General features: G+C 63.4%; 56 protein-coding genes, 1 tRNA gene and 1 riboswitch (2 of these 58 running past the window's edge). Of the genes, 31 read left to right on the top strand and 26 right to left on the bottom strand.

Features of this window, described 5'->3' with window-relative positions:
• From AC1DSF_RS06620 to AC1DSF_RS06590, 7 genes are all read left to right on the top strand, one after another.
• Window positions 1–1,266, top strand: partial view of an acetolactate synthase 3 catalytic subunit gene (locus AC1DSF_RS06620; RefSeq protein ID WP_478126435.1) — the 3' portion only. It extends 519 nt beyond the left edge of the window; only the last 1,266 of its 1,785 coding nucleotides appear in the window; its start codon lies beyond the left edge, outside the window; the stop codon is at window positions 1,264–1,266.
• Window positions 1,267–1,396: 130 nt separating this feature from the next.
• The gene (gene ilvN / locus AC1DSF_RS06615) at window positions 1,397–1,888 is read left to right on the top strand and encodes an acetolactate synthase small subunit (protein WP_478126434.1); all 492 of its coding nucleotides are present in this window, start codon (window positions 1,397–1,399) and stop codon (window positions 1,886–1,888) included.
• Between the two features lie 43 nt (window positions 1,889–1,931).
• On the top strand, window positions 1,932–2,948 hold the full coding sequence (ilvC, locus tag AC1DSF_RS06610) for a ketol-acid reductoisomerase (RefSeq protein WP_478126433.1): 1,017 nt from the start codon (window positions 1,932–1,934) through the stop codon (window positions 2,946–2,948).
• Between the two features lie 164 nt (window positions 2,949–3,112).
• On the top strand, window positions 3,113–3,937 hold the full coding sequence (gene pssA, locus AC1DSF_RS06605; protein ID WP_478126432.1) for a CDP-diacylglycerol--serine O-phosphatidyltransferase: 825 nt from the start codon (window positions 3,113–3,115) through the stop codon (window positions 3,935–3,937).
• 178 nt (window positions 3,938–4,115) lie between these two features.
• Window positions 4,116–5,819: a 2-isopropylmalate synthase gene (gene leuA / locus AC1DSF_RS06600; protein WP_478126431.1), complete on the top strand. Its 1,704-nt coding sequence runs from the start codon at window positions 4,116–4,118 to the stop codon at window positions 5,817–5,819.
• Window positions 5,820–5,883: 64 nt separating this feature from the next.
• The gene (locus tag AC1DSF_RS06595; protein WP_478126430.1) at window positions 5,884–7,422 is read left to right on the top strand and encodes a 2-isopropylmalate synthase; all 1,539 of its coding nucleotides are present in this window, start codon (window positions 5,884–5,886) and stop codon (window positions 7,420–7,422) included.
• Between the two features lie 112 nt (window positions 7,423–7,534).
• The gene (locus tag AC1DSF_RS06590) at window positions 7,535–8,695 is read left to right on the top strand and encodes a serine hydrolase (protein ID WP_478126429.1); all 1,161 of its coding nucleotides are present in this window, start codon (window positions 7,535–7,537) and stop codon (window positions 8,693–8,695) included.
• Window positions 8,696–8,717: 22 nt separating this feature from the next.
• Here AC1DSF_RS06590 and AC1DSF_RS06585 read toward each other — a convergent pair whose 3' ends face one another.
• From AC1DSF_RS06585 to aat, 3 genes are read right to left on the bottom strand one after another with little or no spacing between them, the layout of a single operon-like run.
• Complete coding sequence (locus AC1DSF_RS06585; protein WP_478126428.1) at window positions 8,718–9,518, bottom strand: IclR family transcriptional regulator; 801 nt, start codon at window positions 9,516–9,518, stop codon at window positions 8,718–8,720.
• Between the two features lie 30 nt (window positions 9,519–9,548).
• Window positions 9,549–10,298, bottom strand: coding sequence for an arginyltransferase (locus AC1DSF_RS06580; RefSeq protein ID WP_478126427.1), 750 nt, complete (start codon window positions 10,296–10,298; stop codon window positions 9,549–9,551).
• A complete protein-coding gene (gene aat, locus AC1DSF_RS06575) occupies window positions 10,295–11,047 on the bottom strand; it encodes a leucyl/phenylalanyl-tRNA--protein transferase (RefSeq protein WP_478126426.1) in 753 nt (250 codons plus the stop codon). The genes AC1DSF_RS06580 and aat overlap by 4 nt, the downstream gene beginning before the upstream one ends.
• 113 nt (window positions 11,048–11,160) lie before the next feature.
• Here aat and AC1DSF_RS06570 point away from each other — a divergent pair, with 113 nt between their 5' ends.
• A complete protein-coding gene (locus tag AC1DSF_RS06570) occupies window positions 11,161–13,491 on the top strand; it encodes a xanthine dehydrogenase family protein molybdopterin-binding subunit (RefSeq protein WP_478126425.1) in 2,331 nt (776 codons plus the stop codon).
• A 19-nt stretch (window positions 13,492–13,510) separates the two neighbouring features.
• On the opposite strand, the gene pobA is transcribed toward AC1DSF_RS06570, so the two are convergent.
• The gene (gene pobA, locus AC1DSF_RS06565) at window positions 13,511–14,692 is read right to left on the bottom strand and encodes a 4-hydroxybenzoate 3-monooxygenase (protein ID WP_478126424.1); all 1,182 of its coding nucleotides are present in this window, start codon (window positions 14,690–14,692) and stop codon (window positions 13,511–13,513) included.
• Window positions 14,693–14,812: 120 nt separating this feature from the next.
• Here pobA and AC1DSF_RS06560 point away from each other — a divergent pair, with 120 nt between their 5' ends.
• The 9 genes from AC1DSF_RS06560 to AC1DSF_RS06520 all read left to right on the top strand — a co-directional run bounded on the left by AC1DSF_RS06560 (window position 14,813) and on the right by AC1DSF_RS06520 (window position 22,727).
• Window positions 14,813–15,583, top strand: coding sequence for an IclR family transcriptional regulator domain-containing protein (locus AC1DSF_RS06560; protein WP_478126423.1), 771 nt, complete (start codon window positions 14,813–14,815; stop codon window positions 15,581–15,583).
• A gap of 61 nt (window positions 15,584–15,644) precedes the next feature.
• The gene (locus AC1DSF_RS06555; protein ID WP_478126422.1) at window positions 15,645–16,304 is read left to right on the top strand and encodes a response regulator; all 660 of its coding nucleotides are present in this window, start codon (window positions 15,645–15,647) and stop codon (window positions 16,302–16,304) included.
• Window positions 16,305–16,311: 7 nt separating this feature from the next.
• Window positions 16,312–17,634: an ATP-binding protein gene (locus AC1DSF_RS06550; RefSeq protein WP_478126421.1), complete on the top strand. Its 1,323-nt coding sequence runs from the start codon at window positions 16,312–16,314 to the stop codon at window positions 17,632–17,634.
• A 102-nt stretch (window positions 17,635–17,736) separates the two neighbouring features.
• Window positions 17,737–19,209, top strand: coding sequence for a DegQ family serine endoprotease (locus AC1DSF_RS06545; RefSeq protein WP_478126420.1), 1,473 nt, complete (start codon window positions 17,737–17,739; stop codon window positions 19,207–19,209).
• A 141-nt stretch (window positions 19,210–19,350) separates the two neighbouring features.
• Complete coding sequence (locus AC1DSF_RS06540; protein ID WP_478126419.1) at window positions 19,351–19,701, top strand: hypothetical protein; 351 nt, start codon at window positions 19,351–19,353, stop codon at window positions 19,699–19,701.
• A 65-nt stretch (window positions 19,702–19,766) separates the two neighbouring features.
• The gene (locus tag AC1DSF_RS06535; protein WP_478126418.1) at window positions 19,767–20,147 is read left to right on the top strand and encodes an FHA domain-containing protein; all 381 of its coding nucleotides are present in this window, start codon (window positions 19,767–19,769) and stop codon (window positions 20,145–20,147) included.
• A 90-nt stretch (window positions 20,148–20,237) separates the two neighbouring features.
• Window positions 20,238–21,179, top strand: a complete 942-nt coding sequence (locus AC1DSF_RS06530) for a LysR family transcriptional regulator (RefSeq protein WP_478126417.1) — start codon at window positions 20,238–20,240, stop codon at window positions 21,177–21,179.
• Window positions 21,180–21,303: 124 nt separating this feature from the next.
• Window positions 21,304–22,305 carry a helix-hairpin-helix domain-containing protein gene (locus AC1DSF_RS06525; protein ID WP_478126416.1) on the top strand — a complete coding sequence of 334 codons (1,002 nt, stop codon included), beginning with the start codon at window positions 21,304–21,306 and terminating at the stop codon, window positions 22,303–22,305.
• 80 nt (window positions 22,306–22,385) lie between these two features.
• The gene (locus AC1DSF_RS06520) at window positions 22,386–22,727 is read left to right on the top strand and encodes a DUF1090 family protein (RefSeq protein ID WP_478126415.1); all 342 of its coding nucleotides are present in this window, start codon (window positions 22,386–22,388) and stop codon (window positions 22,725–22,727) included.
• Window positions 22,728–22,907: 180 nt separating this feature from the next.
• On the opposite strand, the gene AC1DSF_RS06515 is transcribed toward AC1DSF_RS06520, so the two are convergent.
• From AC1DSF_RS06515 to AC1DSF_RS06495, 5 genes are all read right to left on the bottom strand, one after another.
• A tRNA-Asn gene (locus AC1DSF_RS06515) sits at window positions 22,908–22,983 on the bottom strand.
• Window positions 22,984–23,048: 65 nt separating this feature from the next.
• On the bottom strand, window positions 23,049–23,978 hold the full coding sequence (locus AC1DSF_RS06510; protein WP_478126414.1) for a thiamine phosphate synthase: 930 nt from the start codon (window positions 23,976–23,978) through the stop codon (window positions 23,049–23,051).
• Between the two features lie 36 nt (window positions 23,979–24,014).
• Window positions 24,015–24,827 (bottom strand): thiazole synthase, encoded by an 813-nt coding sequence (locus AC1DSF_RS06505; RefSeq protein ID WP_478126413.1) that lies wholly within the window; start codon window positions 24,825–24,827, stop codon window positions 24,015–24,017.
• A gap of 7 nt (window positions 24,828–24,834) precedes the next feature.
• On the bottom strand, window positions 24,835–25,032 hold the full coding sequence (thiS, locus tag AC1DSF_RS06500; protein ID WP_478126412.1) for a sulfur carrier protein ThiS: 198 nt from the start codon (window positions 25,030–25,032) through the stop codon (window positions 24,835–24,837).
• A complete protein-coding gene (locus tag AC1DSF_RS06495) occupies window positions 25,029–26,156 on the bottom strand; it encodes an FAD-dependent oxidoreductase (RefSeq protein WP_478126411.1) in 1,128 nt (375 codons plus the stop codon). The genes thiS and AC1DSF_RS06495 overlap by 4 nt, the downstream gene beginning before the upstream one ends.
• 47 nt (window positions 26,157–26,203) lie before the next feature.
• On the opposite strand from AC1DSF_RS06495, the gene thiD reads away from it, so the two are divergent.
• Window positions 26,204–27,049, top strand: a complete 846-nt coding sequence (gene thiD, locus AC1DSF_RS06490; RefSeq protein ID WP_478126410.1) for a bifunctional hydroxymethylpyrimidine kinase/phosphomethylpyrimidine kinase — start codon at window positions 26,204–26,206, stop codon at window positions 27,047–27,049.
• Here the strand turns inward: thiD and AC1DSF_RS06485 are convergent.
• From AC1DSF_RS06485 to AC1DSF_RS06430, 12 genes are all read right to left on the bottom strand, one after another.
• A complete protein-coding gene (locus AC1DSF_RS06485) occupies window positions 26,994–28,331 on the bottom strand; it encodes a purine-cytosine permease family protein (protein WP_478126409.1) in 1,338 nt (445 codons plus the stop codon). The genes thiD and AC1DSF_RS06485 overlap by 56 nt on opposite strands.
• Window positions 28,332–28,405: 74 nt before the next feature.
• Window positions 28,406–28,512, bottom strand: a riboswitch (TPP riboswitch).
• On the bottom strand, window positions 28,512–29,078 hold the full coding sequence (locus AC1DSF_RS06480) for a phosphatase PAP2 family protein (RefSeq protein WP_478126408.1): 567 nt from the start codon (window positions 29,076–29,078) through the stop codon (window positions 28,512–28,514). It overlaps the preceding riboswitch by 1 nt.
• Window positions 29,079–29,100: 22 nt before the next feature.
• Window positions 29,101–30,162, bottom strand: a complete 1,062-nt coding sequence (locus AC1DSF_RS06475) for an NAD(P)/FAD-dependent oxidoreductase (RefSeq protein ID WP_478126407.1) — start codon at window positions 30,160–30,162, stop codon at window positions 29,101–29,103.
• Complete coding sequence (gene fdxA / locus AC1DSF_RS06470) at window positions 30,120–30,449, bottom strand: ferredoxin FdxA (protein ID WP_478126406.1); 330 nt, start codon at window positions 30,447–30,449, stop codon at window positions 30,120–30,122. The genes AC1DSF_RS06475 and fdxA overlap by 43 nt, the downstream gene beginning before the upstream one ends.
• Window positions 30,450–30,489: 40 nt before the next feature.
• Entirely contained in the window at window positions 30,490–31,821 is a 1,332-nt protein-coding gene (locus AC1DSF_RS06465) for a sulfate adenylyltransferase subunit 1 (protein ID WP_478126405.1), read from the bottom strand.
• A 131-nt stretch (window positions 31,822–31,952) separates the two neighbouring features.
• Window positions 31,953–32,906: a sulfate adenylyltransferase subunit CysD gene (gene cysD, locus AC1DSF_RS06460; RefSeq protein ID WP_478126404.1), complete on the bottom strand. Its 954-nt coding sequence runs from the start codon at window positions 32,904–32,906 to the stop codon at window positions 31,953–31,955.
• Window positions 32,907–32,949: 43 nt separating this feature from the next.
• The gene (locus tag AC1DSF_RS06455) at window positions 32,950–33,570 is read right to left on the bottom strand and encodes a phosphoadenosine phosphosulfate reductase domain-containing protein (RefSeq protein WP_478126403.1); all 621 of its coding nucleotides are present in this window, start codon (window positions 33,568–33,570) and stop codon (window positions 32,950–32,952) included.
• 17 nt (window positions 33,571–33,587) lie between these two features.
• Window positions 33,588–33,980: a DUF934 domain-containing protein gene (locus AC1DSF_RS06450; RefSeq protein ID WP_478126402.1), complete on the bottom strand. Its 393-nt coding sequence runs from the start codon at window positions 33,978–33,980 to the stop codon at window positions 33,588–33,590.
• Window positions 33,977–35,755, bottom strand: a complete 1,779-nt coding sequence (locus AC1DSF_RS06445) for a nitrite/sulfite reductase (RefSeq protein ID WP_478126401.1) — start codon at window positions 35,753–35,755, stop codon at window positions 33,977–33,979. The genes AC1DSF_RS06450 and AC1DSF_RS06445 overlap by 4 nt, the downstream gene beginning before the upstream one ends.
• A 286-nt stretch (window positions 35,756–36,041) precedes the next feature.
• The gene (locus AC1DSF_RS06440) at window positions 36,042–36,269 is read right to left on the bottom strand and encodes a YbdD/YjiX family protein (protein WP_478126400.1); all 228 of its coding nucleotides are present in this window, start codon (window positions 36,267–36,269) and stop codon (window positions 36,042–36,044) included.
• Window positions 36,266–38,332 carry a carbon starvation CstA family protein gene (locus AC1DSF_RS06435; protein WP_478126399.1) on the bottom strand — a complete coding sequence of 689 codons (2,067 nt, stop codon included), beginning with the start codon at window positions 38,330–38,332 and terminating at the stop codon, window positions 36,266–36,268. The genes AC1DSF_RS06440 and AC1DSF_RS06435 overlap by 4 nt, the downstream gene beginning before the upstream one ends.
• A gap of 41 nt (window positions 38,333–38,373) precedes the next feature.
• Entirely contained in the window at window positions 38,374–39,171 is a 798-nt protein-coding gene (locus tag AC1DSF_RS06430; protein ID WP_478126398.1) for a fumarylacetoacetate hydrolase family protein, read from the bottom strand.
• Window positions 39,172–39,348: 177 nt separating this feature from the next.
• Between AC1DSF_RS06430 and AC1DSF_RS06425 the strand changes: the two genes are divergently transcribed.
• The gene (locus tag AC1DSF_RS06425; protein ID WP_478126397.1) at window positions 39,349–39,618 is read left to right on the top strand and encodes a hypothetical protein; all 270 of its coding nucleotides are present in this window, start codon (window positions 39,349–39,351) and stop codon (window positions 39,616–39,618) included.
• A 21-nt stretch (window positions 39,619–39,639) separates the two neighbouring features.
• Here the strand turns inward: AC1DSF_RS06425 and AC1DSF_RS06420 are convergent, their stop codons facing one another.
• From AC1DSF_RS06420 to AC1DSF_RS06400, 5 genes are all read right to left on the bottom strand, one after another.
• Window positions 39,640–41,094, bottom strand: a complete 1,455-nt coding sequence (locus tag AC1DSF_RS06420) for a GntP family permease (RefSeq protein WP_478182474.1) — start codon at window positions 41,092–41,094, stop codon at window positions 39,640–39,642.
• 3 nt (window positions 41,095–41,097) lie between these two features.
• A complete protein-coding gene (locus AC1DSF_RS06415) occupies window positions 41,098–42,111 on the bottom strand; it encodes a patatin-like phospholipase family protein (RefSeq protein ID WP_478182473.1) in 1,014 nt (337 codons plus the stop codon).
• A 103-nt stretch (window positions 42,112–42,214) separates the two neighbouring features.
• Window positions 42,215–43,117: a transglutaminase family protein gene (locus tag AC1DSF_RS06410; protein ID WP_478182472.1), complete on the bottom strand. Its 903-nt coding sequence runs from the start codon at window positions 43,115–43,117 to the stop codon at window positions 42,215–42,217.
• A 40-nt stretch (window positions 43,118–43,157) separates the two neighbouring features.
• The gene (mnmC, locus tag AC1DSF_RS06405) at window positions 43,158–45,008 is read right to left on the bottom strand and encodes a bifunctional tRNA (5-methylaminomethyl-2-thiouridine)(34)-methyltransferase MnmC2/FAD-dependent 5-carboxymethylaminomethyl-2-thiouridine(34) oxidoreductase MnmC1 (protein WP_478182471.1); all 1,851 of its coding nucleotides are present in this window, start codon (window positions 45,006–45,008) and stop codon (window positions 43,158–43,160) included.
• 223 nt (window positions 45,009–45,231) lie between these two features.
• A complete protein-coding gene (locus AC1DSF_RS06400) occupies window positions 45,232–45,498 on the bottom strand; it encodes an oxidative damage protection protein (protein WP_478126392.1) in 267 nt (88 codons plus the stop codon).
• 126 nt (window positions 45,499–45,624) lie between these two features.
• Here AC1DSF_RS06400 and AC1DSF_RS06395 point away from each other — a divergent pair, with 126 nt between their 5' ends.
• The 12 genes from AC1DSF_RS06395 to epsC all read left to right on the top strand — a co-directional run.
• Entirely contained in the window at window positions 45,625–46,650 is a 1,026-nt protein-coding gene (locus tag AC1DSF_RS06395; protein WP_478126391.1) for a sulfate ABC transporter substrate-binding protein, read from the top strand.
• 11 nt (window positions 46,651–46,661) lie between these two features.
• Window positions 46,662–47,246 carry an NADPH-dependent FMN reductase gene (ssuE, locus tag AC1DSF_RS06390; RefSeq protein ID WP_478126390.1) on the top strand — a complete coding sequence of 195 codons (585 nt, stop codon included), beginning with the start codon at window positions 46,662–46,664 and terminating at the stop codon, window positions 47,244–47,246.
• A gap of 119 nt (window positions 47,247–47,365) precedes the next feature.
• On the top strand, window positions 47,366–48,331 hold the full coding sequence (locus AC1DSF_RS06385; protein WP_478126389.1) for a sulfonate ABC transporter substrate-binding protein: 966 nt from the start codon (window positions 47,366–47,368) through the stop codon (window positions 48,329–48,331).
• Window positions 48,332–48,349: 18 nt separating this feature from the next.
• Window positions 48,350–49,375 (top strand): sulfonate ABC transporter substrate-binding protein, encoded by a 1,026-nt coding sequence (locus AC1DSF_RS06380; RefSeq protein WP_478126388.1) that lies wholly within the window; start codon window positions 48,350–48,352, stop codon window positions 49,373–49,375.
• 11 nt (window positions 49,376–49,386) lie between these two features.
• Window positions 49,387–50,556, top strand: coding sequence for an FMNH2-dependent alkanesulfonate monooxygenase (ssuD, locus tag AC1DSF_RS06375; protein ID WP_478126387.1), 1,170 nt, complete (start codon window positions 49,387–49,389; stop codon window positions 50,554–50,556).
• Between the two features lie 34 nt (window positions 50,557–50,590).
• Window positions 50,591–51,442: an aliphatic sulfonate ABC transporter permease SsuC gene (gene ssuC / locus AC1DSF_RS06370; protein ID WP_478126386.1), complete on the top strand. Its 852-nt coding sequence runs from the start codon at window positions 50,591–50,593 to the stop codon at window positions 51,440–51,442.
• A 27-nt stretch (window positions 51,443–51,469) separates the two neighbouring features.
• On the top strand, window positions 51,470–52,315 hold the full coding sequence (locus AC1DSF_RS06365; protein ID WP_478126385.1) for an ATP-binding cassette domain-containing protein: 846 nt from the start codon (window positions 51,470–51,472) through the stop codon (window positions 52,313–52,315).
• Between the two features lie 41 nt (window positions 52,316–52,356).
• Window positions 52,357–52,572: a TOBE domain-containing protein gene (locus tag AC1DSF_RS06360; RefSeq protein WP_028250350.1), complete on the top strand. Its 216-nt coding sequence runs from the start codon at window positions 52,357–52,359 to the stop codon at window positions 52,570–52,572.
• 7 nt (window positions 52,573–52,579) lie between these two features.
• Complete coding sequence (locus tag AC1DSF_RS06355) at window positions 52,580–53,623, top strand: methionine ABC transporter ATP-binding protein (protein ID WP_478126384.1); 1,044 nt, start codon at window positions 52,580–52,582, stop codon at window positions 53,621–53,623.
• A complete protein-coding gene (locus AC1DSF_RS06350) occupies window positions 53,616–54,281 on the top strand; it encodes a methionine ABC transporter permease (protein ID WP_478126383.1) in 666 nt (221 codons plus the stop codon). The genes AC1DSF_RS06355 and AC1DSF_RS06350 overlap by 8 nt, the downstream gene beginning before the upstream one ends.
• Window positions 54,282–54,315: 34 nt before the next feature.
• On the top strand, window positions 54,316–55,122 hold the full coding sequence (locus AC1DSF_RS06345) for a MetQ/NlpA family ABC transporter substrate-binding protein (protein WP_478126382.1): 807 nt from the start codon (window positions 54,316–54,318) through the stop codon (window positions 55,120–55,122).
• Window positions 55,123–55,243: 121 nt separating this feature from the next.
• Window positions 55,244–55,901, top strand: the 5' portion of a protein-coding gene (gene epsC, locus AC1DSF_RS06340; protein ID WP_478126381.1) for a serine O-acetyltransferase EpsC. The gene runs 257 nt beyond the window's last position; the window shows 658 of its 915 coding nt (coding positions 1–658); it begins with the start codon at window positions 55,244–55,246; its stop codon lies beyond the right edge, outside the window.

Below are 55,901 nucleotides of genomic sequence, written 5' to 3'. Positions count from 1 at the left end.
CGTCCGGGCCCGGTGGTGGTGGACGTGCCCAAGGACGTTTCATTCAAAAAGGTACCGTACAGCGGCTATCCCGACAAGGTGGAGATGCGCTCGTACAACCCCGTGCGCAAAGGCCATGGCGGCCAGATCCGCAAGGCCCTGCAGCTTCTGCTGGCTGCCAAGCGCCCCTACATCTATACCGGCGGTGGCGTGCTTCTCGGCAACGCGACGAACGAGTTGCGCGCGCTGGTCGACATGCTCGGCTACCCGGTCACCAACACCTTGATGGGTCTTGGCGCCTACCCGGCAAGCGACCGCAAGTTCCTGGGCATGCTCGGCATGCACGGCACCATCGAAGCCAACAACGCCATGCAGAACTGCGATGTGCTGCTGGCGGTCGGCGCCCGGTTCGATGACCGCGTGATCGGCAATCCCAAGCACTTTGCACAGAACGAACGCAAGATCATCCACGTCGACATCGATCCGTCGAGCATCTCCAAGCGGGTGAAGGTCGACATCCCGATCGTCGGCGACGTGAAGGACGTTCTCACCGAACTGATCTCGATGATTCGCGAAAGCTCCGTCCGCACCGATGCGGCGGCGCTCGCCAACTGGTGGGAGACCATCGAGAGCTGGCGCGGCAAGGATTGCCTCAAGTACGACCGCGGCAACAAGGACGTCATCAAGCCGCAATACGTGGTCGAAACCCTCTGGAACATGACCAAGGACGCCGACACGTACGTCACGTCGGACGTCGGCCAGCACCAGATGTGGGCGGCCCAGTACTACCGTTTCGACGAGCCGCGTCGCTGGATCAATTCGGGCGGTCTTGGCACGATGGGTGTCGGCATTCCCTATGCGATGGGCGTCAAGCTCGCCAAGCCCGAATCCGAGGTGTTCTGCATCACGGGAGAAGGCTCGGTGCAGATGTGCATCCAGGAGCTTTCGACCTGCCTGCAATACAACACGCCGATCAAGATCTGCTCTCTCAACAACCGCTATCTCGGCATGGTGCGGCAGTGGCAGGAGATCGAGTATTCGGGCCGCTACAGCCACAGCTACATGGACGCGCTGCCCAACTTCGTGAAGCTGGCCGAGGCCTATGGCCACGTGGGTCTGCTGATCGAACGCCCCCAGGACGTCGAGCCGGCATTGCGCGAAGCACGCAAGCTCAAGGACCGCACGGTGTTCATGGATTTCCGCACCGATCCGACCGAAAACGTGTTCCCGATGGTCAAGGCAGGCATGGGCATTACCGAAATGCTCCTCGGCTCCGAAGACCTCTGACGCAATGTCCCTCGTCCCCGTGTCCGCAGGGACCGGGTTTCCAGTCAATTTTTACGACAAATCTATTGCCCGCCAAGCCCGCGCATTACCGTGCGCGGGGGAGGGCGGCGAAAAGAGGAGTCCTCTCGCCATGAAACACATCATTGCCGTGCTGCTCGAGAACGAGCCCGGTGCACTCTCCCGCGTCGTCGGCTTGTTCTCGGCGCGCGGCTACAACATCGAATCGCTGACCGTTGCGCCGACCGAGGACCCCAGCCTCTCGCGCATGACCATCGTCACCGCCGGCTCGGACGACGTGATCGAGCAGATTACCAAGCACCTCAACCGGCTGATCGAAGTCGTCAAGGTCGTCGACCTGACCGAAGGCGCCTACACCGAGCGCGAGCTCATGATGGTGAAAGTGCGCGCAGTCGGCAAAGAGCGTGAAGAGATGATGCGCATGACCGAAATCTTCCGCGGGCGCATCATCGACGTGACCGACAAGAGCTACACCATCGAGCTCACTGGCGATCACGGCAAGAATGACGCGTTCCTCGAAGCCATCGATCGCGGCGCGATCCTCGAAACCGTCCGTACCGGCGCAAGTGGCATTGGCCGGGGCGAGCGCATTCTGCGCGTCTGAAAACAAAGTTCCACATCCACCGAATCAACGAAGGAGAAATCTCATGAAGGTCTACTACGACAAGGACGCTGATCTCAGCCTCATCAAGGGCAAGACGGTTGCAATCATCGGCTACGGCAGCCAGGGCCACGCACACGCGCAGAACCTGAACGACAGCGGCGTGAAGGTCGTCGTCGGCCTGCGCAAGGGCGGCGCTTCGTGGCCCAAGGTCGAGAAGGCCGGCCTCAAGGTGGCCGAAGTGGCAGATGCCGTGAAGGCAGCCGACGTGGTCATGATTCTGTTGCCTGACGAGCAGATCGCCAACGTCTACAAGAACGATGTCGCGCCGCACATTAAGGAAGGCGCTTCGCTCGTCTTCGCGCACGGCTTCAACGTGCACTATGGCTTCGTGCAGCCGCGCGCGGATCTGGACGTGTGGATGGTGGCACCGAAGGCGCCCGGTCACACCGTGCGCAGCACCTATGCCCAAGGTGGCGGCGTGCCCCATCTGATCGCCGTGCATGCCGACAAGAGCGGCAAGGCGCGCGACCTGGCTCTGTCGTATGCCACAGCCAATGGCGGCGGCAAGGCCGGCATCATCGAGACCAACTTCCGCGAAGAAACCGAAACCGACCTGTTCGGCGAACAAGCCGTGCTGTGCGGCGGCACCGTCGAACTGATCAAGGCCGGTTTCGAGACGCTGGTGGAAGCCGGCTACGCCCCTGAAATGGCGTACTTCGAATGCCTGCACGAGCTGAAGCTGATCGTCGACCTGATCTATGAAGGCGGCATCGCCAACATGAACTACTCGATCTCGAACAACGCCGAGTACGGCGAGTACGTGACCGGCCCGCGCATCGTGACCGAAGAAACCAAGAAGGTCATGAAGCAGGTTCTGAAGGACATCCAGACGGGTGAATACGCCAAGAGCTTCGTGCTCGAAAACGCGGGCGGCGCGCCCACGCTGATCAGCCGTCGCCGCCTCAACGCCGAGCACCAGATCGAAGTGGTCGGCGAGAAGCTGCGGGCCATGATGCCTTGGATCAAGAAGAACAAGCTGGTGGACCAGACCCGCAACTGATCGGGGCCTTTTTCATAGCTTGCAGGGGCCACCGATCGGTGGCCCTTTTCTTTCGGGGCGCCGCGGCGCCTGAACTACACTGCCTCCGATGCGATCGTCCCCCCTATTTGCCGTGATTTCCGAAGCCTGTTGCACCCTCCTGACGTGCACTGGAGGCCGGTTGCATGCATGACGACACGCTTCCTGATGATGCGCCGCCGCGCAAGCGTCGAAAAGGCATCTACATCCTCCCGAATCTGTTTACCCTTGCAGCGCTGTTCGGAGGCTTCTATTCGATCGTGATGGCGATGAATGCGCGCTTCGATCTCGCGGCGCTGGGTGTCTTCGCGGCGATGATCCTCGACAGCCTGGATGGGCGGGTCGCGCGCATGACCAATACTCAGAGCGCGTTCGGCGAGCAGATGGATTCGCTATCCGACATGGTGTCTTTTGGCGCGGCGCCCGCGCTGATCGCGTACGAATGGTCGCTCAAGGGCCTCGGCCGCTGGGGCTGGATTGCTGCCTTCGTCTATTGCGCGTGCGCTGCGCTGCGACTTGCGCGTTTCAACGTCAATACCGGCGTCGTCGACAAGCGCTGGTTCCAGGGCCTCCCTTCGCCCGCGGCGGCGGCGCTCGTGGCGGGCTTCATCTGGCTCATGACCGAATGGGGCAAGCGCGGCGGTGAGGTGCTTTATCTCTCCTGGCAGCAGATCACCTGGATTACTTTCGCCTTCACTTTGTACGCAGGGCTCTCGATGGTGACCAACGCGCCGTTCTACAGCTTCAAGGACGTGCAGGTGAAGCGCAGCGTTCCATTTGCCGTGATCGTGCTGATCGCACTTGGGATCGCTGTCATCAACATCCATCCGCCGACCGTACTGTTCAGCCTGTTCGTGGCCTACGGCCTCAGTGGATATGTTGTCTATGGATGGCGCAAGGCCAACGGACAGCCGGTGAGCGTGATCAGCATTTCGACGGACGAGCCCGACGAACGCGGTCTCCACAACTGATCAGGCCTGTGCTACATTCGCGCCTCCCATGAACAAGATTTCGCTGGCCCTACTACTAATCCCCCACGGGCGGAGAAGGTAGCGCGCGCGCAAATCCCTCACCACGGCCCGTTCGCACCAGCAACGGGCCGTTTGTTTTGGGGTTGCTGGTTGATCCAACCACAGCGAGAAATATCAGATGTTGAAGCAACCCAACCTCAAGTACCGTGCCTCCGCACCGGTCGGCCTCAAGGATCGCACTTGGCCTGACGCCGTGCTGAGCCAGGCTCCCATCTGGCTGTCAACTGACCTGCGTGATGGAAACCAGGCGCTGGTGGAGCCGATGGACATCGCCCGCAAGATGCGGATGTTCGAGACGCTGGTTGCGATCGGCTTCAAGGAAATCGAAGTGGGGTTTCCATCCGCGTCGCAAATCGAGTTCGACTTCGTGCGCAAGCTCATCGAGGAGGACCGCATCCCTGATGATGTGACCATTCAGGTACTCACCCAGGCGCGCGACCACCTGATCGAGCGCACCTTCGAGGCGCTGCAGGGCGCGCCGCGCGCGATCGTTCACCTGTACAACGCCGTGGCCCCAATCATGCGCCGGGTCGTGCTCGGCATGGACGAGGACCAGATCGTCGAACTCGCCACATCGCATGCGCGCATGTTCAACGAATTGGCGGCCAGACAGCCGAACACCCGGTGGACATTCCAGTACTCGCCCGAAATGTTCTCGGGCACCGATCTCGCGTTTTCGAAGCGCGTGGTCGATGCAGTGACTGAGGTTTGGGCGCCAACGCCGGCCCACAAGTGCATCGTCAACCTGCCGTCGACCGTCGAGCACTCGACCCCGAACCTCTTCGCGGACATGATCGAATGGATGCACCGCAACCTCGCCCGCCGGGATGCAATCGTGCTTTCAGTGCACCCCCACAATGATCGCGGCACCGGCACTGCGGCCGGCGAGTTTGCGCTGATGGCAGGCGCCGATCGCATCGAAGGCTGTCTTTTCGGCAACGGCGAACGCACCGGCAACCTCGATCTCGTGAACGTGGCGCTCAATCTCTACACCCAAGGCGTCTCGCCTGGATTGGACTTCTCGAACATCGACGAAATCCGGGCGACGGTCGAGCACTGCAACCAGCTTCCGGTGCATCCGCGCCATCCCTACGTAGGCGATCTGGTTTACACGTCGTTCTCCGGTTCGCACCAGGACGCGATCAAGAAGGCATTCAGCGCCCGCAAGGACGGCGACGTCTGGGACATGCCCTATCTGCCGATCGACCCGAAGGACGTCGGCCGCAGCTACGAAGCCGTGATCCGCGTCAACAGCCAATCGGGCAAGGGTGGCATTTCCTACCTGCTCGAGAGCGAGTACGGATTGGAGTTGCCGCGCCGCCTGCAGATGGAGTTCAGCCAGACTGTGCAGCGCGTGATGGACGTCGCTGGCAAGGAACTCACCGCAGCCGACCTCTGGGACCTGTTCGAGAGCGAATACGGCCTCAGGGACGAAATCGGGCCGCAGCATCGCGTGCTCGAAGAGCAGGGCGAGGGCGCAGACGCATCGGTGGTCCTGCGCGCCGACTTGCCCTGGAACGGCGAAATTTGCCGAATCGAAGGTCGTGGCAACGGACCGATCGACGCTTTCATCCATGCCATTGCCGGTGCCACCGGTCATGCCCTGCGCGTGATCGACTATCACCAGCATGCCATTGGCGCGGGCGCCGACGCGCAAGCCGTGGCCTACCTTGAGTTGCGCGTGGACGAGGCGGTCACGCTGTTCGGCGTCGGAATGGATGCCAACATCATCTCGGCTTCGCTCAAGGCGATCGTTTCGGGCCTGACGAGGGCTCGGACGCAGACGGCGGTCAGCGCACAATCGGTGCCCGAACCTGTCTGATGAGCGGCAGAGGAGGGCCGCAGCGGCGCGCCCTCCGCCTCGCGCTGAATAAAGGAGATCCACGATGGCTGACAAACTGATCATTTTCGACACGACCTTGCGCGACGGCGAGCAGTCGCCCGGCGCGTCCATGACCAAGGACGAGAAGTTGCGCATCGCGCGTCAGTTGGAGCGCCTGCGAGTCGACGTCATCGAAGCCGGCTTCCCGGCGAGTTCGAATGGCGATTTCGACGCCGTGGCGGCGATCGCCACTGCCATCAAGGACTCCACCGTTTGCGGTCTTTCGCGTGCCAACGACCGCGATATCTCACGCGCGGCCGAAGCGCTCAAGAGTGCGGCCAATGGCCGGATCCACACCTTCATCGCCACGTCGCCGCTTCATATGGAGAAGAAGCTGCGGATGACACCCGACGAGGTCTTCGAGCAGGCCAGGCTTTCCGTCCGCTTTGCGCGCAACCTCGTCGCCGACGTCGAGTTCAGCCCCGAAGACGGCTATCGGAGTGATCCAGACTTTCTCTGCCGGGTGCTAGAAGCGGTCATCAACGAAGGCGCGACGACGATCAATGTCCCAGACACGGTGGGTTATGCCATACCGGAGCTCTACGGCAATTTCCTCAAGATGTTGCGCGAGCGCATCCCGAACAGCGACAAGGCGGTTTGGTCGGTGCACTGCCACAACGACCTGGGCATGGCGGTTGCCAATTCGCTCGCGGGTGTGAAGATCGGCGGCGCCCGGCAGGTCGAATGCACCATCAACGGCCTGGGGGAGCGCGCGGGCAACTGCTCCCTTGAGGAAGTCGTGATGGCAGTGAAGACCCGCAAGGATTACTTCGGGCTCGAGTTGGGCATCGATACGCGCCACATCGTTGCCGCAAGCCGCATGGTGAGCCAGACGACGGGGTTTGTGGTGCAGCCCAACAAGGCTGTGGTCGGCGCCAATGCCTTTGCTCATGCGTCCGGCATTCACCAGGACGGGGTGCTGAAGGCGCGCGACACATACGAGATCATGAGGGCGGAGGACGTGGGCTGGGCGGCCAACAAGATCGTCCTCGGCAAGCTCAGCGGTCGCAACGCGTTCAAGCAACGCTTGCAGGAACTGGGCGTGACGATGGAAAGCGAAGCGGACATCAACGCCGCGTTCGCCCGGTTCAAGGAGCTTGCCGACCGAAAAAGTGAAATATTTGACGAAGACATCCTCGCGCTCGTCAGCGACGAAGAACTCTCGCACGTTGGAGAACAGTTTGGCTTTGTGTCCTTGTCGCAGCACAGCGAAACGGGCGAGCGTCCCAAGGCTCGCGTCGTGTTCACGGTCAGCGGCAAGGAAGTCACTGGAGAGTCCGACGGCAATGGCCCGGTGGACGCTTCGCTGAAGGCGATCGAGTCGCATGTGAAGAGTGGCGCCGAGATGGTGCTCTATTCAGTCAATGCGATCAGCGGATCGACCGAAAGCCAGGGGGAGGTGACAGTGCGATTGCAGAATGCGGGCCGCGTGGTCAACGGTGTGGGGGCGGATCCCGATATCGTGGTCGCGTCGGCCAAGGCTTATTTAAGTGCGCTCAACAAGTTGCAGAGCCAAGCTGAGCGAGTGGCAGCACAAGGCTAGTTTCTCGTGCTCCTTGTTTTCGATTGAAGAAAAGGATGCAAGTAACTGATATTGCGCGTTTTTTTTGATTTCGATACACTGCGGTTTTCTTTGTCGCCGCTGGAGATTTTTAATGCCCGAAGCCCGTCCCCACCGAGTTTCCAGCCAGCGGTTTCTTCCCGCCTTTCGCCTACTCGCCGTCGCGCTTTGCGCCACGGCGTTTTTATTGCCCGCTGCCAATGCGGCCAAGAAAGAGCCCACGAAGAAGACCCTGAACGCGGATACCAAGCGCAAGACGGTCTCGAGCACGCGCACTGCGGTGTCCAAGCGCAGCACGAGCGCCGCGAAGAGCGAGAAGGTTGTCAGCGGCGGACGCAACGTGGTCGCATCCATTCGCAAGAAGAATGGCCGTACCGAAGTGGCCGTGCAGCGGCGCTCGGTCGTTCGCGTCGCCGAACCTGCCCGCCAATCCTTCGGCCAGATCGCCGGCTTGCACAGCACGGAGGATGCACTCGATCTGAAGTCGAGCGTTGCCCTCGTCATCGATCAGGACACGCACGAAGTGCTGCTCAGCAAGAACGATCACGCCGTTCTGCCGATCGCTTCGTTGACCAAGCTCATGACAGGCCTGCTCATCAGCGAAGCCCAGCTTCCAACGGATGAGCTGATCACCATCACCCAGGACGACGTCGATACCGAGAAGAGAAGCAGTTCGCGCCTGACCGTCGGCTCGACCCTGCCGCGCGGCGAGTTGCTGCACCTGGCCTTGATGTCGAGCGAGAACCGCGCGGCCCATGCTCTTGGCCGTACATACCCGGGCGGATTGACGACTTTCGTCAGCGTCATGAACGCCAAAGCCAAGATGCTCGGCATGAAGGACACCCGGTATGTCGAACCGACCGGCCTATCGAGCCGCAATCAATCCAGCGCGCAGGATCTTGCCCTGCTCGTGAATGCCGCCTATTCCGATCCGACGGTGCGGCAACTATCGACCTCGCCGGAATACCAGGTCGAAGTCGGCAATCGCGTGTTGCAGTTCAACACCACCAACCGGCTCGTCAAGAGTCCTGACTGGGACATCGGCGTTCAAAAGACCGGCTACATCTCTGAGGCGGGCCAGTGTCTTGTGATGCAGGCGAAGATCGCGGGCCGCAAGCTGATCATGGTGTTCCTCGACTCGGCCGGCAAGTTCAGCCGCATAGCCGACGCCGAACGTGTGCGGCGCTGGGTGGAAGCGAACCACATGGTGAGCAAGGCTGCGCAGCAGCGCCTGGCGGCAAACAACGCAGGATGATTCCACCGCAGCCCTTCAAGGGCTATGGCGATGCGGCGCTCGCGGCGTCGGCCTTGTAGCCGAGCGCGTTCGATATTTCGTTGGCGGTCGCTTGAAGCTTGGGTAGCCATCCATCATCCAGGCGATCCGCCGGTGCGGAGATCGAGAGACCGGCAACCAGCTTTCCCTGATCGTCGTAGATGCCTGCCGCCATGCAGCGCACGCCGAGTTCGAGCTCCTCGTTGTCACGCGCGATGCCGTACTGGCGAGCCTTCGAAAGCTCCCTCTCGAGAATCGGCAGCTGCGTGATGCTGTTGCGCGTGTGGCCAGCTAACCCGGTGCGCGTGGCGTAGCTTCGGACGCGCTGGGGTTCATCCACCGCCAGAAAGAGCTTTCCCGTTGAGGTCAGATGCAACGGAGCCCGGCCACCGATCGCGCGCACCACCTGCATTCCCGAGCGTTCGCTATAGGCCCGCTCGATGTAGACGATCTCGTCGCCCTGGCGCATGCTCAGGTTCACCGGTTGTTGGGTCAGTTTGTGCAGCTCCCGCATGGGCGCCATCGCGGCGTCCCGCACGTTGAGGCGTCCCTTGACCAGATTGCCGAGTTCCAGCAGGCGCATGCCGAGCCGGTAGCTTCCAGCTTCGGGGCGATCCACGAAGCGGCCGACCGCCAGGTCGTTCAGGATGCGGTGCGTGGTCGACGGATGAAGCCCCGTTTTCTCGCTGATCTCCTTGAGCGATATCGCCTCTTCGCGTGAAGCGAGGACGTCGATCAAGGAAAACATTCGCTCGATGACCTGGATCACGGGCGTGGCTGGAACGTCGGATTGGATTTTTCGCATGTGCAACACGGTTTTGGACCGGTCGCGATTTTACGTGGTGAAATGACTTGGCGCCTGCCACCGTCCGTCAATCAGTACCTCGTGCGGTGCGTAGCGCGCCTTGTAGTTCATCTTGGAGCTTCCTTCGATCCAGTAGCCCAGATACACGTGCGGCAGCCCAAGCTTGCGCGCCTGCTGGATCTGCCAAAGCACGCTGTAGTTGCCATACCCGGCGCCCGGCTCGGGTTCGTAGAAGGTGTAGACGGCCGAAAGCCCATCGTTGAGCACGTCGAGGATGGAAACCATCTTCAGAGCGCCTGGGCTGCCGTCGGGCAGGGTTTCGCGAAACTCCACGAGGCGCGAGTTGACCCTGCTTTGCAGCAGGAACTGGGTGTATTGGTCGATGCTGTCGTGGTCCATGCCGCCGCCCGCATGCCGCCCGTTCTGATAGCGCAAATAGAGCTGATAGTGCTCGGGGACAAAGCACAGTTTCAGCACGCGCGCTTGCAGATTGGCGTGGCGGGTCTGGGCGCGGCGTTGGCTTCGGGTCGGACGGAACTCGTTGACTAGCACACGCAACGGAATGCATGCATTGCATCCGTCGCAATAGGGCCGATAGGTGAACATGCCGCTTCGACGGAACCCGCTCAGTACGAGATCCGAATAGGCGTCGTTGTGGATGAGGTGGCTGGGCGTGGCAACCTGCGAGCGCGCCTGCCGGTCCGGCAGATAGCTGCACGGATAGGGAGCCGTCGCGTAGAACTGCAGCGTATGGAGCGGAAGGTCCTTGAGGTGCGTCACGTCTTTGGCAAGGGTCGCGCGGACAGGAGTTCGTTCCAGTATACGGGGTCGAAGCGCCACACAGGAGCGTCCATGAGGTGCGCGTGGGCGACGTGCGACACGAAGCGCTGGCGCGGCATTTCCCGGGCGCCGAGGCTGGCAAGATGGGCCGTGTTCTGCTGGCAGTCGATCATGGCGATGCCGTGATGCAAGCAGAAGGAGACGAGCGCAGCCAGTGCGATCTTGGATGCGTCCGGTCTTCGCGCGAACATGGATTCGCCGAAGACCGCGCGCCCGATTCCGACGCAGTAGAGTCCGCCGACGAGTTGGCCGTCGACCCACGTTTCGACGCTGTGGGCATGCCCCGCGCGATGAAGTGCGGTGTAGGCGCGCACCATTTCCGGAAGAATCCACGTGCCGCTCTGGCCCGCACGCGGGGTTTGCGAGCAGTTCGAGATCACCTTCACAAAATCTTGGTCGATGCGGACTTCGCAGCCTTCGGCGGCGACGAATCGAAGGAGCGTCTTGCGAAGAGAGCGGTGAAGCTTGAATCGAGCGGTTTCCAGCACCATGCGCGGATCGGGACTCCACCAAAGAATGGGCTGGCCGTCGCTGAACCACGGGAAGATTCCTTGGGCGTACGCCTGCAGCAGGCTTGCGACGTCCAGCGACCCGCCGGCTGCGAGCAGACCGGGAACCGGGTCGGCATCGCCCCACGCCATGGCCGCGTCAGGCAAGGGGTCACCGGGGTCTAGCCAGGGCAATTGCATTTTGGAATGGTTACACGCTTCGGCCAGATCGCAGTCAGTCAATGCCGAAAGTACCCGAAGCCCATATAGTCGTTATCTGTTCCGAAAATTTCCTCCAGACAAAAAGGACTACGGTGACAACTGAAACGAACCCCGCGCGCTTCGGGAGCGGCCAGGCAGTCAGGCGGCTCGAAGACGAAGACTTGCTGGCCGGTGCCGGCCGCTATACCGATGACGTCGCGCTGCCGGGCCAAGCCTGGCTGAGCTTCGTTCGCTCTCCGTACCCGCACGCCAAGCTGGTCTCGGTGGACACGGCGTCCGCCACCGGCATGCCGGGCGTGCTCGGCGTCTACTCCGGTGCCGATCTGGCGCAGGCCGGCGTCAAGCCGATGCCAGGCGCTGCCGGGTTCAAGCGCGCCGACGGCTCGGACTGCGCCACGCCGCCGCGACGCGCGCTGGCCGTCGAGCGGGTGCGCTTTGTGGGCGAGCCGGTGGCCGTCGTTGTCGCGGAGACTGCGCAACAAGCGCGGGACGCCGCCGAAGCGGTGATGGTTGAGTACGAAGAACTGCCTATGGTTGTCGATCTGCCTGGCGCAACCGCGGACGGTGCGCCGCTGATCTGGGATGAGGCCACTGGCAATATCGCGGCCGAGATGCGCCACGGCAGCAGCGAGGCCACGGCCGAAGCGTTCGCCAAGGCCAAGCACATTGTGGCGCTCGACGTTATCAACCAGAGGGTTGTCGCGCTCACGATCGAGCCGCGTTCCGTGGTCGTCGATTTCGACGCTGCATCGGAGCGGCTCACGATCCGCATGAGCACGCAAATGCCCTCGGGTGTTCGCGACTCCGTTTGCGACGCCATCGGCTTGCCCAAGGAAAAAGTGCGCGTGGTCGTCGGCGATGTCGGCGGCGGTTTCGGCATGAAGACCGGTGCGTATCCCGAAGACATCGCTGTCGCGTTCGCAGCGCGCGCCCTGCGGCGGCCGGTCAAGTGGATCGCCGAGCGAAGCGAAGAATTTCTTTCGACGTCGCATGGCCGCGACATCGAGGCGCGCGCCGAGCTGGCGCTCGACGCGCAGGGCAAAATCCTTGGCCTTCGGATCAAGACCCATGCGAACGTCGGTGCCTATGCGACCGGCACCGGGGTTGCGATCCAACTGCTCATCGGGCCATGGGTGCAAACCAGCGTCTACGACATCCAGACCATCGATTTCCATTTCAAGGCGGTGCTGACCAACACGGCACCAACGGGCGCCTATCGGGGAGCAGGCCGTCCGGAGGCCATCTACACGATGGAGCGCTTGATGGACGAAGCTGCCCGCCAGACGGGCATCGACCGTATCGAGCTGCGCCGGCGCAATTTCATCCGTCCAGAGCAGATGCCGTACACGAATCCGATGCACCAGACTTATGACACGGGGCAGTTCGAATCGGTCATGAACCAGGCATTGGCGCTGGCGGACTGGCAGGGTTTCGATGCGCGCGCAGCCGAGTCGAAGCAGGCCGGGCGCGTTCGCGGGCTCGGCATCGCCACATTCCTGGAGTGGACTGGTGGCAATGTCTTCGAGGAACGGGTGACTGTATCGGTCCAGGCCGACGGCATGATCGAAGTGTTTTCCGCCGTCAACGCAATGGGACAGGGCATCGCGACCACCTTGGCGCAATTGGTTGTCGATGCATTCGGCGTACCCATCGAAAAAGTGAAGATCATCCTGGGCGACACGGATCGTGGGGATGGATTCGGCAGCGCGGGTTCCCGATCGCTTTTCACGGGCGGATCCGCGGTTCGGGTGGGGTCCGAACGGACCATCGACAAGGCCAAGGAACTCGCGGCGCAGGAACTCGAAGTTTCCCCAGCCGACGTCGAGTACTCGGCGGGAGTCTTCAAGGTCGCAGGCACCGATCTTTCGGTCGATCTGTTCACGCTGGCAGGCCATCAACCTGATCGGCAGATCTTCGTGGACTCGACCAGCACGGTGTCGGGCCCGACGTGGCCCAACGGATGCCACATCACCGAGGTGGAAATCGACCCGCCGACGGGCGAAGTCAGTGTGCTGCGCTATGCCTCAGTCAATGACGTCGGACGTGTGGTCAATCCACTGATCGTCCGCGGCCAGTTGGAGGGTGGGGCGGTGCAGGGGATCGGCCAGGCGCTTTACGAGCAAGTGGTGTACGACCCCCAAACCGGGCAGCCATTGACAGGCAGCCTGATGGACTACGCCGCTCCGAGAGCCGAGACGCTTGCGTCGATGTTCCGCATGGAGATGGACGAGTCGACGCCCTGTAAGAACAACCCGTTGGGCGTGAAGGGAGTCGGCGAACTCGGCACCATCGGCGCGACGCCGGCCATTGTCAATGCGGTGGCCGACGCACTGGCGCGGAACGGCATGGCCGACCGCACGCCGCACCTGGACATGCCGCTGACGCCGGCCCGGGTCTGGCAGTTGATGGCTTCGGCGGGTTGAGCCGCCCGCTGTCAGAAATTCAGAAATCCTCGAGCGGCAATCCGACGTAGTTTTCAGCCAGGGACGTCGAGGCCGCGCGCGAATGAACCAGGTAGTCGAGTTCGGCTTCCTGGATCTTCTGGCCGAATTCGCCGGTTTCTGGAAATCGGTGCATCAGTGACGTGAACCACCACGAGAAGCGCTCGGCCTTCCACACGCGACGCAGACAGAGGTCGGAGTAGCGGTCCAGCGCCGAAGCGGACTTCTCGCCATAGAAAATTTCGAGGGCGCGCGAGAGGTAACCGACATCCGCCGTCGCCAGGTTCAATCCCTTGGCACCTGTGGGCGGGACGATGTGCGCCGCGTCGCCTGCCAGGAAGAGGCTCCCGAAGCGCATCGGCTCGGCCACGAAGCTGCGCAGCGGCGCGATGCTTTTTTCGAGCGAAGGGCCGGTCACGAGACGCTCGCGGGCTTCAGGGTCCAGCCGCAGTCGCAGTTCATTCCAGAATGCGTCGTCGCTCCAGTTCTCGACCCGTTCATCTGTCGGCACCTGAACGTAGTAGCGGCTGCGCGTGGCGCTGCGCATGCTGCAAAGGGCAAATCCGCGCGACGTGTTGGCGTAAATCAGTTCATGCGAAACAGGCGGGACATCCGCCAGCACGCCCAGCCAGCCGAAGGGATAAACCTTTTCGTACATGTGCAGCGACTGCGCAGGAACACTGGCGCGGCTCACGCCGTGATAGCCGTCGCATCCGGCGATGAAGTCGCACTCGATTTCGTGCGTTGCGCCGTCTTTTTCGTATCGGACGCGCGGGGCAAGCGTGTCGAAATCGTGCAGGCTGACCTGCGATGCGCTGTAGACGGTGGTGAGGCTCTCGGCGTCGCGGGCGGCCATCAGGTCGCGAGTGACCTCCGTCTGCCCATAGACAGTGACCTGTTTCCCGCCGGTGAGCCCATGCATGTCGATGCGATGGCGGGCACCTTTGAACAGCAACTCGATGCCTTCGTGCGGCAGCCCTTCGGCCTTGGCTCGGGCGTCGACGCCTGCGCGGGACAGGAGGTCCATCGTGACCTGTTCCAGGACGCCCGCACGGATGCGTCCGAGCACGTATTCGCTCGTCTGGCGTTCAATGATGATGTTGTCGATGCCTGCCTTGTGCAGCAACTGCCCGAGCAAGAGTCCGGCAGGACCTGCTCCGATGATGGCGACCTGTGTTCGCATGGTTGTCTCCTGATGGCGTGCCGCCGAGCGTAGGGCGCCAAGGTGGTTTCGTGACGGCGCGAGTTCATGCTCTGTGCGATCATGAGGCCACCTGCGCGATCATCGCGCAACAGTTCTTTCATGACCATCGCAAAACAAGACTTCATCGAAGGCGTCGCCAAAGGAATGGCCGTACTGGAAAGCTTTGATACCGAGCGCCAACGGCTCAACGCGACGCTGGCTGCGGAACGTGCCGGGCTGACGCGTGCTGCGGCGCGTCGGCATCTGCTGACGCTTTCCCACCTCGGCTACCTCGAAACCGACGGCAGCTATTTCTGGATGGCGCCCAAGGTCCTGCGCTTTTCAGGCAGCTATCTCGCGTCCTCCAGGCTGCCGCGCGCACTGCAGCCGACGCTGAACCGGCTCGCCGCCCAGACGCAGGAATCGTTCTCGGCCGTGGTGCTCGACGGCGAGGAAGTGGTCATCGTCGCGCGCAGCGGGAGCTACGGGGCGCCCAACCGAGTGCTGGCTTACGGACTTCATCTCGGTGCGCGTCTGCCGGCGCATGCGACTTCGACGGGCCGTGTCCTGCTCGCAGCCCTCAGCGCCGCGCAGCTCACCCAGTGGCTCAAAGGGCGAAGCCTTCCGCGCCTCACTCCGCACACGCTGACCCAGCTGCGGATGCTCCGTCAGCGCGTGGCGCAGGTTCGCAAGGACGATTTCTGCTTTGCCAGCGAAGAACACGAACTCGGCGTGCAGGCCTTGGCGGTTCCGCTGCGCGACATGCAGGGCCACACCGTTGCGGCACTCAACGTCGTGCTTTCAGGGGGCCACCACAAGGAAGAGGCATTGCGACGCGACATGCTGCCGCTGCTGTTCGAGGCTGCGCGTGAGGTGAGGGCGCTTCTGTGAGCAATGAACCTGATCGCCGCTACGATCTCCAATCAGCCCAGACGGGTACGGACGACTGACCATGCGACTCCTGCTGCTTGAAGATGACGTGATGATCGGTGAGACCGTGCTCGATTTGCTGCGTGCGGAGCAGTATGCGGTCGACTGGGTCAAGGACGGCGAAACCGCGGACAGTGCGCTTCGCTCGCAGCAATACGACCTCGTCCTGCTCGACCTCGGTGTGCCGCGCCGGGACGGCCTCGATGTGCTGCGTGCGCTGCGTGCCCGCAAGCAGCGCATGCCGGTGCTGATCGCCACCGCGCGCGATTCCGTCCGGCAGCGTATCGAGGGATTGGATGCCGGCGCCGACGACTACGTGCTGAAACCCTACGATCTCGACGAGCTCCTGGCGCGCATTCGCGCCCTTTTGCGCCGAGCCTCCGGGCGGGCGGAGCCGGTCTATGAGCACAAGGGTGTGACGGTCAATCCGGCCACCCGCGAAGTCAGCGTTGCCGGGCAGCCGGTAATGCTTTCCGCCCGCGAATGGGCGGTGCTGGAGCCGCTGCTCGCGCGTCCGGGGATGGTGCTGTCCCGGGCGCAGCTCGAAGAAAAGCTCTACAGCTGGAAGGACGAGATCAGCAGCAATGCCGTGGAGGTGTACGTACACGGACTGCGAAAGAAGCTCGGCGCCGACCTGATCCGGAATGTGCGCGGCGTCGGCTACATGGTTCCCAAGGAATGACGGGCACATGAAATCACTTCGTGCGCGTCTCCTGTGGTTTCTCCTTGCCGCCATCCTGATGGCCGCTGGCATCCAGGGCTTCGTGGCCTACAGGACAGTGCTTCACGAAGCCGACGACATCTTTGATCACCACATGCAGCAAATGGCGCTTTCGCTGCGTGCCGGGCTGCCGCCCAGCGCGACTGTGGGCGGACTCGGTGGTCTTGGCGCCGGCGAAGAGAACTTCGAATTCATCGTGCAGGTCTGGACCGCCGACGGCATCCGCATCTTCGAATCCGCCGCACAGGCGGCACTGCCTCAGCGAGCGGTCCTGGGGTTTTCGAACGTCCAGGCGCGGCGCACGACCTATCGCGTGTTTTCGATGCAAGCCGGCCCATTGGTGATCCAGGTCGCACAGGACATGGCCGCTCGCCGCCGAATGGCGGGATCGCTGGCGTTGCGCACGGTCGGGCCCATCGCGCTCGCTGCACCTTTGCTGATGCTGGTCGTCTGGTGGGTGGTAAGCCGTTCGCTTGCGCCGGTCGCGCGCGTCCGCGGGCAGGTTGCCGCGCGGCAGGCCGATGATCTGTCGCCCTTGAGCGAAGACGACCTTCCCGAGGAAGTTCGGCCGCTGGTGCATGAACTCAATCTGCTTTTCGATCGTGTTCAGAAGGCCTTTGACGCGCAGAAGCACTTCGTGGCCGATGCGGCCCACGAACTGCGCTCGCCGTTGACCGCGATCAAGCTGCAGGTGCAGGGGCTGCAGCGCGCGCCCGATCAACCCACCCGCGACCTTGCTGTCGCGAGGCTGGCTGCGGGCATCGACCGTGCGGCCAGGCTTGTCGAGCAGATGCTCGCGTTGGCGCGGCACGAGGCCAGCGCGGCGGCGGGGGCGGAGCGCGAAACCATCAGCCTGCCGGAGGTAGTCCGTCTGGCAATCTCCGATGCAGTTGCCGCAGCGCAGGCGCAAGACATCGACGTCGGACTCGTACGGGCGGATCCGGCGACGGTCACCGGTCAGGCAGAGGCAGTGCGAATGATGGTCCGAAATCTCCTCGACAACGCCGTCAAGTACACGCCGGGCGGTGGCCGCGTGGACGTCGCTGTTCTCAGGCTCGCAGATGGAGTCGAACTCACGGTCGACGACAGCGGCCCTGGCATTGCCGCAGATGAACGCGAGCGGGTGCTCGATCGCTTCTACCGTTCCGGCGAGCCGCAGGTGCCCGGCAGTGGACTCGGTCTCGCCATCGTGAAGTCAATCGCCGAGCTGCACGGTGCCACCGTATCGCTCGATCATTCAAAAACCCTCGGCGGTCTTCGCGTAGTGGTTCGTTTCGCACCCGACATCTAAGTGCGCCCGGAGCGCCATCAGACGCGCCTGAATTTAAGGCGCGCTTAAGCGTGCGGCGCGACATTCCTTTCGTTGATTTCAAAACCCTCGAAAGGATCACAAATGAAGAACCGTTTGAACTCTCCCCGGGCGCTTGTCCTTTCGCTGGCCGCAGCCGGTCTGATCGGCGCCGCCGCCACAGGTGCCTACACCAGCGCCAACGCCCTGGGTTCCACGCCCACGGCCACAGCGCTCGCCGCCGCACCGCAGGTTTCCATGCCTGACTTCTCCAGCATCACCGCCGAGACCGGCCCTGCTGTCGTCAACATCAGCGTCGTCGGTACCAAGGCTGCTTCGGAAGGGCCCCAAGCCATGCAGGGAATGGACCCGGATGATCCGATGTTCGAATTCTTCCGCCGCTTCCAGGGCCAGATCGGCCCGCGCGGTCAGCAGCAGCAGCGTGAAGTGCCGGTTCGCGGCCAGGGCTCCGGCTTCATCGTGAGCGCCGACGGCATCATCCTGACCAATGCCCACGTGGTGAAGGACGCCAAGGACGTCACCGTGAAGCTCACCGACCGCCGCGAGTTCCACGCGAAGGTGCTGGGGTCTGATCCGAAGACGGACGTCGCCGTTCTCAAGATCGATGCGAAGAACCTGCCGACTCTCGCCATGGGCAAGACCAAGGATCTGAAGGTCGGCGAATGGGTGCTCGCAATCGGTTCCCCGTTCGGATTCGAGAACACCGTGACCGCTGGCGTTGTGAGCGCAAAGGGCCGCTCGTTGCCTGACGACGGCTACGTTCCGTTCATCCAGACCGACGTGGCAGTGAATCCCGGCAATTCCGGTGGTCCGCTGATCAATACGCGCGGCGAAGTGGTCGGCATCAATTCGCAGATCTACAGCCGCAGCGGTGGCTACCAAGGCGTTTCGTTCGCGATTCCGATCGACGTGGCGATCCAGATCAAGGATCAGATCGTCGCCACTGGCAAGGCGAGCCATGCCCGTCTGGGCGTCGCGGTGCAAGAGGTCAATCAGACATTCGCCGATTCCTTCAAGCTCGACAAGCCCGAAGGCGCGTTGGTCTCGAACGTCGAGAAGGGCGGCCCCGCCGATCAGGCCGGATTGCGCTCGGGCGACGTCATCCGCAAGGTCGATGGCGATGCGATCGTGTCTTCGGGCGATCTGCCCGCAGTGATCGGCCAGAAGAAGCCCGGCACCAAGATCACGCTTGAAGTGTGGCGCCAGGGCTCGCGCGAAGAGATCACCGCCAAGCTCGGCGACGCCTCGGACAAGGCCGCAACCGTCGCGAAGAACGACGACGCAGGGAATCAAGGCAAGCTCGGCTTGGCTCTGCGACCGCTGCAACCTGAAGAGCAGCGCGAGGCCTCGGTCGACGGTGGCCTGCTGATCGTCAACGTCGGTGGTCCGGCTGCCTTGGCCGGCGTCCAGACTGGCGACGTTCTGCTTGCCATCAACGGCACGCCTGCGAAAAACATCGATCAGGTCCGCGCCGTCGTGGCCAAGGCCGACAAGTCGGTTGCCTTGCTCATCCAGCGCGATGGCGACAAGATCTTCGTGCCTGTTCGCCTGAGCTGACCCGGATACGGGCTGCGACACCGTGTTCGAGACTTAGTACCCGGTTCGCGGCCCGGCCGAGGCGCAATGTGCCAAATTACCTTGGCGGATATTTCTGGCAGCTGTAACAATTCTTGAAACGGCTGAATAAGAGATTTCCCTATGGCACTCCGCGACATTGCGCTCACTGTTCTCGAGTTGGAACCGAATGAATTTCATTGGGTGCTGATGGAACCGGTACAGGCGGAGACCGAGGACTGCCTTGGGTACCGGCCGATCGATTCGTCGACGCAAGGATTGCCCGATTATTCGGAAGCGCTGATCCAGGGTGCGTCAGCCCTACGGGTGTTGCAGGGGCTCGCGCCGTTCGGCAAGCCGAGGAATCCGGTGGGCATGGGCGAAAGCGTCGCCGGCGACTTCCTGGAGAAGGAAGACAAGTCCTCGTCAAATTCATCTAGCTCCGCCAACGGCCCTGACTCGTGTATGTTCACGACCGGTCACCCGGTGTTGTAGTCGAGCGTCGCTGTTGCGCGATCGGGTTTCGATCGGGAGTCTCTCCCGCCTCCAGGATTTGAACGATGCCAAGACTTATCGTGCTGCAGAAAAACGGGTCGGCCAAGCAGGTCAACATCACGGGGACGCCATTTGTCATCGGTCGCGCCGACAGCTGCGATCTGGTTCTGGACAGTCCGTTGGTGAGCAGGTCTCATGCTGTCTTCGAAACCGTCGGGAATGCGATGACGATCCGCGATCTTCAAAGCCACAACGGAACCTACGTCAACGGTGATCGGGGTGATGTGAGCGCCTTGAGCAGCGGTGACGAGATCAAGATCGGCAGCTATCAGATCCGTTTTCTGGCAAGCGAATCTCCGATTGGTGCAGCCGAGGCGCTTCGGCTCGTGACCATTCCCGGCAAACTATCCGACATCGACATGCTCAAGCTCAGCGGCAAAGCCTGAGGTCGGCGCGGCTTCGGGGAGCAACCGAGGCCTGCATGGCACCCCTGAAGCGGGTGCGATACTCCCGGTGCCCGGCAGAAAACAGCACCCATGCAGCAAAAGAGAAACGACAGCGGCGAGCTGAACTTTTATCTACTGAAGTGCCTGGTCGCGCTGATCGATCATTCACACGTATCGCGAGCGGCGGACGCGCTTTCAATCAGCCAGCCCGCAATGAGCCGTGCGATGAGCCAACTGCGTGCAGTCACCGCAGACCCGATTCTTGTACGAGGCGGAAGCGGGCTCATACCCACCGCCAAGGCGATTCAGCTGCGCGACTTTGCCGATCGCATCCTCCGAGAGATGGACGAACTGCTCGGTGACGCGGTGGCCTTCGATCCCGGGACTACCCAATATGAGTTCCGGATGGTGGTCACCGATTACCTCGAATGCGTATTCATTGAAGGTCTGCTGAAACGATTGAGCGCCGCCTTCCCGCGAATCAGCGTATTGACGCGCCATCCCGTGCATCCTTCCCACTTCAACAAGGTGCTGGAGGCCGGCGAAGTGGATTTCGCCGCTGGAATTTTGCCCATGAGTCTTCGCGACTTGCGGCACCGTTTGCTGTTCAGAGATCACATCGTCTGCGGCGCTCGGAAGGATCATCCCGCAGTGGGCCGAACCCTGTCGCCCAAGGAGTTTGCGGCGCTCGAGCACCTTGTGATCATGCCAAACACAGTGAACTGCTTTGGCGAATCGGTGGACCAGGTCCTCGGCGCACAAGGGTACCGGCGCAATCGCCGGTTCGTCACACCCAACTACCTGACTGCTCCGCACCTGCTTGCTGATTCTGACATGGTCGCGCTTTTGCCTGCATCTTTGCTGAAGCGTTTCAGCAATGAACTGGGTTTGGCGGAAGTGCTATTGCCGGTGCATGTACCTCCGTTGGATATCTATCTTTCCTGGCATGACCGCACGCATCGGCATGCCGCCCACACCTGGTTTCGCGACCAGGTCGTGAAGAGCCTCCAGCCGCTTACTCAGGCCTCTTAGCCGTCAAGGCTGGCGCGTGCCCAGCGCGCCAATCCAATTGGCGCATAGCGCATATCCGCGCCCGCCATGGACAACGATCCTTCGACTCCCAATACTTTGCCCGTCGCCGCTATATGTCTCTGCTATGTCCTATCGAATCATTCGAACCGTTGACGACCTGGCACAACTGCCGGATGAAGAATTGCTGGCAAGTCTCGGCGCCCTGCGCGCTGCGATCGTTGAAGCAAAGCGACAACACGGAGTCGCTGTGCGGGAACACGTCATACCTTCTGGATCACCGTTCACCTTTCCTTCGTTCAACTGGCGCCCGAAAGGTCCACAGCGCCTCGATACACCCGTCCAACTCAAGCCCGAGACGCCGATCGATGAACTTGCCGTGCGTGCAAGCGCGAGAGAAGCGTTGCGCGAACTCAGCATCTTCTGCATCGAGGATCTGTCGGCCATCAGCGAGCAAGAGTTGCTGAACGAAGAGGCGATCGGCGCAAGAACTGTCGGAAGATTGCGTGAAATGCTGGCTCGCGTGGGACTCGACTTTCTTCCGAACCCCAATGTCGAAGAGCGCGCGCATGAGCAAAGCAAGGCGGTGCTCGCCTTGCCGTCCGACGCTCGCGCGCTCGCCCTGCGCGGGCTCGTGGACTCAGCGTTCGTTTCCTCGCTGGGGCTGAGGTCATCCACATTGAGCAGGGCGCTCGCCCATGGCTTCGAGACGGTCGGCCAATTGCGGCGGCTGACACTTGCTTCGCTATGCGAAAACTTCGGCAAGCGCGAAGCGCGAGAGATCTACGACCTGTTGCTGGCCACCGATCGTCCCTTCACCAGTTCAGCCTCTCCAATCGATCTTTGGCGCCATGGTCTGATGACGGCGAAGGAACTCCCGGTCCCTACGGCAGGCGAAACCCCCATTGCCGAATTGCGGCCTTGGCTGGGCACGTCGGTGGACTCGTTGAGTGCTTGCGGCATTGATACGCTCGGCAGTCTCCGAAGCGTCGCTGCTCAAGGAGACGTTGCTTCTTTCCGCGGAATGGGGCGCGTCACGTCCGATCGGGTTCTTGGCTTTCTCGGATCATACGTGGCGCCGCAACCATATCGGCGCGGCATGTCAACTGCGACAGGCTTCCCCGCCTGATCGAGTGTTCGTTCCATCTGCGGCTTTGTCCGCGGATGGACTTGGTGCAAGATGTCACGACCCTTGACTCGATCCATCTCATGAAATTGCACCTTTGTACTAGCGCAGTTGCTATTGGCCTTCTGTGTTCGGCGCATGTCAACGCTCAGTCGCAACCCTCCAAGAAGATTGAGGCTGATTGCTATGCGCAGCAGGCCGCGCTTGAAAAAGACATGCGTGCCGCTCGTTCGAGAGGGCAGATGCTGCGTCGGCGCCAACTCCAGGAATCCCTGGACGCCTTGCGAAGCCGCTGCGATGAAATCGCCTCGCAGGAAAGTCACGAAGCGCGCGTCATGCGGCAGAAGAATGTGGTCCTGCAATTGAGGCTCGATCTTGATCGCGCCGAAGAGGATTTGCGGAAGCTCGTGGCTGAGAAGAAGTAGATCGGAAGTGGAGAAGTAGGGGCGCCACCCGCCTGACTTCTCCGGTCTAAGACGCGGCCGCAGTCCGGAAGTCGCAAGTGCAGCGAGTGAAAGGCGCAAACAATGGCACAAACCGAAATCACAAAGAAAAAGCCCGCTACAAAAATGTAGCGGGCTTTCCAGAGGCCTTGCGGCTTGTAGTGGCTCCTCGACCTGGGCTCGAACCAGGGACCTACGGATTAACAGTCCGGCGCTCTACCGACTGAGCTATCGAGGAACAAGCCTCAAATTATAGCGTCGTTTTTTGGCTTTTCAGACTCGACGCAACAACCTGCATTTTTTTCATCCCAAGTTCGACGACGTTCGCATCATGGTCATCAGTCGGCCCGCAGCGGCTTCGGGATCGGGATCGGAAATGATCGCGCGCACCACCGCCACCGACCCCACACTTGTCGCCAGAACATCGGCCATGCGTGCCGCATCGATACCTCCGATGCCGACCTGCGGATAGCCTCGCAGCAGCCGAGCGTAAGCATCCAGTCGTGCGACGCCTTGTGGTGCCGTGGCCATCTGCTTCAGGGTAGTGGGATACACCGCACCCATCGCGATGTAGCTCGGGCTCACGGCATCAGCGCGCACCATCTCCGCGTACCCGTGCGTGCTGACGCCAAGGCGGAGGCCMGACGATTGGATCGACTTCAGATCCTGTGGTGTCAGCGCGTCGAGGTCTTCCTGACCGAGATGAAGGCCGTAGGCTCTCGCCTCGATGGCTGCACGCCAATGATCGTTGATGAACAGAAGACTCTCCGTGCCGCGCACCGCTTCCACCGCCGCGCGGACCTCTTGGGCAATTGCTTTCGCGTCTTTCGATTTGAAGCGCAACTGAACAGTCGGCACGCCAGACTTGGCCATGCGCCCCACCCATTGCGAATCTGGCAGTACGGCATAGAGGCCCAACTTCTGCGGACACTGGGGGAACGCGTCTTCGCGAGAAGCGGGCGGGAATGCCCTCATGCCGAAGTCGACCGGGTTGTCGGGCCACGCGTTTGCATCGAAGGTGCCGGTGCGTCGCGTTTGCGCATCCCATGCATTTGCAAGGCACTCGGCGTCGACTTCGATAAAGCCGAATGCGGCGCATGCTTGCTTGGCGCCGCGATAGACGCTTCCTGTCGACGAGAAAGCATCGGCCGTGTTGCTGCTCTCCCCAAAGCGACCTGCGTGCGCCTTGACGATGGCATGTGCGATGGCGCTCGCGTCTTCAGGCGAATTCATGATGTTCATTGCGTCCACCGCATTCGGGGTTGATATTCAGGCTTGATGCCAGAAGGGGGTCCCAAGCACCGGCGTGCTCGGCTGAGCAGAGAGCTGTGCGGCCATGGCGCCGGCACGATGCGCCTCTCGACCGGCGTGCACCGCGTCCGCGAATGCACCCGCCATGGCGACCGGATCTTGGGCGAGTGCAACGGCAGTGTTGAGCAGCACGCCGTCGTAACCCCATTCCATGACTTGGCAGGCGTGAGACGGCAGACCGAGGCCGGCATCGACGAGCAGCGGCACCGTCAAGCGCTCGCGCAGCATCTGGAGCGCATATGGATTGACCGGCCCGCGGCCGGTGCCAATTGGCGCTGCCCAAGGCATCACGGCCTGACATCCGACATCGACGAGCCTTTGGCATAGCACGAGGTCTTCGGTGCAGTATGGCAATACCTGAAACCCGTCTCGGATCAATTGCGATGCGGCATCGACCAGGTTCAGCGTGTCGGGTTGGAGCGTGTAGTCGTCGCCGATGAGTTCGAGCTTGATCCACGGCGTGTCGAACAGTTCGCGCGCCATCTGCGCCGTGGCGATGACTTCCTGCACGCTGTGGCAGCCAGCAGTGTTGGGCAGCACCGGCACATCAAGTCGCCGCAGAAGGTCCCAGAAACCGTTGTCGCTGCCGGATGTGCCCGACGCCGCCGTCTGGCGGCGCAGCGAGGCGGTCAGCATCGCGGGTCGCGCCCTGCAAACCGCAGCTTCGAGGATATCCGGCGATGGGTAACGCGCAGTGCCGAGCAGAAGGCGGCTCTGAAAAGGCTGCCCGTACAGCACGAGCGGGTCATTCGCGGGGTAAGAGGAATTCATGGTGTTCTCAGCCGCCCGTCACCGGACGGATCACTTCAATGCGGTCGTCGGCGTGCAGCGTGTGCGACGAGTAACTCGATCGCGGGACGAACTGGCGATTCACTGCCGCGGCGAAAGGCGGCGTGGCGTTGATGAGGCGCAGCGCGTCGACGAGCTTGGATTCGGGCGGGAGCGTATGAGGAAGGTCGTTGATCAGAATCTTCATGAGATTGCCTCTTCCAGGCCGGCCGGCAGATCGAAACGGCCAGCTAGGGTCGAGTGCCCGTTCGCGAGCATCTCCATCGCCATATCGAGAATGGCGGGTGCGATCATGAACCCGTGCCTGTACAGGCCGTTGATCTGCATCACACCGGGGCGCGGGTGGCGCACGGCTGGCAGATTGTCGGGAAGGGTGGGACGGCATTGTGTCGCGATTTCGATGATGCGGGCCTCCGCGAAGCCGCTATGCACGGAATACGCTGCGCTCAACAGTTCGAGCGTGGAACGCACGCTGGCGGGCGACATGTCATCCGACTCGATCTCGGTCGCTCCGATGACGAACACGCTCCCAGGCTTGGGCGCGATGTAGAGCGGATATCGCGGATGCACCAGTCGCGTCGGGCGTCGCAGCGTGACCTCAGGTGCGTGCACGCGGATGACTTCGCCGCGCACGCCGCGAATCGCGTTCCACTGAGGACGCGCGCCCAGGCCCCTGCAGTCGATCACGCGTTCGGGTTGGCCCGGCGATCCGGGCGCGAAGTCGTCGAGCGTGCGCGGAGTGTGCCAGTGCAGGCGCACCCCAGGCAGCGCTTGGAGCGTCTCGAGCAAAGCGGCTAACAACTCGCGATTGTCGAGTTGGCCTTCGCCTGGCAAGAGCAGGCCTTGCGCGAATCGCCGCCCCAATGAGGGCTCGACGGCAACGATGCCTTCAGCGTCGAGCGTTTGCATGGCGGGGAGATCAGGCACTGCCGCGCGCGTCCCGGCGAGCACGCGCGACAGCCGAGACGCCTCCGCGCTGTCCTGCCGATGCCACAGCACCAAGGTTCCTTCGCGCTGGAAGAAGACCGGCCCGGCGAGGGATTCGATCAACTCGGGCCAGCGTTCGAGTGCGTAGTGGCCCATGCGCACCACGGAAGGCGGCGCCACCGCGGATTCGGCCAGCGGCGCCAGCATGGCGGCGGCCACCCGCGCTGCGGCGCCGCCGGCGTCGGGGCCTGCAGCATCGAACAGGTCGACCTTGCAGCCAGCTTGCGCCAGTGTCACGGCAAGCAGCCGCCCCATCAGACCGGCGCCGATGATGGCTGCGGACCCGAAAGGAAGACTGAGCCCGATGCGCTTGTCAGCCTTCACGCACCCCTCCGGCACAGTCGTTGATCGCGTGGTCGATAATTTTCGACATGACCAATGCATTTTCCCGCTATGCGCGCGTCCTTTCGATCGCCGGCTCCGACAGCGGCGGCGGCGCGGGCATTCAGGCCGATCTCAAGACTTTCTCGGCCCTGGGTTGCTACGGCATGACGGCCATCACTGCACTGACGGCCCAGAACACCTTGGGCGTGACGGGAATCCATGGCGTGCCGCCGGCCTTCCTCAAGGCGCAGATTCAGGCGGTCGTCGAAGACATCGGCGTCGATGCCGTCAAGCTCGGCATGCTGCATGCGCCCGAGATCGTCGAAGTCGTCGCATGGGCGATCGATCACTACAAACTGCCGAACGTCGTGCTCGACCCGGTGATGGTGGCTACCAGCGGAGACAGGCTGATCGCAGCGGAAACAGTGCAGGTCTTGGTACGCGAACTCTTTCCGCGCGCGGTCGTGGTGACGCCCAATCTCGATGAAGCGGCATTGCTGATCGGTCATTCGATCGACGGCGCCGACGCGCTCGACGACGCGGCAAGTGAGCTGCTGGCGCTCGGAACGACTGCCGTCCTGCTCAAGGGCGGTCATCTCCCGGGCGACGACGTGGTCGATCTCCTGGCACAGGCGAACGGCGATCGATTGCGCCTGGCTTCGACGCGCATCGCCAGCCGCAATCTTCATGGCACGGGATGCACGCTGTCGTCCGCCATCGCGTCGAACCTGGCGCTTGGCTATGACTTGCCGCAGGCTGTCGAGCGCGCGCGCGGCTATGTCGTTGCCGCGATGGCGGCCGGCGCTGATGTGAAGATCGGTCGCGGGCATGGGCCTCTCAACCACGGCTTTGCGCCAGTGCCGACCGTCCGCCTGCCGGCGCAGGGCGGGTGATCCATGCAAACACGAAGGTGATCACGAGCGTCGGCAGCGCGGACCCCCAGCGCGGAGCCCATGCGGCGCAGGCGTGATAGACCACGATGCCGCCGATCCAGATGGCGGCGGCAGTCCAGTCCACCCGCCGCGTTTGCACCGACTCGACCAACGTACCGAGGCCGAGCCGCCCGAGAATCACTCCGTACAGCGGCACGAAGACCGAACTGAGCATCAGGAGAAACGGCTCGAGCGAGTGCATTGGCAACACCAGTGCGAAGGCAATGCAGACCGCCGCGACCAGCAATCCCCAGCGGCGAATGCTCCAGCGCGGCATCAGGCTATGAGCCGAAACAGAGCCTGAATAGACATCCCCATAGGCGTTGTCGAGTTCGTCGACCAGGATCAGACCGAGCGCGACCAGCCCGCCTTGCGCCAGAAGCAGCGCGGCCAGCATGTCCGTGCCGGGGTCGGCCACACTCACCACCATCACCCCCAGTGCGTAGCACCAGATGTTGGCCACGGCATAGCCGAACCATGTGCCGCCGAATGCGCCGCCCAGCCCACCAATGGACCGCTTGCCGTGACGTGCGTAATCGGCCACCAGCGGGAGCCAGGACACCGGCATCGCAATAACCAGGTCGAGTGCTCCGAACATGCTCATGCTGCCGTCGCCGGGCCTTGTCCAGAATGATTCGAGCCCCTTCGCATGAAGCCGTGCAGCGAACTGCCAGCTCAGCCATATCAGCGACAGCACGACCAGCGGCAGGCCGAACCGGCTCACGAACCGTCGAACAAGCTTGACCATCGATCCAGAAAGCAGGGCCAGGAGCACGGCGCCCCAGAGGAGTGTCGTTGCGACCGCGCCCACTTGTCCGTCCAGCGACCAGCCAAACGCCTGCCTGCCGATGGCCTGGGTGCCCTCGCGCATGATCACGATCTCGAAGGTGGTCCAGCCGATCAGCTGCACGATGTTCAGGACGACGGGCAGTCGGGCAAATGCGCTGCCGTAGGTCGCATGCATCAAGCCGGCGCTCGCCAGTCCGCTTTCGCAGCCGACCCGCGCAGTCCACGCCAGCAGACCTGCGCCGATGCACGAACCCAGCACAATGGCGATGGCCGCCTCGCGCGTGCCGACCGCGGGCACCAGGTAGGCGCCGATCTGCATGACCAGCAAGCCCACGCCAAGACTGAACCACAGCGCCATGTGGTCGTGCCATCGGAAGACGCGTCCGGATTCGCGGAGCGGCGTCAGCGCCTCATTGGCGCCTGTCGACGCCTGCTCGTTCTTTGTGTGTGCCATCCATTTGCTCCAATGCAAATTGTTTGGCAGGTGGGCGAGGCGACGGCGGCACGACAGGCACGCGAGAAACGTGACGGCCGCCGGACCAGCTTCCCTGCGCGAGGATTACCTCAGTCAGGTTCAAAGGGACTCTCTCAGCCGGTACACCGCAAACGGCGGACCGGCACCCCTAGCATTGCTTCAATCTGGCGAAGCGGATCTGATTGTAGAACTGTGCGGCGGATCGATGAACCGGTGCGACAGCTTCACCAGCACCCAGAACACTCCCGTGATCGCCACTGCCAAGACGAAGCCGCCGAGCACATCCAAAGGGAAATGAACGCCCACGTAGACGCGTGCCCATCCGGTGACGATCCCGATCAAAAGGACCGCAAGACCGGTCATGCGCAGAGTCGGTCGCAGGCAGAGGATCAAGGCGACCGCGAACATGACCGTTGCGTGTGTACTGGGCATTGACCCGCGTGCGCCGTGCTCGATGTAGCTTGGGCTCAGACCCGCGACGAAGGGCCGAGGCATATTGATGGCGGCGGCTATGGCGTGGGCAACCACCGATGCGGCGGCTGCTGCGACCAGCGTCGCAATCACATATTTGCGCTGCGAAGGGTGACGCCAAGCGGCCCCGATGACCAAGGCCCCGCAAAGCCAAGCCGTGCCGACCGCCAAAAGAGATGCGATCCACAGGATCTGCGGATGCGGCGTGTTGCCGGCCGCCAGCCAGTGAAAAAGCGAGACATTCAACTCCTGCATGCCTCGCATCCTAGCGGCAAGGTCAATGCTGGACCCCGAGCAGCGTATGCAGTCGCGTGCTGGTGGTCGTGTACTGCAGCGGGATCGACTTGCCCGGAAAGACGACGGCTGTCGCGCCCCAAGCCGCCAGGGTCGCTTCGTGGAAGCCGCAGACGATCAGCTTCTTCTTGCCTGGATAGGTGTTGATGTCGCCGACCGCGAAGACGCCCCGTTCGCGAGTCTCGAACTTTTCCGTGTCCACTGGTATTTGCTTGCGAACCAGTTCCAAACCCCATTCGGCGATAGCACCCAGGCGCGGCGAGATGCCGAGGCACCCGATGAGCGCATCGAATGGCACGGACACGGTCTGCGCGTCGGGCGTGATGATCTGCAGATGGGCGTCGTCAAAGGCGGACGGCTGGCCGATCGCGAGCTGGATCGACCGCGCCGCGACGTGTGTCCGCAATGCTGCGACGTTGGCATCTTCAGCCTGGAAGACGTCTCTTCGATGAAGCAGGGTGACGTGCCGCGCGAAGGGTACCAGCGCCAGTGCGGTCTCAAGGGCCGCATCGTCGCCGCCATTGACGACCACCCGCTGGCCGGCAAAGCGATCCAATGCGTCAGGGTGATAGAAAAGCTTGGTGCCTTCCAGTTCTTCGATGCCCTCGACGGCAATCCGCTTTGGCACGAATGCGCCGACGCCGGCCGCTATGAACACTGTCCTGGCAAGAAACGCGGTGTTCCGCGAAGTGGTCAGGAGGAGGCGTCCGTCGTCCTGGCGCGCCAACGTGGCAACCTGCTCACCGAAATGGAAGTGGGGCTTGAAGGGCGCGATCTGCTGCACCAGCGACTCCGACAAGCCTCTACCAGTGGTCACAGGCGTGCCGGGGATGTCGTAGATCGGCTTGTCGCCATAAAGCTCGACACATTGGCCGCCGGCCCGGGGCAGGGCGTCGACGATATGGAAGGAGATTTCGAGCAGGCCGAGTTGAAAAGCCTGGAACAGCCCGACCGGACCCGCGCCGATGATCAGCGCGTCTGTCTCGATGGGGGCTTGCGCGCTCAGCGCACGAGCTCCGAAATCTTGCCGGTCTTGTCTTTCCACTCTTCGGCGTCAGGCAGCGCGGGCTTGCGTTTGGTGATGCTCTTCCAGCCGTCGGCCATGGCCAGCTCGGCATTGAGCTTGATGAAGGCGATCTGGTCACCGGGCAGATCTTCCTCGGCGTAGATCGCGTTGACCGGGCATTCGGGAATGCAAACCGCGCAGTCGATGCATTCGTCGGGGTCGATCACCAGCATGTTCGGACCTTCGCGGAAGCAATCGACCGGACAAACGTCAACGCAATCGGTGTATTTGCAGCGGATGCAGGATTCGGAGACGACGTGGGTCATGGTGATTGCAAAGCGGGAAGGTAAGCGGGAACCGGCAATTTTAGGCGTTTGCGGCAGGCCGCACGAGGACGGCTGCGGAAGTCCGATGCGAAGCGGTGTCTACCAGGATCAGGGAACCAAGCGCACGCGATTGCGTGAAAGGCAGCACGGCCAGAGGCTGTTGGAGGCTGAGCACCACGTCGCCAATCGCATTGGCTTCGAGCCGGTCGGCCGGCTCGGAATCCAGCGTGGTGATGTTGACGCGATCCACGATGCGCGCCACCTTCGCCTTGACCCAGCGATGGCCCTGCAGCGCCCAGTAGACGCGGCCCGCCACGAGCGGTTCGTCGTCGAGCCACGCGATGGTGGCGGTGATCTCGCGCGACGGTTCGAAGGCGCCGGGTTCCAGCAGCCAGTCGCCGCGCGACACGTCGAGTTCGCGGTCTAGCACGATGCCGGCGCTGTGACCCGCATGCACGGCTTTCGGCTGGCGCGTATGGCTCAGCACCTGCGCCACCGTGGCCGTCTGGTTGCCCGGCAGGACCGTCACGCGTTGTCCCGGTTCGATGTGGCCGCTGGCAACTCGGCCCCAGAACACACGGCGACCGCGCGATGTGTCCGCCGAAGCAGAGAACTTCTCCACCCATTGCACCGGAAACGCAAAAGGCACTGCTTCGTCCTGCGCCGTGACCGGCAGTTTCTCGAGCAGTTCGAGCAGGCTGGGACCTTCGTAGCCCGCCCAGTCGGCGTGCCGAGAGGCCACGTTCCAGCCTTTGAGCGCCGAAATCGGCACCGTGGCGGCGACCTGCACGCCGGCGGCTTCGGCAAAGTTCGACAGCGCGGCCGAAATCCGCTCGAACGCCAGTTCGGCATCGTCCATGGCGTCGAGCTTGTTCACGGCGAACACAATCGACTGCACCCGCAGCAAATGGCAAAGCAGCGTATGCCGGCGCGTCTGCGGCAGAAGCTCGCGCCTCACTACTTCCCCGTCCCCGCATTCGGCAGCCCAGGCCAGCTTGGTCGCATCGACCAGCACCACCGCCGCATCCGCGCTGGAAGCCGCGGTCACCATGTTGCGCGTGTACTGCTCATGCCCCGGCGCATCCCCGATCACGAACTTGCGCTGCGCCGTAGAAAAGTACCGATACGCCACGTCAATCGTGATCCCCTGTTCGCGTTCGGCCGACAACCCATCCGTCAGCAGCGCCAGATCAGTTTCACCCCCCCGCTGAACCCCCGCAAGCTGGTCCTGCAGCACCGTCTTGCTGTCAACCAGCAGCCGCCCAATCAACGTGCTCTTGCCATCGTCCACGCTCCCGCAAGTAATAAACCGCAGCGCAGCCCCCGTCTCGGCAGCAGTGTGATCAGGCAAAGCAGCAATCGAAGTAGTCATGATCAGTTCAATTCATCAGCGGCGCGTAGGCCTTATTCGAGAAACACCGCGGAACCGGCTTAGCCGGGCCGCTGGTGTTGCCCCCGGCAGGGGGTAGGCGGCCACACGAAGTGGGCAAGCCTGGGGGCGAGTCAAAAATACCCGTCTTTCTTGCGCTTCTCCATGGAAGCTTCCGAGGTCTTGTCATCCATGCGTGTGGCGCCGCGTTCGCTCACATCGGCAGCGAGCGTTTCGACCACCACGTCGGCGGCATCGGACGCGAGGCTTTCGACTGGGCACGTGCAAGTGATATCGCCCACGGTGCGGAAGCGCACGTCACGCACTTCGACCTGTTCCCCGTCGCGCGGCGGAGTGAGCGCGGTCACCGGAACCAGCAGCCCGCGCCGCTCGACTACTTCGCGCTTGTGCGTGTAGTAGATCGACGGCAGCGCGATGTTTTCGCGCTCGATGTATTGCCATACGTCGAGCTCGGTCCAGTTCGAAATGGGGAACACGCGGAAGTGTTCTCCGGGAGAGAGGCGCGTGTTGAACAGCGTCCAGAGTTCAGGCCGCTGGTCTTTGGGTTGCCACTGACCGAAGCTGTCGCGGTGCGAAAAGATGCGTTCCTTGGCGCGCGCCTTTTCTTCGTCGCGGCGTGCACCGCCGATCAGCGCGTCGAAGCGAAATTCCTCGATGGCTTCGAGCAGCGTGACCGACTGATGCACGTTGCGCGATTCGTCAGGATGCGCAAGGCGCACCGTGCCGCGCTTCATTGAGTCCTCGACGTTGCGCACGATCAGTTCCGCCCCGAGTTCCTTGGCGCGCGCATCGCGAAAGTCCGTCACTTCGGGAAAGTTATGGCCCGTGTCGATCATCAGCAGCGGGTAGGGGATGCGGCCAGCGCCGAAAGCCTTCTCCGCGCACTTGAGCAGTACCAGCGAATCCTTGCCGCCCGAAAACAGCAGCGTCGGCCGTTCGAAAGAGGCGGCGACTTCGCGCAGGATGAAGATGGTTTCTTCTTCGAGTGCGTCCAGTTGCGTGTTGGACAGGCGCGCAAGCGACTGCGAAGTTTGCAGCAGCAGATCGTGTTCGGTACGGGCGTTCATGAAATGGGGCGCTCAGAGATTGAATCGAATGCGACGTGGGACATCAATGCGCGAGGTGCAGACCGCACTCGCGGTTGTCCTCGCCCTTGGTCGGATCGAGGTAGTCGAAGTTGTTGGGCAGTCCATGCGCCTGGCAGTAGGCGTGCAGATCCTTGGAAGACCAGTGCAGCAGCGGTGCGACCTTGATCAGTCCGTCTGGATTGATGCTGACCGGATCCATCTGCGCACGCACGGCGGTGTCGGTGGCCCGCAGCGCGGTGAACCAGACCTGCGGCGACATTTCGCGCAGCGCGCGCGCGAAGGGCTCCAGTTTCACTTCCTCGGTGAAGGCGGCGTGGCGCGGATCGTCGAGCGTCGGTGTCGGACCTTCCACCGCTTCGCGATGCGCTCGCGAACGCCGGGGCACGAAGATGCGCAGATCCAGGTTCAGCAGCTTCGTCACCTCGTCGGCGAAGCGATAGGTGGCGTCAGTGTTGTAGCCGTTGTCCATCCAGACCACCGGCACGTCGGGTTTCGCGCGCGTGACCATGTGCAGGATCACCGCCTCGAAGGGCCTGAAATTGGTGGTGATGATCGCCCGCCGGCCCAGGCCGATAGCCCAGTCCACGAGGCCCTCGGCGTTGCGGCCGAGCTTGGCGTTGATTTGTTCGAGATCGATGTTCATTTGGCGAAGGCAACCGTTCAGGCGCGCTTGAAGATGGGTGTGGCTTGCACCGCGTCGCCCTGGTAGAAGGCCGCGAATCTGTCGAATTGGCGTTGAGCCGCGGATGCATCAACGCCTTCCTTCAGAACGGCGCTGGAGAAACCCATGCGCTGCATCTGCACCAATTGGTCGACCAGCACGTCGCCAGTCGCGCGAATCTCGCCCTTGAAGCCGAGGCGGCGACGCAGCAGGAATGCCTGGCTGTAGGCGCGCCCATCGGTGAACTTCGGGAAGTCCAGGTCGATGCGCTCCACGTCGTCAAGGCACTGCTCGATCGCGAGTGGATCGGCGTCGTTGGACAGTTGCAGCACGGTCGGATCGCCGTTGTCGATGTGATCTTCGGCAGCGATCAGTTGAAGCGTCTTGTTCATGCGGCCACCTCGACCTTGAAGCGCGCGCCGTTCGCGGCGGCCTTGAAGGGCTCGATGCCGACACGCCGCAGCGCATCGATGAAGGTTTCACCCGCTTCCCGCGTATCGCGGTAGGTGTTCAGCACGGCTTCGATCACGTCGGGCACTTCGGCCGCCGAGAAAGAAGGGCCGACCACCTTGCCGGGCTGCGCCGCGCCGCTGAGTGCGGAACCATCGGAGCCGCCGAGCGTGACCTGATACCACTCCTTGCCGTCCTTGTCGACGCCGAGAATGCCGATATGCCCGCTGTGATGATGGCCGCACGAATTGATGCAGCCGCTGATGTGCAGGTCGATTTCGCCCAGGTCGTCGAGCTCGTCCAGGTCCTGGTAGCGCTCGGTGATGGCTTCGGCGATCGGGATCGAACGCGCATTGGCGAGCGCACAGAAATCGCCGCCGGGGCAGGCGATCATGTCCGTCAGCAGGTGCACGTTGGCGCTGGCGAAGCCGGCTTCGCGGGCAGCCAACCAAAGAGCGTGCAGGTCTTCGGCATGCACCCATGGCAAGAGCAGGTTCTGGTCGTGCGTGACCCGGACCTCGCCGGCACTGAAGCGGTCGGCCAGACGCGCGGCCGTTTCGAGCTGTTCGGCCGATGCATCGCCGGGCGCCTGCAAACGGCGCTTGAACGACAGCGTCACGGCGCGCAGCGACGGGTTCTTGTGCGGCGCCACGTTGCGTGCAAGCCAGCGTGCGAACATCACGTCGTCGGCAGCCTGCGCGCGCAGGTCCGCGTCGGTTTCCTCGGCGCTGCGGAAAACGCGGGTCGCGAGCGTCGGCGGCACGAAAGACGCGCTCACGCGGTCCAGCTCGGCCTGCGTGATGGTGTGCGGTGCGCCGTCGTGCTCGACGATCTGCTTGTATTCAGCCTCGACGTCGTCGATGTAGCGCTGGCCTTCGGCCTTCACGAGGATCTTGATGCGCGCCTTGTAGATGTTGTCGCGCCGGCCGTAGCGGTTGTAGACCCGAACCACCGCTTCGAGGTAATTCATGATCTGGTTCCACGGCAGGAACTCGCGCAGCACGGTGCCGATGATCGGCGTGCGGCCCATGCCGCCGCCGACCTGCACGCGAAAGCCCAGTTCGCCCTTGTCGTTCTTCAGCAGATGCAGGCCTACGTCGTGCCAGCCCGTGGCGGCACGGTCTTCGGTGGCGCCGGTGATCGCGATCTTGAACTTGCGCGGCAGGAAGGCGAATTCAGGATGCAGCGTGCTCCACTGCCGCATGATTTCCGCAAAGGGGCGCGGGTCGGCGATTTCGTCGACGGCGATGCCGGCGCGTTCATCGCTCGTGATATTGCGGATGCAATTGCCGCTGGTCTGGATGCCGTGCATGTCGACTGAAGCCAGAAGCTCCATCACGTCAGCCGACTTCGACAGCGGAATCCAGTTGTACTGGACGTTCTGGCGCGTCGTGAAGTGCGCGTAGTGCGTCGGCAGCTTCTGCGAGCCGAGCTTGCCCTGGGTGGCGACGGCGTTCTTGTAGACCTCGGCTTCGGGTGCGTCGTACTCGCGGGCGATCTTTGCGAGCACGCGCAGCTGACGGCTCGCCAGTTCGCCGTAAGGCACCGCCACGCGCAACATGGGCGCATAGCGCTGCACATACCAGCCGTTTTGCAGGCGCAAAGGGCGGAACTCGTCTTCCGAAAGCTTGCCGGTTTGCCAGCGCTCCAGTTGGTCGCGGAATTGCGCTGCGCGCAGGTGCACGAACTGACGGTCGAAATCTGTGTATTGGTACATCGTGTTTGACTTGCTGGAAGGCGGTGCGTCCACGGCCCGCCGATGCGAGGCACGAAATGTAGAAGCGAGCCTTATGGAAACGAACTATTTTTTGGTTCGCGCCTTATGCGGATAAGCATATTCACCAGGTTTCATGCGGGTTTGCGGGCGATTGGATGCTTATTCCGGATAAGGCGAGCAGCGAGCCGAATCGCCGCCGCGCACCCGAAACCGGGCTCGGAACGTGAGCGATTCTAGGAACTGCGGCGCGCCGGCGCTCGCGGCAGATCGGCACGGCCGCCAGGACTCAACAGCAGCGCCCAGTGCCCTGGCCGTACCGCCGTTCGATCACCCGAGCGCAGTATTCGTTGCGTGACATCACCGGCGCCCCGGGATGCGTGGCTTCGGCGTGCGCAAGGTAGCGCTCATAGTCGGGCATGCCGAAAACCTGACGGCACACCGAACAGACGCTGCGCATGCTGCGTCCCAGCCAGCGATCGGTATCGCCCGCAGGCGTCGTTGCAGGCGTGTTCAAGGCATCGCCCCTTGCGCGCCAGAGAACGGCGGAATCTCATGCGCCGTCGGCTTCGACTGCTTCAGCGCCTGCATGCAGATCTTGGCCGCGAAGACGCACATCGCCACCACGAGCAGCACGAAGAAGCCGCACACGATCGCGTCGAGGTAGTTGTTGAAGGCGACCCGCTGCATTTCCTCGATGGACTTGGCCGGTGCGATCAGCATGCCTTGTGCGGCGGCATCGCCGAACTTTCGCGCCAGCGCCACGAAACCGATGGCGGGGTCCGGATGGAAGATTTTCTGCACGCCTGCAGTCAGGGTGGTGATGAGCAGCCAGGCCGTCGGCAGCAAAGTGACCCACACGTAGCGCTGCCGCTTCATCTTGACCAGCACGCTGGTGCACAGGAGCAGCGCGATACCGGCCAGCATCTGGTTGCCCACGCCGAACAGTTGCCAAAGCGTGTTGATGCCGCCCAATGGATCGACCACGCCCTGATACAGGAAGTACCCCCACATCGCGACGCACAGCGCGGTGGCGACAAGGTTGGCTGGCAGGAAGTCGGTATTGCCGAGCGGCTTGTAGACGTGGCCCAGCATGTCCTGGATCATGAAGCGTCCCACCCGCGTTCCGGCGTCGACGGCCGTCAGGATGAACAGCGCCTCGAACAGGATCGCGAAGTGGTACCAGAAGGCTTCCATCGACTTTCCACCGAACGCCTGGCCGAGGATCTGCGCCATGCCGACTGCCAGCGTCGGGGCGCCACCTGCGCGCGAGAGGATGCTGGTTTCGCCGATGTCCTTGGCAGTCTGCGCGATGAGGTCCGGCGTGATGGTGAAGCCCCAACTCGAGATGACCTGTGCGGCGTTTGCAGCGGTCGTTCCGATCACCGCAGCGGGTGCGTTCATCGCAAAGTAGATGCCCGGGTCGAGCACACTCGCGGCGGTCAGCGCCATCACCGCGACGAAGGATTCGGCCAGCATGCCGCCGAATCCGATGATGCGCATGTGAGATTCCTTTTCGATCATCTTCGGCGTCGTGCCCGAGGAGATCAGCGCATGAAAGCCCGAAACCGAGCCGCACGCGATCGTGATGAAAAGAAACGGAAAGAGCTTGCCCGAGAAGACCGGCCCCGTGCCGTCGATAAATCGCGTGGTGGCGGGCATCGACAACTGCGGCGCGACGTAGTAGATGCCGAGCGCCAGCGCGACGATGGTGCCGATCTTCAGGAAAGTGCTCAGGTAGTCGCGAGGCGCCAGCATCAGCCATACCGGCAGGCTGGCGGCGATTGCGCCGTAGATGATCAGCGCCCAGGCAAGCTGCGGGCCGGTGAGGGTGAACATCGGCCCCCATGTCGGGTCGCCCGCCACGGCGCGGCCGAGAAAGATCGATCCCAGCAGAAGCACCACCCCGAACGCGGACGCTTCGCCAACGCGCCCGGGGCGGATGACGCGCATGTAGAGCCCCATCAGGAGCGCAATCGGAATGGTCGCGAAGATCGTGAACAGCCCCCACGGGCTTCCCGTGAGCGCCTTGACGACGATCAGCGCGAGCACCGCCAGGATGATGATCATGATCGCCAGCACGCCGACGAGAGCCAGCGAACCCGGAACCGGGCCGAGTTCCATCTTGATCATCTCGCCGAGCGACTTGCCGTCCCGCCGAACAGAGGCAAAGAGCACGATGAAGTCCTGCACCGCGCCCGCCAGCACCACGCCCGCGAGGATCCAGATCGTGCCGGGCAGAAAGCCCATCTGCACGGCCAGCACCGGCCCCACGAGCGGCCCCGCACCGGCGATAGCCGCGAAATGATGGCCGTACAGCACCCATTTGTTGGTGGGCACGTAGTCCATTCCGTCGTTGTGCCGAACAGCCGGCGTCGCCCGCGAGTCGTCCAGGCGCAGAACCTTGTCCGCAATGAACTTGCTGTAGAAGCGATACGCGATGAAGTAGACGCACAAGGCGGCGGTGACCAGCCACACCGCATTGACGCTTTCGCCGCGGCCCAGCGCCAGCGCGGCAAACGAAAAGGCGCCGAGGATGGCGACGGCTGACCAGACCAGGAGGGATGTGAGCTTGTTCATCGCGCAGTCCTCTCAGGAAAAAACGTCCGCAACGTTTCGCGTCAGACGACCTTCACGCTGATGTCGTAAAGGCCGTCGATGTGCCCCGTCATCACATCGCCCGGCACCACCGGCCCGACGTTTTCGGGGGTACCCGAGTAAACGATGTCACCCGGGAATAGTTCGTTGTAGGTCGAGAGGTTCGCGATCTGTTCGGCCACGCTCCAGATCATCCGCGAAAGGTCGCTCGACTGCTTTGTCTGTCCGTTCACCTTGAGCCAGATGCCGCCCTTGCTGAAATGGCCGACCTGACTCACCGGATGCAGGTGGCTCACCACCGCCGAATGGTCGAAGGACTTGCCGATTTCCCAGGGCTTCTTCTCGTTCGCCATGGCATTCTGGAGGTCGCGACGGGTCATGTCCAGACCAACCGCGTAGGCGAAGACGCAGTCCAGCGCCTGGCTGGCCGGAATGTTCCGGCCGCCCTTGCCGAGCGCGGCGACCAGTTCGACCTCGTAGTGATAGTTCTTCGTCACCGGCGGATAGGGATGATCGATCGTCACCCCTTTCGGCACCAGTTGCACTGCGTCGCTGGGCTTCTGGAAGAAGAAGGGCGGCTCGCGCGTCGGGTCCGAACCGCGTTCGATTGCGTGCGCTGCGTAGTTCCTGCCGATGCAGTAGATGCGGCGAACCGGAAAGGACTGCTCGCTGCCCATTACCGGGATGGTCGACCCGGCGACGGCGAACATGGGCTTCCTCGCGTCCTGCGCGCCAGCCGTCGAGGCACAGCCGGAGAGCGCTCCCGCCGCCATTGCCGCGGTAGAGAGTTGCAGCATGGCTCGGCGATTCGTAGCGGTCATCGATTCAGTCTCCTTGTTACTTTTGAAAGGACACCATCATCCCGCCGACGCCCATCGATGCATAGGCTCATCGCCTATCGGACTGAACGGCTACGGCCTAAGCGGTATAGACCTACAGCGGCACCCGTAATACATAAGTAGTCTGCAAACCCGATCACAACCGAGGAAAAGTCTGACGTGGCGCAAGTTCAAGGACGCGAGATGACGACGCTGTACCAAGCAGTCGTTTGCAGTCGCCTGAGGGTCGAGCAGGCGCGCGGAGAGCTTGTCGAGGCGCTCGGCGATTGGCTCTGCGGAAGCGGTACTCCGCCCGGCGTGCGGGAGATCGAAGCACTCGCGCTTCTCACCGCAGCGCAAGAGGAAGCCGAGGCCGAATATGCGCGGCACATCGCGGTCCTTTCCAATGCACTGGTCGCACGGCTGCGGCGCAGCCGAACGCACCTGTAGCGGGTGCGCTGTGGGAGCCGTTCAGAACGAACCGAAAGTCGACCCGAGAACAATCACCGCAACCAGCGCCAACAGGGCGCCGACGATGCCGACCATCACGATGTCGAAATAGCTCTCGCGATGTCCCTGGCCGCACACCGCGAGCAGGGTGACGACCGCCCCGTTGTGCGGCAGGCTGTCCAGCGTGCCTGCGCCGATCACCGCGACCCGGTGCATCAGCGCAGGGTCGAGGCCGATCGTCGCCGCGAGTTGCATGTAGGTGCTGCCCAGCGCATCGAGCGCGATGGTCAGGCCGCCCGAGGCCGATCCAGTCAGCGCCGCGAGGATGTTGGTCGACAGTGCCAGCGACACCAGCGGGCCTCCGCCGATCCCGAGCACCCATTCACGCACCGCCTCGAACGCAGGCATCGCCGCGACCACGGCGCCGAAACCCACCAGGCTGGCGACGCCCACCACCGGCAGCACTGCCGCGTTGGCGCCTGCGTCCACGGTCGCGCGCAGCGACGGCAAGCGTTTCCAGTTGAGCGCGATCAGCACCACGATGGCCACCGTGAGTGCCACCAGCACGGCCCACACGCCGCCGACGTTCGCCAGCGTGATGCCACCGAAGCGCGGCTCGGAAAGGAAATCGGTATCCATGCGCGGCAGGACCACCAGCGCCATCACCAGATTGACCAGTACCACGATGGCAAGCGGCAGCAGTGCGACGACGACGCTGGGTTGCCCGGTGCCGTGTTCGCCGTGCTCGATTTCCGCGGGATCGAAACTGCCGGACGTCGTTGCACGTTCGCGCACGACAGGGTCTTCGGACGCGCTCACGTGCTTGTCCAGCGCCACCGCGCCGTAGCTTTCGCCGGCCCGCCGCGCGGACCCTTCAGCGCGCCGCAGCCACCACATGCCGAAGCCGAGCATGATGGCCGAGGCGATCAAACCCAGCCCCGGCGCGGCAAAGGCCGTGGTGCCGAAGAAGGGCATCGGAATTGCGTTCTGGATGGCGGGAGTTCCAGGCAATGCCGACATCGTGAAGGTGGAAGTCCCCAGCGCGATCGCCGCCGGCATGAGGCGGCCCGGAATGTCCGCTGCGCGGAACAGTGCCTGCGCCATCGGCGCCAGCACGAAGAACGCGACGAACAAGCTGACGCCGCCATAGGTCACGAGCGCGCCCGCCAGGACGACGGCGAGCATGGCGCGCTTCGGCCCGAGCTTTTCGGTCATAAAGCGTGCGATGGTCTGCACCGAACCGCTGTCGTCCATCAGCTTGCCGAAAATCGCTCCGAGCAGGAAGAGGGGGAAGAACTGCGCCAGGAAGCCGGCCGCCGAGGTCATGAAAGTCTGCGTCCAGTGCGCGAGCAAGGGCTCGCCGGCGAAGAGCGCGGCAATGAGAGCCGCCATCGGCGCCAGCACCAGAACGCTCCAGCCCCGATACGAGAGCCAGATCAGCAGCCCGAGGCCGACGAAGATTCCTGCGAGTCCCATGCTTCAGACTCCTTCGAGCAGCGCGTCGAGGTCGAGCGTCGAACGCTTGCCGATGTCGCCTGCATGCGCATCGATGAACGCGGTTGCCGAGCGCCGGCCTTCGTCGCGCAGCTTGCAGAGGAACTCCCACTCCGCGATGAGCTTGGATGAGTAGCCGAGTTCGAGCATCGCGTCCGTGGAAATCCGGTGAATGCGCATGCGCGCCCAGGCTGCGCCTTCGCCGTGACCCGGGTCCGCCACCTGATGCAGCATCGCGATCATGCGCAATTCCTTCAGCAGAGGCGAGTTGAACGAGATTTCATTCAGGCGGTTGTTGATCTCCTGCGCGGAACGCGGAATGCCGGGACGTTCCACCGGGTTGATCTGCACGAGGATCGTGTCGCTCGAACTGCATTCACGGATCAGCGGAGTCATGGTCGGATTGCCCGCATAGCCCCCGTCCCAGTAGGGCTCGCCATCGATCTCGACCGCATGGAACATCGTCGGCAGGCAGGCCGATGCGAGCAGCACGTCGGGGCCGATCTCCGCATTCCGGAAGACGCGCCCGCGGCCGGTGCGCACGTTGGTCGCGGTCACGAACAGCTTGATGGGGGAGGAGGCCAGCCGGTCGAAGTCGATCAGCTCGGCCAGGATGCCGCGCAATGGATTCATGCCCCGCGGGTTGAGGTCGTAGGGCGACCACAGGCGCGTCGCCATGTCGATCGCCATGAAGGCCGGCGAATTGTCGAGCGTCCAGCGGCCGCTCATCATTTCCATCCAGCTGCGGCGGAAAGGACTGAAGCGGGCCGCCTCGGAAACGCCGCGCCAGAAGGTCTCGAGCGATTCGCGTGCGCCATCGGCACCCGCCCTTGCATGGCCGCAAGCCAGCACCGCGGCGTTCATCGCGCCAGCGGACGTGCCCGAAATGCCGTCGATCCGAAACCATGGCTCTTCGAGCAGTCGGTCGAGCACGCCCCAGGTGAATGCGCCATGCGAGCCACCGCCTTGCAGCGCAAGATCGATCGGGAGAGTTTTCAAGGGGAGACCTCCAAGGCCGAAGCCATTGCCCAAGCGGACGTTGTAGAGAGAGGATGCACGCAAGCAATGGCCGAGCCAGCTTGCCGGAGTGAGGCGACGGGCATCAGGCGGATATGCGCCGAATCACGACCGAGGCGTCGAGCCCTTCATAGGCGCCTGGCTCGCCATACCAGGTGCCGGAGATGGGCGCCGCGAGCGCCGGATCGCGCGCCACGCCCACGCGGATCAACTGGTTGCCGCCGAGGAAGTTGTTGGTCGGGTCGAAGGCCACCCAGCCCGCGCCTGGCAAGTAGGCTTGAAGCCATGCGTGCGTGCTGCCGGCGCCTGTGACGGAACCATCGGCCGAGTCGCTGGCGACTTGCGTGTCGAGTGCGGCGTCGTAAAGATAGCCTGTGACAAAGCGCGTCGCGATGCCCAGTCGGCGAGCGGCTTCCATCATCAGCAAAGCGTAGTCGCGGCAACTGCCGCTGCCGAGAGCGAGCGTCTGCAGCGGTGTCTGCGTGCCTTCCTCGTCGCGCGCGGCGTACGTCAGGGTCTGTCCGATGTGCGCGTTCATGCGCTTGAGCACCTCGAAGGTGGTATTGGGCGCGTCGGTCTGGAGAAATTGATGCGCCCAACGAATCAGCGCGGCATCCGGGTCGTCGTGATGCGGGCGCAAGTAGCAGTCGAGGTCGAAACGGTCCTGCACGGAATAGGCAAACGGAATGACTTCGGCCGATGGGTCCAGCGCCAGCATGTCGACGGTGCTGGGCACGTGCTCGATCGTGAAGCGGCAGACGATGCGCAATTCAGTCGCTTCGCCCAGCGGATACACGAGCGCGACCGAATTGGAGTGAGGGTCCAGGATCATGCGTACGTTGGCTGTCGGGCTCACCTGCAGGTCGGTCGCGAGCACACGCAAGTCATGGCTCTCGCGGGGCCGAAACATCACGCGATGCATCCCGAAGGTGACGGGCGACCTGTATCTGTAGACCGTGGTGTGCGTGACGTCGTAGTGAATGGGCATGCGCGCATTGTGCTGCGCGGAAGGAGATCGGGCGACCCCATCACATGGACGATGTCGCGCGCGACGTGTCCAATGCGCTCGCGAGCTTCGCCGGCAGCGGCAGCGGCTCGCCGTGCCAGCGCGCGGCAAGCACTTCGGCGCAGAGTGCCGCGAAGCTCATCCCGCGCGAGCCCATGGCGGTGCAGAGCCAGGCGCTGTTCTCGTTCGATGCATCCACCGGTCCAACGAGCGGGCGCCGGTCGCCGGAAGCGCAGCGCACGCCGGCCCACGCTTGCACATTGCCCTCCGTGAAGGCTGCGGCGAGCTGCGCGGCCGCATCGGGATGCAGTTGTCGGAGTCGTTCGAAGTTGACCTGACGCTCGCCGGGCCGCACCGATGGATCGCTGCTGTGGCGGTCGAAGGTCGCGCCAGCCAGCCACAACTTGCCGGCTTCGTCCGGCACCCCGGCAATCAGATGACCGTCGCCGTTGACCGGTACGTCAGGCAAACGCGCGCCCGAAGGCGCGACGCCCCAAGCCACTTGGCCACGCACGGGCTGCAGCGGAAAGCGGGGTGCGAAGGCGCGGCTTTCAAAGCCGGCGGCAATCACGACGCGATCGGCCTGCGCCAAGGCTGCGCCGGCGCCGTCACGGAGCGTCCAGCCTGACTCGATGCGTTCAATGCGTGCCACGTGGCGGCCTGTCTCCACGCGAACGCCCGGTCGCTTGAGCCATGCGTCGACGAGCCGCGCGGGCCGCACCCATCCAGCGCGTGCGTGCCACAGCGCGACGGCATCGCACGGCAAACCCGCGTCTCGCAGTTGCGCCGCCGTCGCATGCCATGACTCGTTCGGGCCTTCGGCAGTCCAGCCGTCGGGCACACGTGCATCTCCGGCGGCGCGCCGCTCGATCACGCCACTCGCGCGCCAGTCGCGCCCTTCGTCCAGCCATTGCGTCAACTGCTGCCACACCGCGCGAATGCCCGCTCGCGTGAGGCGCGAGAGCAGCGCATCGTCTGGCGACACATGCGGTGCCAGCACACCGACCGGCAGCCCGGATGCGCCAGCCGCAGGGCGCACAGCCGCATCCAGCACGGTGACTTTCCAGCCGCGCCGCGCGAGACTCGCCGCGACCGCCGCACCGGCCAGCCCCGCGCCAACCACCGCGCAATAGCCGGGCTTTGCTGGCGGCGCCGGTTCGGGCCCACGCCGCCGGACCTCCCATGCAGGCGCGAACACCGCCTGAAGGCAATCCCTTTTGGGTGGCAAGCCAGGTGCCTTGGTCACTTCGAATCCGAATTGCGTCAGCGCCGCCCGAACGCTGCTGGCAATCGTCCAGGTGGCCGCACGCGTTCCACGCCGAGCGAAACGCGAAACCGCCTTCAACGTTTCGGCCGACCACATCGCCGGGTTGCGCTGCGGACTGAAACCATCGAGAAAGATGCTGTCCGCTTCAAAGCGCTGGGCGCGCAACATCGGCTGCACGTCGCCAACGCAGAGCGTGAGCAGCACCCGACCTTCGTCGAACCAAAGCCGATGAAACCCCGGCAGCAGCCCGTGCCATTGATCGGCCAGCATTTCGGCCAGCGGCATCAATTCGGGGTAGGCGCATGCAGCCCGCAGCAAGTCTTCCCTCGAGACCGGATGCCCCTCGACGGAAACGAAGTGCAGCAACCGAGGCCGCCGCGGATCAGCCCGCCAGGCCTCCCAGCTTGTCAGGAAATTGAGTCCAAACCCAAACCCGGTTTCGAGAATCCGCCACTGCGCCTCCCCGCCCCAAGCCGCAGGCAGCCCACATCCCCCCAAAAACACATGCCGCGCCTGCGCCAGCGCCCCCGTCTCCGAGTGATAGATATCGTCGAACCGCGCGCTACGCGGAACCCCGTCCAACCGCCAATCAACAGGTTCAGCCATGTCAAATCCGAGCTATGCCGACAGCGCAAGTCCAGAAATACCGCGGAACCGGCTCAGCCGGGCTGCTGGTATTGCCCCTGGTAGGGGGTGGAGAGCGACACGAAGTGCGCGAGCCTGGGGGCGAGCAACAGGAATACCGTGGAACCGGCTCCGCCGGGCCACTGGTATTGCCCCCGGTAGGGGGTGGAGAGCGACACGAAGTGCGCGAGCCTGGGGGCGAGCCCTATTGCGGCACGTAGCCCTGCGCGACGTCCGCACCGCCGCCGAAAAAGTGGTTTTCCATCTGGCGCGCCAGGTACTGGCGCGCCCGCGCATCGGCCAGATTCAACCGGTTTTCATTCACAAGCATCGTCTGCTGCTTCAGCCAGGCCGCCCACGCTTCCTTGCTGACGTTTTCCCAGATGCGTTTGCCGAGTTCGCCGGGGTAGGGCGGAAAGTCGAGACCTTCGGCCTCTTTGCCGAGCTTGATGCACTGGACCATGCGTGCCATTTGGATGCCTTTGGGGTGTCTTAGTTGATTTTGCTATTTAGAACTGAGAACTCAGTCGTTCTCTATTCCATATGCCGTATCCAGAATACGTCGCTTCAGCTTTATGCCATTTACGAGCACTAGACCATGAGCCTTCGCCGCGACTTTATCAAGCTTTCCCTCGGTGTCGCCGCCGTTGCGGGCTTCGCCCTGACGGCATTGCCGTCGTTTGCACAGGGGGTGACGCTGCTCAATGTCTCCTACGACCCGACCCGCGAACTGTATGTCGACTACAACCAGGTTTTTGCGAAGTACTGGAAGGCCAAGACCGGCCAGGACGTGACGATCAAGCAGTCGCACGGCGGCTCCGGCAAGCAGGCCCGTTCGATCATCGACGGCCTGGACGCCGACGTCGCGACGCTCGCGCTGGCCGGTGACACCGATGCGCTCGTCACGCACGGCGGCCTCGTCAAGCCTGACTGGCAAAAGCGCCTGCCGCACAACTCGGCGCCCTACACCTCGACCATCGTCTTTCTCGTGAAGAAAGGCAATCCCAAGGGCCTGAAGGACTGGGACGATCTCGTGAAGCCGGGCGTTCAGGTGATCACCCCGAACCCGAAGACTTCAGGCGGCGCGCGCTGGAACTACCTTGCCGCCTGGGAATTTGCCAAGCGCAAGTACGGCGGCGATGACAAGGCCAAGGACTTCGTGGGCAAGCTCTACAAGAACGTGCCCGTGCTCGACACCGGCGCTCGGGGTTCGACCATCACCTTCGTGCAGCGCGGCGTGGGCGACGTGCTGCTGGCGTGGGAAAACGAGGCCTTCCTCGCGCTGAAGGAATTCGGGCCGGAGAAGTTCGACATCGTCGTGCCGTCGGTCAGCATCCTGGCGGAACCGACGGTGGCTGTGGTCGACAAGGTCGTCGACAAGAAGGGTACGCGCGCCGTGGCGGAGGAATACCTGAAGTATCTGTATTCGGATGAAGGCCAGGACGTGGTCGGCCGCAACTATTACCGGCCGACATCGGAGAAGGCGAAGGCAAAGTACGAAAAGCAGTTCCCCAAGCTCACGCTCTTCACGATCGACGATGCATTCGGTGGCTGGACCAAGGCCGACAAGACGCACTTCGCCGATGGCGGCACCTTCGACCAGATCTACCTGAGCAACAAGTAACGCGCGCGGCCATGACTGTTCTTCTGATTGCCGGCAGCCCTTCTGCGCCTTCGCGCTCGGCCGTTTTGCTCGACGCCGTCTCGGCGCGGCTTGCGGAGCGCGGTGTGCCGGTGGATCGGCTCGCGATCCGCGAACTGGCCGCCCACGCCTTGCTGTTGGGGGAGGCTTCGCATTCAACGGTGCAGCACGCGGTGGAGCAGGTCCGTCGGGCTGACGTCATCGTGATCGCGACACCGGTCTACAAGGCTGCCTACAGCGGTGTGCTGAAGGTGTTTCTCGATCTGCTGCCGCAGTCGGCACTCAAGGGCAAGACGGTGCTGCCGCTGGCGACCGGCGGCAGTCCGCATCACATGCTGGCGCTCGACTATGCGCTGCGGCCGGTGCTGCAGTCGCTCGCAGCGCGGCACATCCTCCCGGGTGTGTATGCAACAGACGGGCAGGTGACGCTGCAGCCAGAAGGGGCGTATCAGTTGCAGGCCGATCTGGCGCAGCGCCTGGACGATGCGGTCGAGACATTGGCGAGCGAAGGCCTCAAGCTGCCGGCGACCTGGGGCTTCGAGCCTGTGGCTTTCTCGCGCGTGCGATGTAGCGTCTGACGGATCGTCCGTTGACGCAGCGCCCATGGCGGCGCTTTCTTTCCCACTTCCCCAATTCCATTTCGTTCCGATTTTTGGCCGCTGCGCGGTCCGGGGCGAGCTACGTCTGAAAGAAGCAAATGCAATCATCCTCGACCCGCCGGCAGCTGATCCAGGGCGCCGCCGCAGCGATCGCGCTGCCAGCAATGGGCGCATGGGCACAGGCACCGGCACCTCGGGGCGAACGCCAGCTCCGAATCGGCAACCAGAAGGGCCAGTTGAGCCTGCTCAAGGCTCGCGGCACGCTGGAGAAGCGGCTGGCGCCGTTGGGCGTGACGGTCAAATGGACGGAATTCACGGCGGGCCCGGTACAACTCGAGGCGCTCAATGTCGGCTCGATCGACTTCGGCGATGTGGGCGAGGCGCCCCCCATCTTTGCGCAGGCCGCGGGCGCGCCGCTGGCCTACGTCGCCGCCACCGTGCCCCGGCCTGCGGCGGAAGCAGTGCTGGTTCAGCAGGATTCGCCAATTCGGACGGTCGCTGACCTGAAAGGCAAGAAGATTGCGCTCAACAAGGGCAGCAACGTTCACTATTTCATCGTCAAGCTGTTCGAGAAGCATGGGCTTCCGTACAGCGACCTGAAGTTCGTCTTCCTGCCGCCGGCCGATGCGCGCGCCGCCTTCGAGAAGGGCTCCGTCGATGCCTGGGTGATCTGGGATCCCTTCCTCGCGTCCGCGGAAAAGTTGCTCGGCGCCCGCATCCTGGCCGATGCGAGCGGGGTGGTGGGCAATCGCGCCTACTACTTCTCGTCGCTCGACTACGTGGCGAAAAATGCGGACGTATTGGCCGCGGTGACCGAAGAGATCAACCGCGTCGACCATTGGGCCGCTGCCAACAAGGATTCGTTTGCCGCGGAACTGTCGACCATCTGGGGGCTGCCCAAGCCCGTCGTCGATGTGACGGTTGCGCGCTCGGCATACGGCACGTCGCCAATCACCAAGGCCATCCTCGGTGAGCAGCAACAGATCGCCGACACCTTCTTTGCCCTTGGCTTGATCCCGCGAAAGATCCGCGTGTTCGACGCCGCCTCGGCCAATATCGCCTGAGCGCACGGAGGCACCACCATGACTGCTTCGCTTCCGAGCTCGTCGGCTGCTCGCCGTCGCCTGCTGCAGTTGCTTGCGCTCACCGCAGGCACCTGGGGGCTGGGCGGTCCTATCGCGCTGGCACAGCCTGTGAGCGCGTCGCCTTCGGCCGCTGAGCCTTCCCCGCAGTTGCAGCTGCTCAGAATCGGCTATCAGAAATCCGCCGCCAACCTGGTGATCGTCAAACAGTCGGGCTGGCTCGAAAAGCGCTTTCCGACCACGAAGATCGGCTGGATCGAGTTTCCGGCCGGACCGCAGTTGCTCGAAGCCTTGTCGGTCGGAAGTCTGGAGTTCGGACTCACCGGTGATTCGCCGCCCGTCTTTGCCCAGGCGGCCGGCAAGGATCTCGTCTATGTCGGCGCCGAGCCGCCCAAGCCGGACAGCTCCGCGGTGCTCGTGCTGAAGGACTCGCCGCTCAAGACTCTGGCTGACCTCAAGGGACGAAAGGTGGCGCTGCAGAAGGGCTCGAGCGCGCACTTCCTCCTCGTGCGCGCGGTCGAGAAGGCCGGGCTGCAATGGAGCGATATCCAGCCCATCTACCTCGCGCCGGCCGATGCGCGTGCGGCCTTCGAGCGCGGCAGCATCGACGCATGGGCGATCTGGGATCCGTTCTACGCCGCGACGGAGCTTGCAATCCATCCGCGTGCGCTGGCGACGGGCCGCGGGCTTTCGAACAACAACTCTTTCTACCTGGCGTCGCGTGCGCTTGCGGAGCGGCACCCGGCGGTGATCAATGCGCTGTTCGAAGAGCTGACGCGCGCCGACCGGCTGGTGCAGCAGGACCGGCCCGCCGCGATCAAGCTCATCGCGGAATTCAGCGGACTGGATGCCGGCATCGTGAGCCTGTTCCTGCAGCGGCGGCCGCCATCGCCGGTGGGTCCGATCCAGCCCGCGACCACCGCCGACCAGCAACGCGTCGCGGACGCCTTTCTCAAGCTGGGGCTTATCCCCAAGCCGGTGGAAGTCGCCCGAATCGTCTGGCACCCCGACGCCGCCAAACCCTGAAAGCACATCCCATGAATATCTTCTGGTTCCTTCCCACGCATGGCGACAGTCGCTATCTCGGCACCACCGAGGGCGCTCGCCCGGTCGACCTGGCCTACCTGCAGCAGATCGCCGGCGCGGCCGACAAGCTGGGCTATGAAGGCGTGCTGATCCCGACAGGGCGCTCTTGCGAAGATCCGTGGGTGATCGCGTCGAGCCTGATCGGTGCGACAACGCGGCTCAAGTTCCTCGTCGCGGTACGACCAGGATTGCATCAACCCAGCCTCGCCGCGCGCATGGCCGCGACCTTCGACCGGCTCTCCGGCGGTCGTGTGCTCGTGAACCTCGTGACCGGCGGCGACCAGACCGAGCTCGAAGGCGATGGGGTGTTCCTCGACCATGCGGCGCGCTACGAGCAGTCGGCCGAGTTCATCCGCATCTGGCGCGAGATCATCGCTCGCAGCCATGAAGGAAAGAGCTTCGACTACGACGGCAAGCACCTGAGCGTGAAGGGCGCGAAGCTGCTTTTCCCGCCGACGCAAAAGCCGTATCCACCGGTGTGGTTCGGCGGTTCGTCGGCAGCGGCGCACGACTTGGCCGCCGAGCAGGTGGATGCCTATCTCACGTGGGGCGAGCCGCCAGCAGAGGTGGCAAAGAAGATCGCGGACGTGCGCGAACGTGCAGCGCGCAAGGGCCGCACGGTCAAGTTCGGCATCCGACTGCACGTCATCGTTCGTGAGACCGAGGACGAGGCGTGGCGGGCGGCCGAATCGCTGATCAGCCGCGTCGACGATGAAACGGTGATTCGCGCACAGAACGCCTTTGCGCGCATGGATTCCGAAGGCCAACGCCGCATGGCTGCGCTGCACGCGGGCGGTGCGAAGCGCACGCGCGCCGATCTGGAGATCAGTCCGAACCTCTGGGCCGGCGTAGGGTTGGTGCGCGGCGGTGCGGGGACGGCGCTGGTGGGCGATCCGAAGACCGTCGCCGCGCGCATCGAGGAATACGCCGCGCTTGGCATCGAGAGCTTCATCTTCTCGGGCTATCCGCATCTGGAAGAGTCCTATCGGTTCGCCGAACTGGTGTTTCCGCTGCTGCCACGCAAGCAGCGCCCGGGCTTGCCAGGTGAGACGCTGACCGGCCCCTTCGGCGAAGTGGTCGCCAATCTCGATGCGCCTTCGCGTCTTCTGTCGCAGAGCTGAGCAGTACCCAGCAGTACCCAGCCAAAGGATTCACATGACTGAACAAGTGCAGACTTTGCCCGCACAAACTCCCGCATCCACGTCGGCGCCGTTGCTGGGCGCCGTCAAAGGCTTCGGGGTCTCGGTAGCGAAGCGCCTCGTGCCCTGGCTGGTGCCGGTAGGCCTGATCGTGGCGTGGCAGATTGCGTCATCCCTCGGATGGCTTTCGACGCGCGTGCTGCCTGCACCGGTCGACGTCATCAAGGCGGCCTGGACGCTGGCTGCGTCGGGCGAGCTGTGGACGCACGTCAAGGTGAGCGCCGGTCGCGCGCTGGGCGGCCTGGCCATCGGCGGCGGCTTCGGCCTTGCCCTGGGGCTGCTCACCGGGTCGGTCCGCTTCTTCGAGACGCTGCTCGATTCGACGATCCAGATGGTGCGCAACATCCCGGCGCTGGCGTTGATTCCGCTCGTGATCCTGTGGTTCGGCATCGAAGAGTCGGCCAAGCTGTTCCTGATCTCGGTGTCGGTGTTCTTTCCGATCTACCTCAACACCTTCCACGGCATCCGCAATGTCGATCCGCAATTGATCGAGATGGGCCGCACTTACGGCCTCACGCGCTGGCAGCTCTACAAGGAAGTGATTCTTCCGGGCGCGATGTCGTCAATCCTGGTCGGCCTGCGCTTTTCGCTCGGGCTGATGTGGGTGATCCTCATCGTGGCCGAGACCATCTCTGCGCAATCGGGCATCGGCTATCTCACGATGAACGCGCGCGAGTTTTTGCAGACGGACATCGTGCTCGTCGGCATCTTGCTCTACGCGCTGCTGGGCAAATTGGCCGATCTGTTCGCGCGCGGCCTCGAACGCTGGTGGCTGCGGTGGCATCCGGGCTATCGCGTTGCGAAGTGATGAAGTGACGACAGCAAAGTGAACACCATGAGCGCCATCCCCTACATCCCGCAAATCCCGCACAGTCCATCGGAAGAGCCCGGCGGCGTCCGGCTCGATATTCGCGGCCTCTCCAAGCGCTACGGCGAGCGCGAAGTGCTGCGCAATACGCAGCTTTCGGTCGAGCCTGGCCAATTCATCGCCATCGTCGGCCGCAGCGGATGCGGCAAGAGCACGCTGCTGCGGCTGGTCGCAGGTCTTGAAGAGGCTTCGGAGGGTGCGCTCTATACCGACGGCAACTCGGTCGCTGGCCTGCACGACGACACGCGGATCATGTTCCAGGAGGCGCGACTGCTGCCGTGGCGGCGCGTGCTCGACAACGTGACGCTGGGCCTGCCCGCGCAGAGCCGCCCTCATGGCGAAGAAGTCCTGGCGCAAGTCGGCCTTGCCGAGCGCAAGAACGAATGGCCGGCGCGGCTTTCCGGCGGGCAACGACAGCGTGTGGCGCTCGCGCGCGCCCTCGTGCATCAGCCGCGCCTGTTGCTGCTCGATGAGCCTCTGGGTGCGCTCGACGCGCTGACTCGCATCGAGATGCATCGCCTGATCGAGAACCTCTGGCAACGACATCGCTTCACTGCGCTGCTAGTCACGCACGACGTGCAGGAGGCGGTGGCGCTGGCCGATCGCGTCATCCTGATCGAGGACGGGCGCATCGCGCTGGACGAGAACATCGCGCTCGCACGGCCGCGCTCGCAGGGCGACCCGGCCTTCGCGGCGATCGAGAAGCGCATTCTTGATCGGGTCCTGCAAAAGCCGCAAAGCCCCGAAGCCCAACCGGCCAACGATACCCGCTGGGCCGATGGGCCCGCGCACGTGCTGCGCTGGGCCGTATGAGCCCTTCATCCAGTTCAATCACCCAACCGAAGGAGTTTTCCATGTCCATCCAAGCCATCAACGTTCGCAACCAGTTCAAGGGCAAGGTCCGCGAGATCATCCGCGGCGACGTCGTCTCCGAAGTCGATGTCGAGACCGCCTGGGGCATCGTGACCTCGGTCATCACGACGCGCTCGGTCGACGAGCTTCAACTCAAGCCGGGCTCCGACGTGGTCGCGCTGGTGAAGTCGACCGAAGTGTCGATCGCCAAGCTCTAATACGGGGATGATTCAACTCAAAGATATTCATCAGATCTACGACGGCCCGAGCGGGCCGGTCGAGGCTCTCAAGGGCATCGACCTGACGGTGGCGCCGGGCCAAGTGTTCGGCGTGATCGGGCGCAGCGGCGCGGGCAAGAGCTCGCTCGTGCGCACTATCAATCTCCTCAATCGCCCCATCCGCGGCAGCGTGCGGGTGGATGGGCGCGAGCTCACGGCCATGAACGATGTCGAACTGCGCGGCGCGCGGCAGGGCATCGGCATGATTTTTCAGCACTTCAACCTGCTGGCGTCGCGCACCGTGTACAACAACGTGGCCTTGCCGCTCGAACTCGCCGGCCTCGGTGCCTCGGAGATCAAGGGGCGGGTCGATCCGCTGCTGGAACTGGTGGGCCTCACCGGCCTGCGCGACCGCTATCCGGCGCAGATCAGCGGCGGTCAGAAGCAGCGCGTCGGCATCGCGCGGGCATTGGCCAACCGGCCGAAGGTGCTGCTTTCGGACGAGGCCACCTCGGCGCTCGACCCCGAGACCACGCGCTCGATCCTCGCGCTGTTGCAGCACATCAACCGCGAATTCGGCCTGACTGTCCTGCTCATCACCCACGAGATGCAGGTCATCAAGCAGCTCGCGCAACAAGTCGCGGTCATCGACCATGGCCGCATCGTGGAGCAGGGGGCCGTGCTCGATGTCTTCACGCGGCCGCAGCATGAAACGACGCGCAGCCTGCTCGACGACATTGCGCCACAAGAACTGCCTGAAAGCGTGCTTGCGCGCATCCGCGCGCTGATGCAAGACGACGCCGCACATGCGCCTCAGTTGCTGCGCCTGGCCTTTGCAGGGGACGATGCGGCGGACCAGCCGCTGCTTTCGCAGGTGATCCGCCGGTTTGGCATCGACCTGTCCATCGTGCATGGGCAAGTCGACGAAATCCAGGGCCGGCCTTTCGGCTCGCTTGCCGTGCTGGCGCGCGGAGCGGGGGAGTCGGTCGCTTCGGCTGTGGCCTATCTGCGGGGCGCCGGCGTGGTGGTGCAGGAGGTCGCCCATGTTTGACGTCTTCACCAGGCCGATGCTGGAACTCTTCGCCGCTTCGTTGTGGGAAACCATCGTGATGGTCGGCATCTCGGGCTTCATCGGCGCGCTGGTGGGTGTGCCGCTCGGCGTGTACCTGCATCTCACGGACACCGGTGGCGTGCTCGAGAACCGCCCGGCCAACCGGATCGTCGGTGCCATCGTCAATGCGGTGCGCTCCACGCCCTTCATCATCCTGCTGGTCGCGATCATTCCGTTGACGCGCTTGCTCACGGGCTCGTCGATCGGCACTGCGGCCGCCGTGGTGCCGTTGAGCCTTGCCGCCGCTCCTTTTGTCGCGCGGCTGGTGGAGACATCCCTCCGCGAGGTCGATCGCGGACTGGTCGAAGCTGCGCAGGCCATGGGCGCAACCACGCGCCAGATCGTGTGGAAGGTGCTGTTGCCCGAGGCTCTCCCGGGCATCGTGGCCGGCGTGACAATATCTTTCGTCAGCCTCACCGGCTATTCGGCGATGGCGGGCGCGATCGGCGGCGGCGGACTGGGCGACCTCGGCATCCGCTACGGCTATCAGCGCTTTCTGCCCGAAGTGATGCTGGCTGTGGTCATCGTGCTGATCCTCTTCGTGCAGGCGCTGCAAAGCGGCGGTGACTGGCTCGTGCGCAGGCTCAGCCACAAGTGACTTTTCTCTTTTTTTCTCTCAAGGAACTCGTTTCATGATTCACCCCAAACGCAAGCTTCTTCAGTCGATCATCGCAATGACGATCGTCTCGGGCTTTGCGGCCGTGCCGGCGCTCGCTCAGGACAAGCCGATCAAGGTCGGCGTCACCGGCGGGCCGCACGCCCAGATCTTCGAGCAGGTCAAGAAGGTGGCCGAAAAGGACGGACTCAAGATCCAGATCATCGAGTTCAGTGACTATGTTCAGCCCAATGCCGCGTTGGCCGCGGGCGACCTCGACGCCAACAGCTATCAGCACAAGCCGTACCTCGACCAGCAGATCAAGGACCGCAACTACAAGCTGGCGGACGTGGCCTACACCGTCAATTTCCCCATTGGTATCTATTCGAAAAAGGTCAAGAGCCTGAACGACCTGAAGGAAGGCGCCCGCTTCGGCATGCCGAACGACCCGACCAATGGCGGGCGTGTGCTGCTCGTGCTGCAGGACCAAGGGCTGATCAAGCTCAGGCCCGAAGCCGGGCTCAAGGCGACGCCGCTCGACGTGATCGAGAACCCCAAGAAGATCAAGTTCGTGGAAGTCGATGCGGCCCAGTTGCCGCGCACGCTGGATGACCTCGATGCCGCCGGCATCAACACCAACTTCGCGCTGTCTGCTGGCCTCAACCCCGGCAAGGATGCGATTGCCAAGGAAAGCGCGAAGAGCCCCTACGTGAACATCCTCGTCGTGCGCGAGCGGGACAAGAGCAAGCCGTGGGTCGCCAAGCTGGTGAAGGCTTATCACTCCGATGAGGTGCGCAACTACATCCAGACCGAGTTCAAGGGCTCGGTGCTGGCGGGCTGGTAAGAGGGACGGCCGGACTTGCCTGAAGACCGTGGGCCGGGTTTGAGGTAGAAACCCGCTCAGGGTGGGGTTTTGTGCGATGGTGCAAGGTTCAAGCCCCAACACCGAACACCAAAGGAATGGCATGTCCCTGTTCGACGTCAGTGACATCGTCGCCGGCCTGCATGAGGCCCGCGACGAATGGCGCGATGCCCAGAAGCGGTCGCGCGAGCCCGGCAGTCGCGAATTTCCCTCACGCGATGCGCTGGCAGGCATTGTCGAGTCGCTGAAGGGCGCGCTTTTTCCGATGCGGCTCGGTCCGCCGGAGCTTCGCAGGGAAAGCGAAGACTTCTATGTGGGCTACACGCTGGATGCGGCGCTTCAGTCATTGCTCGCGCAGGCGCGGCTCGAACTGCGCTACACGGCGCGCCATGAGCCGCGCGCTCCCGAAGAAATCGACGCCGACGCGGACGCGGCAGTCCGCGACTTCGCGGCGGCGCTGCCGGGCATCCGCCGGTTGCTGGACGGCGACGTGCTCGCCGCCTTCCTGGGCGACCCCGCGGCGCGAAGCGTTGACGAGGTGCTGCTCTGCTACCCCGGCATTCTCGCGATGATTCATCATCGCCTGGCCCATCGGTTGTACGGCCTGGGCTTGCCGCTGCTGGCGCGCATCGTGGCCGAACTGGCGCACGGACAGACCGGCATCGACATCCATCCCGGTGCTCAGATCGACGCCGGATTCTTCATCGACCACGGCACGGGCGTCGTCATTGGCGAAACAGCCGTGATCGGCAAGCGCGTTC

It is taken from the genome of Variovorax sp. 01N429, from assembly GCF_056399425.1.
The sequence above is the reverse complement of the archived record's forward strand: the minus strand, read 5'-3'. Positions and strand labels throughout refer to the sequence as shown.

Excerpts from the sequence above, each read along its gene's own strand:
- ilvN (WP_478126434.1), top strand. The coding sequence starts at position 1,397 with ATGAAACACATCATTGCCGTGCTGCTCGAGAACGAGCCCGGTGCACTC.
- ilvC (WP_478126433.1), top strand. The coding sequence starts at position 1,932 with ATGAAGGTCTACTACGACAAGGACGCTGATCTCAGCCTCATCAAGGGC.
- pssA (WP_478126432.1), top strand. The coding sequence starts at position 3,113 with ATGCATGACGACACGCTTCCTGATGATGCGCCGCCGCGCAAGCGTCGA.
- leuA (WP_478126431.1), top strand. The coding sequence starts at position 4,116 with ATGTTGAAGCAACCCAACCTCAAGTACCGTGCCTCCGCACCGGTCGGC.
- AC1DSF_RS06595 (WP_478126430.1), top strand. The coding sequence starts at position 5,884 with ATGGCTGACAAACTGATCATTTTCGACACGACCTTGCGCGACGGCGAG.
- AC1DSF_RS06590 (WP_478126429.1), top strand. The coding sequence starts at position 7,535 with ATGCCCGAAGCCCGTCCCCACCGAGTTTCCAGCCAGCGGTTTCTTCCC.
- AC1DSF_RS06585 (WP_478126428.1), bottom strand. The coding sequence starts at position 9,518 with ATGCGAAAAATCCAATCCGACGTTCCAGCCACGCCCGTGATCCAGGTC.
- aat (WP_478126426.1), bottom strand. The coding sequence starts at position 11,047 with ATGCAATTGCCCTGGCTAGACCCCGGTGACCCCTTGCCTGACGCGGCC.
- pobA (WP_478126424.1), bottom strand. The coding sequence starts at position 14,692 with ATGCGAACACAGGTCGCCATCATCGGAGCAGGTCCTGCCGGACTCTTG.
- AC1DSF_RS06560 (WP_478126423.1), top strand. The coding sequence starts at position 14,813 with ATGACCATCGCAAAACAAGACTTCATCGAAGGCGTCGCCAAAGGAATG.
- AC1DSF_RS06555 (WP_478126422.1), top strand. The coding sequence starts at position 15,645 with ATGCGACTCCTGCTGCTTGAAGATGACGTGATGATCGGTGAGACCGTG.
- AC1DSF_RS06550 (WP_478126421.1), top strand. The coding sequence starts at position 16,312 with ATGAAATCACTTCGTGCGCGTCTCCTGTGGTTTCTCCTTGCCGCCATC.
- AC1DSF_RS06545 (WP_478126420.1), top strand. The coding sequence starts at position 17,737 with ATGAAGAACCGTTTGAACTCTCCCCGGGCGCTTGTCCTTTCGCTGGCC.
- AC1DSF_RS06540 (WP_478126419.1), top strand. The coding sequence starts at position 19,351 with ATGGCACTCCGCGACATTGCGCTCACTGTTCTCGAGTTGGAACCGAAT.
- AC1DSF_RS06535 (WP_478126418.1), top strand. The coding sequence starts at position 19,767 with ATGCCAAGACTTATCGTGCTGCAGAAAAACGGGTCGGCCAAGCAGGTC.
- AC1DSF_RS06530 (WP_478126417.1), top strand. The coding sequence starts at position 20,238 with ATGCAGCAAAAGAGAAACGACAGCGGCGAGCTGAACTTTTATCTACTG.
- AC1DSF_RS06525 (WP_478126416.1), top strand. The coding sequence starts at position 21,304 with ATGTCCTATCGAATCATTCGAACCGTTGACGACCTGGCACAACTGCCG.
- AC1DSF_RS06520 (WP_478126415.1), top strand. The coding sequence starts at position 22,386 with ATGAAATTGCACCTTTGTACTAGCGCAGTTGCTATTGGCCTTCTGTGT.
- AC1DSF_RS06505 (WP_478126413.1), bottom strand. The coding sequence starts at position 24,827 with ATGAATTCCTCTTACCCCGCGAATGACCCGCTCGTGCTGTACGGGCAG.
- thiS (WP_478126412.1), bottom strand. The coding sequence starts at position 25,032 with ATGAAGATTCTGATCAACGACCTTCCTCATACGCTCCCGCCCGAATCC.
- thiD (WP_478126410.1), top strand. The coding sequence starts at position 26,204 with ATGACCAATGCATTTTCCCGCTATGCGCGCGTCCTTTCGATCGCCGGC.
- AC1DSF_RS06485 (WP_478126409.1), bottom strand. The coding sequence starts at position 28,331 with ATGGCACACACAAAGAACGAGCAGGCGTCGACAGGCGCCAATGAGGCG.
- AC1DSF_RS06480 (WP_478126408.1), bottom strand. The coding sequence starts at position 29,078 with ATGCAGGAGTTGAATGTCTCGCTTTTTCACTGGCTGGCGGCCGGCAAC.
- fdxA (WP_478126406.1), bottom strand. The coding sequence starts at position 30,449 with ATGACCCACGTCGTCTCCGAATCCTGCATCCGCTGCAAATACACCGAT.
- AC1DSF_RS06465 (WP_478126405.1), bottom strand. The coding sequence starts at position 31,821 with ATGACTACTTCGATTGCTGCTTTGCCTGATCACACTGCTGCCGAGACG.
- cysD (WP_478126404.1), bottom strand. The coding sequence starts at position 32,906 with ATGAACGCCCGTACCGAACACGATCTGCTGCTGCAAACTTCGCAGTCG.
- AC1DSF_RS06455 (WP_478126403.1), bottom strand. The coding sequence starts at position 33,570 with ATGAACATCGATCTCGAACAAATCAACGCCAAGCTCGGCCGCAACGCC.
- AC1DSF_RS06450 (WP_478126402.1), bottom strand. The coding sequence starts at position 33,980 with ATGAACAAGACGCTTCAACTGATCGCTGCCGAAGATCACATCGACAAC.
- AC1DSF_RS06445 (WP_478126401.1), bottom strand. The coding sequence starts at position 35,755 with ATGTACCAATACACAGATTTCGACCGTCAGTTCGTGCACCTGCGCGCA.
- AC1DSF_RS06435 (WP_478126399.1), bottom strand. The coding sequence starts at position 38,332 with ATGAACAAGCTCACATCCCTCCTGGTCTGGTCAGCCGTCGCCATCCTC.
- AC1DSF_RS06430 (WP_478126398.1), bottom strand. The coding sequence starts at position 39,171 with ATGACCGCTACGAATCGCCGAGCCATGCTGCAACTCTCTACCGCGGCA.
- AC1DSF_RS06420 (WP_478182474.1), bottom strand. The coding sequence starts at position 41,094 with ATGGGACTCGCAGGAATCTTCGTCGGCCTCGGGCTGCTGATCTGGCTC.
- AC1DSF_RS06410 (WP_478182472.1), bottom strand. The coding sequence starts at position 43,117 with ATGCCCATTCACTACGACGTCACGCACACCACGGTCTACAGATACAGG.
- mnmC (WP_478182471.1), bottom strand. The coding sequence starts at position 45,008 with ATGGCTGAACCTGTTGATTGGCGGTTGGACGGGGTTCCGCGTAGCGCG.
- AC1DSF_RS06400 (WP_478126392.1), bottom strand. The coding sequence starts at position 45,498 with ATGGCACGCATGGTCCAGTGCATCAAGCTCGGCAAAGAGGCCGAAGGT.
- AC1DSF_RS06395 (WP_478126391.1), top strand. The coding sequence starts at position 45,625 with ATGAGCCTTCGCCGCGACTTTATCAAGCTTTCCCTCGGTGTCGCCGCC.
- ssuE (WP_478126390.1), top strand. The coding sequence starts at position 46,662 with ATGACTGTTCTTCTGATTGCCGGCAGCCCTTCTGCGCCTTCGCGCTCG.
- AC1DSF_RS06385 (WP_478126389.1), top strand. The coding sequence starts at position 47,366 with ATGCAATCATCCTCGACCCGCCGGCAGCTGATCCAGGGCGCCGCCGCA.
- AC1DSF_RS06380 (WP_478126388.1), top strand. The coding sequence starts at position 48,350 with ATGACTGCTTCGCTTCCGAGCTCGTCGGCTGCTCGCCGTCGCCTGCTG.
- ssuD (WP_478126387.1), top strand. The coding sequence starts at position 49,387 with ATGAATATCTTCTGGTTCCTTCCCACGCATGGCGACAGTCGCTATCTC.
- ssuC (WP_478126386.1), top strand. The coding sequence starts at position 50,591 with ATGACTGAACAAGTGCAGACTTTGCCCGCACAAACTCCCGCATCCACG.
- AC1DSF_RS06365 (WP_478126385.1), top strand. The coding sequence starts at position 51,470 with ATGAGCGCCATCCCCTACATCCCGCAAATCCCGCACAGTCCATCGGAA.
- AC1DSF_RS06360 (WP_028250350.1), top strand. The coding sequence starts at position 52,357 with ATGTCCATCCAAGCCATCAACGTTCGCAACCAGTTCAAGGGCAAGGTC.
- AC1DSF_RS06355 (WP_478126384.1), top strand. The coding sequence starts at position 52,580 with ATGATTCAACTCAAAGATATTCATCAGATCTACGACGGCCCGAGCGGG.
- AC1DSF_RS06350 (WP_478126383.1), top strand. The coding sequence starts at position 53,616 with ATGTTTGACGTCTTCACCAGGCCGATGCTGGAACTCTTCGCCGCTTCG.
- AC1DSF_RS06345 (WP_478126382.1), top strand. The coding sequence starts at position 54,316 with ATGATTCACCCCAAACGCAAGCTTCTTCAGTCGATCATCGCAATGACG.